This is a genomic window from Pseudomonas sp. MWU15-20650, from assembly GCF_023242475.1.
Taxonomy (GTDB): domain Bacteria; phylum Pseudomonadota; class Gammaproteobacteria; order Pseudomonadales; family Pseudomonadaceae; genus Aquipseudomonas.
The window spans coordinates 227,186-284,856 of sequence record NZ_JALJFG010000001.1 but is presented as its reverse complement, the minus strand read 5'-3'; the positions used below and the strand labels follow the sequence as shown (position 1 = coordinate 284,856).

Annotated in this window: 49 protein-coding genes and 1 pseudogene (2 of these 50 running past the window's edge); 30 read left to right on the top strand and 20 right to left on the bottom strand. The window is 60.2% G+C overall.

Annotated features, from left to right (window positions below; genetic code table 11):
• From tssH to M5B43_RS01235, 8 genes and pseudogenes are all read left to right on the top strand, one after another.
• A protein-coding gene (tssH, locus tag M5B43_RS01265) for a type VI secretion system ATPase TssH (RefSeq protein WP_248748431.1) crosses the window boundary here: on the top strand, nt 1-1,082 show its final stretch. 1,588 nt of this gene lie to the left of the window's left edge; the window shows 1,082 of its 2,670 coding nt (coding positions 1,589-2,670); its start codon lies beyond the left edge, outside the window; its stop codon occupies nt 1,080-1,082.
• Nucleotides 1,083-1,178: 96 nt separating this feature from the next.
• Nucleotides 1,179-3,119, top strand: coding sequence for a type VI secretion system Vgr family protein (locus tag M5B43_RS01260; RefSeq protein ID WP_248748430.1), 1,941 nt, complete (start codon nt 1,179-1,181; stop codon nt 3,117-3,119).
• Between the two features lie 15 nt (nt 3,120-3,134).
• A complete protein-coding gene (locus M5B43_RS01255) occupies nt 3,135-3,569 on the top strand; it encodes a DcrB-related protein (RefSeq protein ID WP_248748429.1) in 435 nt (144 codons plus the stop codon).
• Nucleotides 3,570-3,581: 12 nt separating this feature from the next.
• On the top strand, nt 3,582-7,967 hold the full coding sequence (locus tag M5B43_RS01250) for an RHS repeat-associated core domain-containing protein (protein WP_248748428.1): 4,386 nt from the start codon (nt 3,582-3,584) through the stop codon (nt 7,965-7,967).
• 1 nt (nt 7,968) lies between these two features.
• Nucleotides 7,969-8,538 carry a DUF1629 domain-containing protein gene (locus M5B43_RS01245; protein ID WP_248748427.1) on the top strand — a complete coding sequence of 190 codons (570 nt, stop codon included), beginning with the start codon at nt 7,969-7,971 and terminating at the stop codon, nt 8,536-8,538.
• A gap of 67 nt (nt 8,539-8,605) precedes the next feature.
• Nucleotides 8,606-8,962: pseudogene (locus M5B43_RS27320) on the top strand (RHS repeat-associated core domain-containing protein); the annotation flags it as partial.
• A complete protein-coding gene (locus M5B43_RS27315) occupies nt 8,936-9,322 on the top strand; it encodes a NucA/NucB deoxyribonuclease domain-containing protein (RefSeq protein WP_349292345.1) in 387 nt (128 codons plus the stop codon). The pseudogene M5B43_RS27320 and the gene M5B43_RS27315, both read left to right, overlap by 27 nt.
• Before the next feature lie 16 nt (nt 9,323-9,338).
• On the top strand, nt 9,339-9,953 hold the full coding sequence (locus tag M5B43_RS01235) for a DUF6707 family protein (RefSeq protein ID WP_248748426.1): 615 nt from the start codon (nt 9,339-9,341) through the stop codon (nt 9,951-9,953).
• Nucleotides 9,954-10,111: 158 nt separating this feature from the next.
• Here the strand turns inward: M5B43_RS01235 and M5B43_RS01230 are convergent, their stop codons facing one another.
• The 3 genes from M5B43_RS01230 to M5B43_RS01220 form a co-directional block, all read right to left on the bottom strand.
• Nucleotides 10,112-10,387, bottom strand: coding sequence for an HU family DNA-binding protein (locus tag M5B43_RS01230; protein ID WP_003176958.1), 276 nt, complete (start codon nt 10,385-10,387; stop codon nt 10,112-10,114).
• A 191-nt stretch (nt 10,388-10,578) separates the two neighbouring features.
• A complete protein-coding gene (locus M5B43_RS01225; protein ID WP_248748425.1) occupies nt 10,579-11,727 on the bottom strand; it encodes an FAD-dependent oxidoreductase in 1,149 nt (382 codons plus the stop codon).
• 36 nt (nt 11,728-11,763) lie between these two features.
• Entirely contained in the window at nt 11,764-11,931 is a 168-nt protein-coding gene (locus M5B43_RS01220; RefSeq protein WP_003213373.1) for a rubredoxin, read from the bottom strand.
• 196 nt (nt 11,932-12,127) lie between these two features.
• Here M5B43_RS01220 and M5B43_RS01215 point away from each other — a divergent pair, with 196 nt between their 5' ends.
• Both M5B43_RS01215 and ubiA read left to right on the top strand, forming a co-directional pair.
• Nucleotides 12,128-12,691: a chorismate lyase gene (locus tag M5B43_RS01215; protein ID WP_248748424.1), complete on the top strand. Its 564-nt coding sequence runs from the start codon at nt 12,128-12,130 to the stop codon at nt 12,689-12,691.
• The gene (gene ubiA, locus M5B43_RS01210; protein WP_248748423.1) at nt 12,691-13,581 is read left to right on the top strand and encodes a 4-hydroxybenzoate octaprenyltransferase; all 891 of its coding nucleotides are present in this window, start codon (nt 12,691-12,693) and stop codon (nt 13,579-13,581) included. Before M5B43_RS01215 ends, ubiA begins: the two co-directional genes overlap by 1 nt.
• 32 nt (nt 13,582-13,613) lie before the next feature.
• Here ubiA and M5B43_RS01205 read toward each other — a convergent pair whose 3' ends face one another.
• Nucleotides 13,614-13,994, bottom strand: a complete 381-nt coding sequence (locus tag M5B43_RS01205) for a hypothetical protein (protein WP_248748422.1) — start codon at nt 13,992-13,994, stop codon at nt 13,614-13,616.
• 153 nt (nt 13,995-14,147) lie between these two features.
• On the opposite strand from M5B43_RS01205, the gene phoB reads away from it, so the two are divergent.
• The 3 genes from phoB to M5B43_RS01190 all read left to right on the top strand — a co-directional run bounded on the left by phoB (nt 14,148) and on the right by M5B43_RS01190 (nt 17,867).
• Nucleotides 14,148-14,837 carry a phosphate regulon transcriptional regulator PhoB gene (gene phoB, locus M5B43_RS01200; protein ID WP_003176964.1) on the top strand — a complete coding sequence of 230 codons (690 nt, stop codon included), beginning with the start codon at nt 14,148-14,150 and terminating at the stop codon, nt 14,835-14,837.
• Between the two features lie 133 nt (nt 14,838-14,970).
• The gene (gene phoR, locus M5B43_RS01195) at nt 14,971-16,257 is read left to right on the top strand and encodes a phosphate regulon sensor histidine kinase PhoR (RefSeq protein WP_248748532.1); all 1,287 of its coding nucleotides are present in this window, start codon (nt 14,971-14,973) and stop codon (nt 16,255-16,257) included.
• Between the two features lie 269 nt (nt 16,258-16,526).
• Nucleotides 16,527-17,867 (top strand): hemolysin family protein, encoded by a 1,341-nt coding sequence (locus M5B43_RS01190; RefSeq protein WP_248748421.1) that lies wholly within the window; start codon nt 16,527-16,529, stop codon nt 17,865-17,867.
• A gap of 4 nt (nt 17,868-17,871) precedes the next feature.
• On the opposite strand, the gene M5B43_RS01185 is transcribed toward M5B43_RS01190, so the two are convergent.
• From M5B43_RS01185 to M5B43_RS01150, 8 genes are all read right to left on the bottom strand, one after another.
• Nucleotides 17,872-18,534, bottom strand: a complete 663-nt coding sequence (locus tag M5B43_RS01185) for a peptidoglycan DD-metalloendopeptidase family protein (RefSeq protein WP_248748420.1) — start codon at nt 18,532-18,534, stop codon at nt 17,872-17,874.
• Nucleotides 18,535-18,661: 127 nt separating this feature from the next.
• Complete coding sequence (locus M5B43_RS01180; protein WP_248748419.1) at nt 18,662-19,567, bottom strand: response regulator; 906 nt, start codon at nt 19,565-19,567, stop codon at nt 18,662-18,664.
• Between the two features lie 168 nt (nt 19,568-19,735).
• The gene (gene phoU, locus M5B43_RS01175; RefSeq protein WP_248748418.1) at nt 19,736-20,497 is read right to left on the bottom strand and encodes a phosphate signaling complex protein PhoU; all 762 of its coding nucleotides are present in this window, start codon (nt 20,495-20,497) and stop codon (nt 19,736-19,738) included.
• A gap of 115 nt (nt 20,498-20,612) precedes the next feature.
• The gene (gene pstB / locus M5B43_RS01170) at nt 20,613-21,446 is read right to left on the bottom strand and encodes a phosphate ABC transporter ATP-binding protein PstB (protein WP_134659483.1); all 834 of its coding nucleotides are present in this window, start codon (nt 21,444-21,446) and stop codon (nt 20,613-20,615) included.
• A gap of 130 nt (nt 21,447-21,576) precedes the next feature.
• The gene (gene pstA, locus M5B43_RS01165; RefSeq protein ID WP_248748417.1) at nt 21,577-23,247 is read right to left on the bottom strand and encodes a phosphate ABC transporter permease PstA; all 1,671 of its coding nucleotides are present in this window, start codon (nt 23,245-23,247) and stop codon (nt 21,577-21,579) included.
• Nucleotides 23,248-23,262: 15 nt separating this feature from the next.
• Nucleotides 23,263-25,296, bottom strand: a complete 2,034-nt coding sequence (locus M5B43_RS01160; RefSeq protein ID WP_248748531.1) for an ABC transporter permease subunit — start codon at nt 25,294-25,296, stop codon at nt 23,263-23,265.
• Between the two features lie 429 nt (nt 25,297-25,725).
• On the bottom strand, nt 25,726-26,715 hold the full coding sequence (locus M5B43_RS01155) for a phosphate ABC transporter substrate-binding protein PstS (RefSeq protein ID WP_248748416.1): 990 nt from the start codon (nt 26,713-26,715) through the stop codon (nt 25,726-25,728).
• A gap of 291 nt (nt 26,716-27,006) precedes the next feature.
• Entirely contained in the window at nt 27,007-28,296 is a 1,290-nt protein-coding gene (locus tag M5B43_RS01150) for an MFS transporter (RefSeq protein WP_248748415.1), read from the bottom strand.
• Between the two features lie 454 nt (nt 28,297-28,750).
• On the opposite strand from M5B43_RS01150, the gene M5B43_RS01145 reads away from it, so the two are divergent.
• Together M5B43_RS01145 and M5B43_RS01140 are read left to right on the top strand one after the other, a co-directional pair.
• On the top strand, nt 28,751-29,155 hold the full coding sequence (locus tag M5B43_RS01145) for an acyl-CoA thioesterase (protein WP_007896491.1): 405 nt from the start codon (nt 28,751-28,753) through the stop codon (nt 29,153-29,155).
• A gap of 57 nt (nt 29,156-29,212) precedes the next feature.
• Nucleotides 29,213-30,112: a D-hexose-6-phosphate mutarotase gene (locus M5B43_RS01140; RefSeq protein ID WP_248748414.1), complete on the top strand. Its 900-nt coding sequence runs from the start codon at nt 29,213-29,215 to the stop codon at nt 30,110-30,112.
• Nucleotides 30,113-30,165: 53 nt separating this feature from the next.
• Here M5B43_RS01140 and M5B43_RS01135 read toward each other — a convergent pair whose 3' ends face one another.
• From M5B43_RS01135 to M5B43_RS01115, 5 genes are all read right to left on the bottom strand, one after another.
• Nucleotides 30,166-30,702, bottom strand: a complete 537-nt coding sequence (locus M5B43_RS01135; RefSeq protein WP_050784921.1) for a DUF3299 domain-containing protein — start codon at nt 30,700-30,702, stop codon at nt 30,166-30,168.
• A gap of 78 nt (nt 30,703-30,780) precedes the next feature.
• Entirely contained in the window at nt 30,781-31,026 is a 246-nt protein-coding gene (locus tag M5B43_RS01130) for a GlsB/YeaQ/YmgE family stress response membrane protein (protein ID WP_017476760.1), read from the bottom strand.
• A 108-nt stretch (nt 31,027-31,134) separates the two neighbouring features.
• The gene (locus M5B43_RS01125) at nt 31,135-32,217 is read right to left on the bottom strand and encodes a 5-(carboxyamino)imidazole ribonucleotide synthase (RefSeq protein WP_248748413.1); all 1,083 of its coding nucleotides are present in this window, start codon (nt 32,215-32,217) and stop codon (nt 31,135-31,137) included.
• Nucleotides 32,218-32,228: 11 nt separating this feature from the next.
• Nucleotides 32,229-32,720, bottom strand: coding sequence for a 5-(carboxyamino)imidazole ribonucleotide mutase (gene purE / locus M5B43_RS01120; RefSeq protein ID WP_003195648.1), 492 nt, complete (start codon nt 32,718-32,720; stop codon nt 32,229-32,231).
• Between the two features lie 238 nt (nt 32,721-32,958).
• Nucleotides 32,959-33,867, bottom strand: coding sequence for a LysR substrate-binding domain-containing protein (locus M5B43_RS01115; protein ID WP_248748412.1), 909 nt, complete (start codon nt 33,865-33,867; stop codon nt 32,959-32,961).
• A gap of 182 nt (nt 33,868-34,049) precedes the next feature.
• Between M5B43_RS01115 and aspA the strand changes: the two genes are divergently transcribed.
• The 7 genes from aspA to M5B43_RS01080 all read left to right on the top strand — a co-directional run bounded on the left by aspA (nt 34,050) and on the right by M5B43_RS01080 (nt 46,845).
• Nucleotides 34,050-35,474 carry an aspartate ammonia-lyase gene (gene aspA / locus M5B43_RS01110; protein WP_034116473.1) on the top strand — a complete coding sequence of 475 codons (1,425 nt, stop codon included), beginning with the start codon at nt 34,050-34,052 and terminating at the stop codon, nt 35,472-35,474.
• Nucleotides 35,475-35,866: 392 nt separating this feature from the next.
• Entirely contained in the window at nt 35,867-37,318 is a 1,452-nt protein-coding gene (locus tag M5B43_RS01105; RefSeq protein WP_248748411.1) for an alanine/glycine:cation symporter family protein, read from the top strand.
• A 75-nt stretch (nt 37,319-37,393) separates the two neighbouring features.
• A complete protein-coding gene (locus M5B43_RS01100) occupies nt 37,394-38,371 on the top strand; it encodes an asparaginase (RefSeq protein WP_248748410.1) in 978 nt (325 codons plus the stop codon).
• Between the two features lie 50 nt (nt 38,372-38,421).
• Complete coding sequence (locus M5B43_RS01095; protein ID WP_248748409.1) at nt 38,422-39,414, top strand: AraC family transcriptional regulator; 993 nt, start codon at nt 38,422-38,424, stop codon at nt 39,412-39,414.
• 132 nt (nt 39,415-39,546) lie between these two features.
• Complete coding sequence (locus M5B43_RS01090) at nt 39,547-40,581, top strand: histone deacetylase family protein (protein WP_248748408.1); 1,035 nt, start codon at nt 39,547-39,549, stop codon at nt 40,579-40,581.
• Nucleotides 40,578-41,669 (top strand): polyamine ABC transporter substrate-binding protein, encoded by a 1,092-nt coding sequence (locus tag M5B43_RS01085; RefSeq protein WP_248748407.1) that lies wholly within the window; start codon nt 40,578-40,580, stop codon nt 41,667-41,669. Before M5B43_RS01090 ends, M5B43_RS01085 begins: the two co-directional genes overlap by 4 nt.
• Nucleotides 41,670-42,240: 571 nt before the next feature.
• Nucleotides 42,241-46,845 carry a DUF6543 domain-containing protein gene (locus M5B43_RS01080; protein ID WP_248748406.1) on the top strand — a complete coding sequence of 1,535 codons (4,605 nt, stop codon included), beginning with the start codon at nt 42,241-42,243 and terminating at the stop codon, nt 46,843-46,845.
• Between the two features lie 6 nt (nt 46,846-46,851).
• Here M5B43_RS01080 and M5B43_RS01075 read toward each other — a convergent pair whose 3' ends face one another.
• Nucleotides 46,852-48,390 (bottom strand): PLP-dependent aminotransferase family protein, encoded by a 1,539-nt coding sequence (locus M5B43_RS01075; protein WP_248748405.1) that lies wholly within the window; start codon nt 48,388-48,390, stop codon nt 46,852-46,854.
• Between the two features lie 87 nt (nt 48,391-48,477).
• On the opposite strand from M5B43_RS01075, the gene M5B43_RS01070 reads away from it, so the two are divergent.
• The 3 genes from M5B43_RS01070 to M5B43_RS01060 are packed head-to-tail and all read left to right on the top strand — an operon-like array spanning nt 48,478 to nt 50,250.
• A complete protein-coding gene (locus tag M5B43_RS01070; protein WP_248748404.1) occupies nt 48,478-49,116 on the top strand; it encodes an FMN-binding negative transcriptional regulator in 639 nt (212 codons plus the stop codon).
• Nucleotides 49,113-49,559, top strand: a complete 447-nt coding sequence (locus M5B43_RS01065; protein ID WP_248748403.1) for a GNAT family N-acetyltransferase — start codon at nt 49,113-49,115, stop codon at nt 49,557-49,559. Before M5B43_RS01070 ends, M5B43_RS01065 begins: the two co-directional genes overlap by 4 nt.
• 10 nt (nt 49,560-49,569) lie before the next feature.
• On the top strand, nt 49,570-50,250 hold the full coding sequence (locus M5B43_RS01060; protein ID WP_248748402.1) for a GNAT family protein: 681 nt from the start codon (nt 49,570-49,572) through the stop codon (nt 50,248-50,250).
• Between the two features lie 3 nt (nt 50,251-50,253).
• On the opposite strand, the gene M5B43_RS01055 is transcribed toward M5B43_RS01060, so the two are convergent.
• Nucleotides 50,254-51,153, bottom strand: coding sequence for a homocysteine S-methyltransferase family protein (locus M5B43_RS01055; protein ID WP_248748401.1), 900 nt, complete (start codon nt 51,151-51,153; stop codon nt 50,254-50,256).
• A gap of 112 nt (nt 51,154-51,265) precedes the next feature.
• On the opposite strand from M5B43_RS01055, the gene M5B43_RS01050 reads away from it, so the two are divergent.
• From M5B43_RS01050 to M5B43_RS01035, 5 genes are all read left to right on the top strand, one after another.
• Nucleotides 51,266-52,087 carry an ABC transporter substrate-binding protein gene (locus M5B43_RS01050; protein WP_248748400.1) on the top strand — a complete coding sequence of 274 codons (822 nt, stop codon included), beginning with the start codon at nt 51,266-51,268 and terminating at the stop codon, nt 52,085-52,087.
• Entirely contained in the window at nt 52,084-52,905 is an 822-nt protein-coding gene (locus M5B43_RS01045) for an amino acid ABC transporter permease (protein WP_248748399.1), read from the top strand. Before M5B43_RS01050 ends, M5B43_RS01045 begins: the two co-directional genes overlap by 4 nt.
• Nucleotides 52,889-53,020 (top strand): hypothetical protein, encoded by a 132-nt coding sequence (locus M5B43_RS27195; RefSeq protein ID WP_283099306.1) that lies wholly within the window; start codon nt 52,889-52,891, stop codon nt 53,018-53,020. Before M5B43_RS01045 ends, M5B43_RS27195 begins: the two co-directional genes overlap by 17 nt.
• Nucleotides 53,021-53,137: 117 nt before the next feature.
• The gene (locus M5B43_RS01040) at nt 53,138-54,439 is read left to right on the top strand and encodes an autotransporter outer membrane beta-barrel domain-containing protein (protein WP_248748398.1); all 1,302 of its coding nucleotides are present in this window, start codon (nt 53,138-53,140) and stop codon (nt 54,437-54,439) included.
• 111 nt (nt 54,440-54,550) lie between these two features.
• The gene (locus M5B43_RS01035; protein WP_248748397.1) at nt 54,551-55,969 is read left to right on the top strand and encodes a hypothetical protein; all 1,419 of its coding nucleotides are present in this window, start codon (nt 54,551-54,553) and stop codon (nt 55,967-55,969) included.
• A 66-nt stretch (nt 55,970-56,035) separates the two neighbouring features.
• Here M5B43_RS01035 and oadA read toward each other — a convergent pair whose 3' ends face one another.
• Nucleotides 56,036-57,671, bottom strand: partial view of a sodium-extruding oxaloacetate decarboxylase subunit alpha gene (oadA, locus tag M5B43_RS01030; protein WP_248748396.1) — the 3' portion only. The gene runs 173 nt beyond the window's last position; the window shows 1,636 of its 1,809 coding nt (coding positions 174-1,809); its start codon lies beyond the right edge, outside the window; it ends in the stop codon at nt 56,036-56,038.

Genomic DNA, 57,671 nt, shown 5'->3' with positions numbered 1-57,671 from the left:
TGCGCGCGCAACTGGTCGACCTGCAACAACGCCTCACCACCCTGCAGGGTGAAACGCCGTTGATTCTGCCGACGGTGGATTACCAGGCCGTCGCCTCGGTGGTTGCCGACTGGACGGGCATCCCGGTGGGCCGTATGGCCCGCAATGAACTGGAGACGGTGCTCAACCTCGACCAGCACCTGAAGAAACGCATCATCGGCCAGGACCACGCCCTGCAGATGATCGCCAAGCGCATCCAGACTTCTCGCGCCGGTCTCGATAACCCGAGCAAGCCGATTGGCGTGTTCATGCTGGCCGGTACGTCGGGTGTGGGCAAGACCGAAACCGCCCTGGCCCTGGCCGAAGCCATGTATGGCGGCGAGCAGAACGTGATCACCATCAACATGAGCGAGTTCCAGGAAGCCCACACCGTGTCCACGCTCAAGGGTGCGCCACCGGGCTATATCGGCTACGGCGAAGGCGGCGTGTTGACCGAAGCGGTACGGCGCAAACCCTACAGCGTGGTACTGCTGGACGAGGTGGAGAAAGCCCACCCGGACGTGCACGAGATCTTCTTCCAGGTGTTCGACAAAGGCGTGATGGAGGACGGCGAAGGCCGGGTCATCGACTTCAAGAACACCCTGATCCTGCTGACCACCAACGCCGGTACAGAGCTGATTTCCCAGGTGTGCAAAGACCCGGCGAATATTCCTGAACCGGAAGAAATCGCCAAGGCCCTGCGCCAGCCGCTGCTGGAAATCTTCCCACCGGCCTTGCTCGGCCGCCTGGTGACGATCCCTTACTACCCGCTGAGCGACGAGATGCTCAAGGCGATCACTCGCCTGCAACTCAACCGCATCAAGAAGCGCGTGGAGAATACGCACAAGGTCGCCTTCGACTACGACGACGCGGTGGTCGACCTGATCGTCTCGCGTTGCACCGAGACCGAAAGCGGCGGGCGCATGATCGACACCATCCTCACCAACAGCCTGCTGCCGGACATGAGCCGCGAGTTCCTCACGCGCATGCTCGAAGGCAAGGCACTGGCGGGGGTGCGTATCAGCAGCCGGGATAATGAATTGCACTACGACTTCAGCGATTAACCTGAAGGAACACAGCTCTAAATGTGGGAGGGAGCTTGCTCCCTCCCACATTTAGAGCCGGTTTCTTCAGTGACTAAGGTGTTTACGGGACTATCGATGCTATTCAACCAAGCCTCACGCCTGGCCAAGATCACCAGCCCCCTCGGGCCGGATGTGCTGCTGCTCAATGAAATGGGCGGCGGTGAAGAGCTGGGCCGGTTGTTCAACTACGAGCTGCAATTGACGTCCCTGGACGCCAACATTGACCTCAACCAGTTGCTGGGCAAGCCAATGAGTGTGGGCCTGCAACTGGCGGACGGAGGCGAGCGGCACTTCCACGGCATCGTCGCCCGTTGCAGCCAGAACATCGACCAAGGCCAGTTCGCCAGCTACCAGGTAACGCTGCGCCCGTGGCTGTGGCTGCTCAGCCGCACCTCCGACTGCCGGATTTTCCAGAACCTGAGCATCCCGCAGATCATCAAGCAGGTGTTCCGTGACCTGGGGTTTTCCGACTTCGAAGACGCCCTGAGCAGGCCGTACCGCGAGTGGGAATACTGCGTGCAGTACCGCGAGACCAGCTTCGATTTCGTCAGCCGCCTGATGGAACAGGAGGGTATCTACTACTTCTTCCGCCATGAGCAGGACCGTCATGTGCTGGTGCTGGCCGATGCCTATGGCGCCCACACCACGGTGCCGGGCTACGCGTCGATCCCCTACTACCCCAAGGACGAGCAGCAGCGCGAACGCGACCATATGCACAACTGGCACCTGGCGCAGGAAGTACAGCCGGGCTCGCTGGAGCTCAACGACTACGACTTCCAGCGCCCCAGCGCCAGTATCGACGTACGCTCGGCCATGCCGCGCCCGCACACCGCCGGCGACTACCCGTTGTACGACTACCCCGGCACCTACGTGCAAAGCGAAGACGGCGAACACTACGCGCGCACCCGCATCGAAGCCCTGCAAACCCTCCACGAACAAATCGAGTTCAGCGGCAACGCCCGTGGCCTGGGCTCGGGCCATCTGTTCAGCCTGACCGGCTTCAGCCGCCAGGACCAGAACCGCGAATACCTGATCGTGGGTTGCCGTTACTACATCGTTCAGGAAAGCCTGGAAAGTGGCGGCGGCTCGGGTTCGGCGCAGTTCGAAAGCAGCCTCACCTGTATTGATGCCCAACAAAGCTTCCGACCGTTGGCCAACACCCACCGTCCCATCGTCAAAGGCCCGCAGACCGCGTTGGTCGTCGGCCCTAAAGGCGAGGAAATCTGGACCGACCAATACGGCCGCGTAAAAGTGCATTTCTATTGGGACCGCCACGACCAGTCCAACGAAAACAGCTCGTGCTGGATTCGTGTATCGCAATCCTGGGCCGGCAAGAACTGGGGGGCGATGCAGATTCCACGGATCGGCCAGGAAGTCATTGTGAGCTTTCTAGAAGGCGACCCGGACCGGCCGATCATCACCGGCCGTGTGTACAACGCTGAACAGACGGTGCCTTACGACCTGCCGGAAAACGCCACCCAAAGCGGGATGAAAAGCCGTTCGAGCAAAGGCGGCACGCCGGCCAACTTCAATGAAATCCGCATGGAGGACAAGAAGGGGCTGGAGCAGTTATACATCCACGCCGAGCGTAACCAGGACATTGTTGTCGAGGTGGATGAAAGCCACTCGGTGGGGCATGACCGCAACAAGAGCATCGGCCATAACGAGACGGTGACCATCGGCAACAACCGCCTGCGCATCGTCAAGCATGAAGACATCCTCTCGGTGGGCCAGAGAAAGACCGACAGCATCAGCCAGAGCTACGTGATTGAAGTGGGCGAAAACCTGCGCCTGGTCTGCGGCAAAAGCATCCTGGAGTTGAATGCCAGCGGGCAAATCAACCTGAGCGGCGTGCAAATCAGCTTCTACGCCAGCGGCGATGCCGAGTTCAACACCGGCGGCGTGCTGCACCTGAATAACGGCGGCGGCCCCGGCGCCACGCCCGATGGCCAAGGCATGAAAGCCAGCATCGACGCGAATATCAAAGCCGCGTTCCCCGCGCCTAAAAGCTCCTGACGAGACCTGTTTGCCATGACGTACCGAATCAACGAATTCCAGCTCCAACTGCCGGTCGCCGAGCTGCAAGACGCGACGATCAATATCCTCAAGTTCCCCGAGCTGGGCACGTCCTTGATCATCAGCCGTAGCTTCCTCACCGAAGGCGAAACCCTGCACAGCAACTTCGACGACCAGCTCAAGCGCCTGGAAAAACAGGTGCAGGACTTGCGCTATCAACCGGGGGTGAACGTGCGCTTGGGTGCGGCCCAAGAGGTGGAAGGCATTGAACTGCGCAGCCAGTTCAACAAGGGCAATGACAAGGTGTTCCAGTACCAACTGGCACTGGTGATCCCGGGCACGCGCAAGATGCTCGCCTTGAGTTATGTGAAGGCGGACACGCTTGGGGATGCTGAGGCGGCGCATTGGGCATTGATAAAAAAATCGCTGTCGTTCGACGCTATTTCTTGATGAGCTGCCGGCATGTCTGACGCTCTATGGGCCGCCCGGATGGGCGATGCACTCTCGCACACCTCGATGATGGCGGACATTCTCGGCGGTGTACTGGAGGTAGCGGCCAATATCGCGATCACGGCGGTGGCGACGGCGGCTGTCGTCGCCGCCACTGGGATTACCGTCGCCACCGGTGGGCTTGGCTGTTTCCTGCTGGGTGCCGTGGTGGGCACGATTGTCGGCCTGGCCATGAGCAAGACCGGGGCCGATAAAGGCCTGACGAGTTTATGCGATACGTTCGCCAACGCGCTGTTTCCGCCCACGGTGCAGGCCAATATTCTTACCGGTTCCACCGATACCCTGACCAACAACATCCCCGCTGCACGCGCCGCAGGGGCGATCAGTTCCCATGTCGCACCGGCCGGTACCGAGCTGGAAGCGCCCGAGCCGGAGCCCGAAGCCAGCTACCTGGACATGGCCGAGAGTTTCTTCTCGCAGATGTGGCGCCCTACCGTCGCCACCCCGGCGCCTGGGGCCGAGCCCAAGCCGCTGGACCTGGTCACGTGCATGAAGCACCCGCCGATGCCGCCGCAGTTTCTGGCCGAGGGTTCGGATAAGGTCACCATCAACGGCCAACCGGCGGCGCGCAGCGGTGATCGCAGCACCTGCGATGCAACGGTGGTGTCGTCCGGCCTGATTTCCTCCAACGTGACCATTGGCGGCGGCTCGGTGGTGGTGCGTGAGATTCGCAGTGGCAAGACGCCGGGCGTAGGGTTGGCGGTCACGGCACTGTTGATGCTCAAGGGTGGCAAGGGCAAGTTCTTCAGCAAGTTGCCGTGCATGTTGATCGGCGGGGCCACGTCGATGGCGGTCAGCAGCGCGATGGGGGCCGTGGCGAACGCAGCGATGGGTTCATCGAATCCGGTGCATGCGGCCACGGGCGCGAAGGTGCTGGGCAATGCCGAGGAGCTGGATTTTGTGCTGCCCGGCATCCTGCCGATCGACTGGCAGCGCTTCTACAACAGCCGCGATGAGCGCCCGGGCGGAATGTTTGGCGCAGGCTGGAGCGTCCCATATGAAGTGTGCGTCGAGATCCTGCCCCATTCAGAGGGCGGTGAAACGCTGATTTATACCGATGAGCAAGGTCGGCCTATCGACATGGGTTCGATTCCCTTGGGCGGCGCGGTGTTCAGCGCCGGTGAAGGGCTCGCGGTGCGGCGTCACCTCAATGGGCAGTTGCTGATCGAGAGCGATGACGGCCTGTATCGCTTGCTTGAACCCTCCGCCAACCCGTCGCTGCTGCGCCTTACTCAATTGGGCGACCGAAACGACAACCGCATCTATATCGATTATGACGAAGCCGGGCACATGGTGCGGCTACGCGACACATTCGACCTGGTGCAGGTTGAGTTGATCCGTGATCAGGGCCAGTTGGCGCGCATCGAACGTCTGTACCCTGATCAGCGCCGAGAAGTGCTGGTCAGTTATGGCTTCGACACGCAGGGCAACCTGGCTGAAGTGCGCGATGCGACAGGCCAGGTTCAGCGTCGTTTTGCCTACGACAGCGGTCGCAGGATGGTGGAGCATCAACTGCCGACCGGGCTTCGTTGCTTCTACGAATGGTCTTTGGTTGAAGGTTTGGAATGGCGCGTGGTCCGGCACTGGACCGATGAGGGCGACGCTTACCAGTTCGACTATGACTTGCAGGCCGGTATCACCCGTATTACCGACGGCTTGCAACGCGTTAGTACCCGGCATTGGAACACCCAACACCAGATCATTCGTTACAGCGACAACCTTGACCACACCTGGCTGTTCGAATGGAACGACGAGCGCCAGTTGCTCAGCGCCACCGACCCGCTGGGCGGGCGCTTTGAATACAGCTACGACGAGGCCGGCAACCTGATCGGCGAAACCGACCCGCTGGGTCGCAGCGATTCGACGCTGTGGTTGGAACATTGGGCCTTGCCCCTGGTGGAAACCGACGCCGCGGACAACAGCTGGCAATATCGCTATGACTCACGCGGCAACTGCATCGCCGAAACCGATCCACTGGGCTACGTCACGCGCTATCGTTATGACGCCCACGGCCAGCCCGTGGAAATTATTGACGCCACCGGCAAAAGCAAAAAGCTGCGCTGGAACCCGTTCGGACAACTGGTCGAGCACATCGACTGCTCAGGTTACCCGACGCGATTCAGCTACGACGAGCGCGGCTATCTGCAGGTCATTACCGATGCCCTGGGCGAGCGTACCCAATTCAGCTATGACGCCCAGGGCCGTCTGCTCACCACCCAATTGCCGGACGGCCGTACCGAGCAGTACCAGCGCGCGGTCAGCGGCCAATTGGTGGGCTACACCGACCCGGCCGGGCATACGACGCTCTATCAACATAATCGCCGTGGCCTGGTCAGCCAGCGCATCGACGCCCATGGCCGGCAGGTGCAGTTCGGCTATGACAGCTATGGACGGCTGCAAGCGCTGATCAACGAAAACGGCGAGCGTTATCGTTTTGCCTGGGATGCCAGCGACCGTCTGGTTGAACAGCAGGACCTCGACGGCAGCGCCAAGCACTACAGCTATGACCCGCTGGATAACGTCACGGCGGTGACTGCCGTGCCGGCGCCTTACGGAAACGGTCTGGCCCTGGTGCCCGAAACGCCGCCCGCGCCTATCGTCCATCGATTGGAACGCGATGCAGTGGGCCGGCTGATTGCCAAGACCACCGACGATGGCCGCACCGACTACAGCTACGACGCAGTGGACCAGCTCACGGCTGTCACCTTCACCGATTCGCAGGGCAACGTCCAAGCCCTGGGTTTTGCCTACGATGCCCTCGGCCAACTGCTTTGCGAGCAGAGTTCGGCGGGCAACCTGCAACACCACTACGACGAACTCGGCAACCTGATCCAGACCCAACTGCCGGACGGCCGCTGGCTCAATCGCCTGTATTACGGCAGCGGCCATCTGCACCAGATCAACCTCGACGGCCAGGTCATCAGCGACTTCGAGCGTGACCGCCTGCACCGCGAAGTACTGCGCACCCAGGGCCAGCTCACCACCCGCAGCGAATACGACCGTAGTGGCCGCCTGCGTTCGCGCCAACGCCGCTTGGCAAGTCAGCCATCGTTGATGCCGACGGCCGCGCAAAAACAGTTCGAATACGACCCCGCCGACAACCTGATCGGCAAACTCTACCAACAACCCGCCGCACAGCACCGCCAACTGCTGCACTACGACGCCACCGGCCGCATCATCGCCAGCCAGGACAGCCTGCACGGCCAGCGTGAAACCTTCGCCTACGACGCCGCCGCCAACCTGCTGGACGGCCCGCAGGCGGGTGCCGGGTTGGTGATGCATAACAAGCTGCTGACCTATCAGGACAAACGTTATCGCTATGACGCGTTTGGGCGGATGATCGAAAAACGCAGCGCGAAACTGGGCGTGCAGCGGTTTACCTACGATGCTGAAAGCCGTTTGGTTGAAGTGCGTAACGATGACGGCAGCGTCGTGCGAATGATCTACGACCCGCTGGGCCGACGCATCGAAAAAACCGAGCATGGCAGTGACGGGTATCCGCTGGGAGAAACGCAGTTTGTGTGGGATGGACTGCGGTTATTGCAGGAGCATAAATACAGCCAGACCAGCCTCTATGTTTACGATGATGACGGCTACGAACCGCTGGCCCGCGTCGACGGCCTTGGCCCGCTACAGAAGATTCGCTACTACCACAACGACCTGAACGGGTTGCCGGAACAACTGACCGAGGCCGATGGGCACAGCGTCTGGCAGGCGACTTATCGGGTGTGGGGCAACACGCTGGAAGAGGTGCGTGAGCCTTATTACATTGAAGAGCAGAACCTGCGGTTTCAGGGGCAGTATCTGGACCGGGAGACGGGGCTACACTACAACACTCTCAGGTTCTACGACCCCGAAATAGGGAGATTCACGACTCCAGATCCGATCAGTTTACTGGGCGGCATAAACCTGTACCAATATGCGCCAAATCCAATTACATGGGTTGATCCATGGGGCCTGTTTAACTGGAACTATAAAAATATGCCTGGAATCGATGGATTCCAGAAACACCATATTATTCCTCAATCGCTGGCTGATCACCCTGCTCTGAAGAAGGCTGGATTCGACATACACAAAACTTCCAACATCATTTACTTGCCTAGTGAAGAGGGCAAGCACAAATATCGCACTATTCACAAAGGCTCACATCCGGGTTACAACAAAGCTGTTCGGGCACAGCTCAATGAAATATCCCTCGCGGGCAAGGCTGGAAAATGGAAAAAAGCCCAGTACGCGCAGGCAGTGAGGGAGGTTGTCAGCTCTGAAAGGTCGGGATTACGCAATGGGCGTACTCGGTTGAATAAAAACTCAACTCAAGCAGGTCGCTGCGGGAAATAATATGTACCTATTAGAAATCAGTGAAAACTATTCAGAAATTTACTGGTTCAAATACGACCAGAAAAAATCTCCCGACCACCTATTGTTTATTAGTGGAGAAGAGCAATCATCAATTGCTACCACTCCAACCTTTAGAAATAAAAATAAGATCAGCGCATCTCGCTTAATGTCCTTCGATCTTCTTCAAAGTGACACGCTTGAATTTGTAAGCGAGGCAATGGCCAACGTACTGCGCAAATTCCCGAAAGACGCTCAGCTTTTTCCTGCCAACGTTTATCTAAAAGAAGAAAAGCTGGAAGGTTACTATGTATTCAATGTGATCCAGATACTTCCTTGTATTGATTTGAATAACTCTCAATATGGTCCCATGTTCAGCTTTATGCCGGATGGTCCTCTGAAATTCACCACTCTTCAAAGTCTGCCACCTGCTACCTTAGGCAATCACCATATCGTGAGAGCTAAGGAAAGTTCACAACGCATCTTTGTTTCCCAGCAGTTCAAGCAGCAATGCGAAGCATCCCAGCTTAAAGGTCTTCGATTCGTAGACTGTTCCAAAGGTATCCAAGTCTGAACAATAAAGGGGACGGATCTATTTAATCCGGATAGGGACTGTAAATAAATCTGACCCCTTTATCCTGCTGGCACGTGTCGATGGCACTGGCGAACATCAGCGTGTGCGTTACTACCACAATGATTTGAACGGTTTGCCTGAACAGTTGACGGAAGCGGACGGGCATACGCTGTGGCAATCGCGTTACCAGGTATGGGGCAACAGCGTCAGGGAAGTTCGCGAACCCTATTACATCGAGGAGCAGAACCTGCGTTTCCAGGGACAATACCTGGATCGGGAGACGGGCCTGCACTACAACACCTTCCGCTTTTATGATCCGGACGTAGGGCGGTTTACGACGCCCGACCCTATTGGGCTGGCAGGTGGGATTAACCTCTATGAATACGCGCCGAACCCTATCGTCTGGACTGACCCCCTTGGATACAAGGGTTGCAACGTCAAGGCAGGAGATGGCAAGACACACGATATCGTTCTTGAACTGACCAGGAAGCAGTACAAGCAGACGTTCGGTCACATCGCTGATGTCATCAAGGCGCGAGGAAAAAATATATTTACTATCGATCGCCTGGGCGCGGCGGATAACCGCAAAGCCTCTCTGGCCGGTCACCCGTCCGTCAAGGCACTGGATCGGGATGAATTCCCGATGGCGATGTTCAAAGAAGGTGGCAAAGGGGCTAGCGTCAGGTACATCGACCCTAGCGACAACCGAGGCGCAGGCTCCTCGATCGCGCATGCCCTGAGCGGCTATGACGACGGGACCCGAGTAAAAATAGTCGTGAAGTAACCGATTGGAGATTTCCATGCAGATCACAGAAGCACTTGATTCACTCTCTGCTGCCGGCGGCCCATTGGCAGACCGCGTGTCGAAAGTGGCAGCCAAATACAATAAAACTCAGAAGTCACGTATCGAATCGCTGACCCGTCTGGCTTACCTTTTGTACGTCATCAATGAAAAAGACCTGGCCGAACAGCTCACTGCACCGCTGAGCAAAATCCCTTTTGAAAATAACTATGACTATTGGGTCTGGATCGAGGCGTCACTGGTACTCAACGGCACCCTGGCGAGGGCGCGCGGTGATGAGCCCGTGTACGCTGATGCGCGTGCTCGTGTATTGGCGGCGCTGAACACAGGAAACGAGCTGCAAGTCACGGTGAAGCGCAACACCCATGAACGCTTTGTAAGAGGCGAGACCTTGAGCCTGGACAAAATCCAGGACGCGGAGAACGAGGGCGACTTTGTGACAGAGGGCAATCAACGTGTCACTTACCTGATGAGCCTGTTAAAAATTCAGTTCTTTGATAAACCCGAACATTACCCGCACGAAAAGATAAAAGCCGATATCGAAGAAAATGTCGCCAGAATCAATGAAATCATTGGCAAGATCGGATTAGAAAAGCTCACGCCATTCAAATGAAGACTCATCAAAAAGCTCCAGATAAAAAGCTGTCTGTGAGAAGCCGGACGGGCCAGATTGCATTACCGTCTTGTTTAGTCCAATAAAAAATGGGCACCCGACCCAGTCGGCGTGCCCATCTCTCCTACCACCCCGCCCCCTTCGAGACGGTAACGCCATTACGCGTTGACAGTGTCTTTCAGCGACTTGCCCGGCTTGAACGCAACGGTGTTGCTGGCCTTGATTTTCACCGGCTCACCGGTTTGAGGATTTTTGCCGGTGCGGGCGCCGCGATGGCGTTGCAGGAAGGTGCCGAAGCCAACCAGGGTGACGCTGTCCTTGCGGTGCAGGGCGCCGGTGATTTCTTCGAGAACGGCGTTGAGGACGCGGTTGGCCTGTTCTTTAGTGAGGTCTGCTTTTTCAGCGATGGCGGCTGCGAGTTCTGGTTTACGCATAAATGAAGCCTCTTTGACGGTTTTTTGTTGTTATGTCCGTGCTGCTCTCTTACGGAGCAGCGCCCAAGGCGCCGCAGGCTCTACTCTGCGGCAGACGGGAGTGAGGATGGCATGCCCTCGCACGCTCCGCCAGTCTCGTGGCGACCTTTCTAGGGGTAAGAACGTGCTGATTCCGACAGAACGACCCGTATTTACGCCAGCAACGGCGGAAGTTCTTTGTTCAGGGCCAGTTTTTCCATTACGGCGCTGCCTGTCAGCGCGTAGCCCAGCAGGCGGCCGCTGGCATCGCGGCACAGGGCCTTGATGTCGGCGCCCTGCCCTTCGACGCTCCACACGCCTTCGCTACCCCGTGGCGGTGGCGATACCACCAGTGGGCAGATCGGGGTCTTCACGGTGATCGGCATCGGCCCGTAGCTGACCGCCGTGGCGTTGCCGGCCAGGGTCTGGGCCAGGGTGCGGGCGCAGCTCATCAGTGGCATCACGTATAGCAGGTTAAGGCCGTCGACCTCGGCGCAGTCGCCCAGGGCGTAGATATTGGCGTGGGAGGTCTTGAGGTGACGGTCCACCATGATCCCGCGGTTGATTTGCAAGCCGGCGGCGGCGGCCAGGTCCACGCGTGGGCGCAGGCCGATGGCGGAGACCACCAGGTCGCAGTGAATCACTTCACCGTCCGACAGGTGCGCTTCCAGGCCGTCTGCAGTGCGCTGCAGGCGGTTGAGCACCGGGCCCAGGTGGAAACGCGCGCCCAGACCTTCCAGCCCAGCTTGCACGGCGGCGGCCGCTGCCGGGTGCAGCAAAGTCGGCATGACTTGCTCGCAGGGCGCGACCAGGTCGATTTCATAGCCGCCGAGGATCAGGTCGTTGGCAAACTCGCAGCCGATCAGGCCGGCACCGAGCAGCAGCACGCGGCGTTTGCCGGCAGCCGCGGCGCGAAAGCGTGCGTAGTCTTCGAGGTCGTTGATCGGGAAAATCAGCTCAGCCGCGTCACCCTCGACCGGTACACGCACGGTCTCTGCGCCCCAGGCCAGGATCAGGTCGCGGTAAACCACCGCTTCCTCGCCGATCCACAGGCGCTTGTGGCCTGGGTCGATACCGCTGATGCGGGTGTGGGTGCGCACTTCGGCCTTGAGTTGCTCGGCCATGGCACCCGGTTCGGCCATACTCAGGCCGTCGGCTTCCTTGTTCTTGCCAAAGCCGGTGGAGAGCATGGGCTTGGAGTAGGAGCGCCCGTCATCCGCGGTGATCAGCAGCAATGGGGTCTCGCTGTCGAGCTTGCGAAACTCCCGGGCTACGTTGTATCCGGCCAATCCTGTGCCGATGATCACGACAGGTGCGTTCATTCCTTTCTCCTTGTAGTACGTGTCTTAAACTAAGAATTAACCGATTTCGATCATTTCGAAATCCATTTTGCCCACGCCGCAGTCCGGGCATAGCCAGTCTTCCGGGACGTCCTGCCACAGGGTGCCCGGAGCGATTCCGTCATCCGGCCAACCGTCTTTTTCGTCATAGATCAGGCCGCAGACTACACATTGCCACTTCTTCATTACTTGCTTCCTCAAGGTCCAGGCATCTTGGCCGGCGATCGATAGATCCAGCGTTGCCGCGCGACTCAGGGCGTTTTGTACTGATCGGGGCCGGCAGATGCAAGCACGATCGATGCAAACGACGGGTTTGACACGGCAAAAGATCAGGGTGCCATGATAAGCTCGCCGCCTCTTTTGCTGCCAATACTGACTCACCGTGCCGCACTCAATCGCCCTTCCCGATGCTTGCCAATGGCTGACCCAGAGCCTTCTGGCCCCTGTGCCCGCGCCCCTGGTCCTCAATTGGCTGTTCGACGAAGGCTCGCTGACGCGGCGGCTGACGCGGCTGTCCAATGACGGTTTCAGCGTGACGCCACTGTTCGAAGGCTGGCAGCCGTTGCGCGATGATGAATGCGCCGCCTTGGACCTCGCCCCCGCCAGTATTGGTTGGGTGCGCGAGGTCTATTTGCGCGGGCATGGCCAGCCGTGGGTGTTCGCCCGCAGCGTAGCGGCTCGCAGTGCCTTGCAGGGCGACGGGTTGCACATGGACGCGTTGGGCAGCCGCTCGCTGGGCGAATTGCTGTTCTGCGACCGTGCCTTTACCCGCCAGGCCATCGAGGTGTGCCATTACCCTCGTCAGTGGCTGCCGACAGCAGACCAGACCGATGGCCTGTGGGCGCGCCGCTCACGCTTTGATCGCGGGTTGCTGAGTGTACTGGTGGCGGAAATTTTCCTGCCGAGTTTCTGGCATGCGCTGCATGGCCACCCGGAGAATTGCTGATGTATCAACGTCTGCTCAAGTCCTTGAACCGCCTGAACCCCAGGGCCTGGGATTTCATTCAGCTAACGCGCATGGACAAGCCCATTGGCATCTACCTGCTGCTGTGGCCAACGCTGTGGGCGCTGTGGATTGCCGGCAAGGGTTCGCCGTCACTGCTCAATATCGTGATCTTCGTGCTGGGCGTGGTACTGACTCGCGCCGGTGGCTGCGTGATCAATGACTGGGCTGACCGCAAGGTCGATGGCCACGTGAAACGCACCGAGCAACGGCCACTGGTGAGCGGAAAAATCAGCTCGAAAGAGGCACTGGTGTTCTTTGCGGTGCTGATGGGCATCAGCTTCCTGCTGGTGCTGCTGACCAACGCCTCTACCATCCTGCTGTCACTGGGCGGTTTGGCGCTGGCGGCGAGCTACCCGTTCATGAAGCGCTACACCTATTACCCGCAGGTGGTGCTGGGGGCGGCGTTTTCCTGGGGCATGCCGATGGCGTTTACCGCAGAGACCGGCCACCTGCCCGCTATCGCGTGGCTGCTGTATATCGCCAACCTGTTGTGGACGGTGGGCTATGACACTTATTACGCGATGACGGACCGTGACGACGACTTGAAGATCGGGGTGAAGTCCACCGCCATTCTGTTCGGCGATGCCGACCGCGTGATCATCCTGACCCTGCAAGGGCTTTCGTTGGTGTGCCTGTTGCTGGCCGGTGCGCGGTTCGAGCTGGGTGGCTGGTTCCACCTCGGGCTGCTGGCGGCGGCGGGCTGTTTTGCCTGGGAGTTCTGGTACACACGGGACCGGGACCGCCTGAAATGCTTCAAGGCGTTTTTGCACAACCACTGGGCCGGGTTGGCGATTTTTGTCGGGATTGTGGCTGACTACGGGTTTCGATGAGGGGCCAGGCCCCTCATCATTAGTGGGCTGGGCTAAGGCTTGGCAACCATCCAGGCTCCGTCCATTTTGCCTTCACCGGTCATGTCACCGGCCTTCTTGTCCATGACGAAGGTGTAGAGCGGTTTGCCACTGTAGGCCCACTGGCTCTTTTGATCATCACGGGTAATCACGGTCCACTTGCCCATAGGCTTGTCGGTGGACTCTGCCATCAAGGGTGGCCAGTTAGCGGCGCACTTGTCGTTGCACATGGACTTGCCACCAGCATCCTTGGCAAAGGTGTAGAGCGTCATGCCCTTGTGATCCACCAGCATCCCGTCTTTGGTCATCGCCGGGTCTGCCGCAAACGCCAGCGTCGGCAGCGTCAACGCCGCCGTGACCAGCAGGGCTTTCCAGGAAATCGTACTGTAAGTCATCGGAACCTTCCTTTTGTGGTTGTCAGGATTCGGACCCAAAGCGTAGTCCAGAGTGCCGCAAATTGCCCAAGCGGCTAAATTACTGTCACACGACTGCAATAATTCCGTTATCTAATGCGGCGCAAGACAGTTAAATGACAAGAGGATTTAGGCATGGTTGGCAGGAGCATTCTGATCGTTGACGACGAAGCGCCCATTCGCGAAATGATCGCCGTTGCGTTGGAAATGGCCGGCTATGACTGCCTGGAGGCGGAGAACTCCCAGCAGGCCCATGCCATTATCGTCGACCGTAAACCGGACCTGATCCTGCTCGACTGGATGCTGCCCGGCACCTCCGGTATCGAACTGGCCCGCCGCCTCAAACGTGACGAGCTGACCGGGGACATCCCGATCATCATGCTCACCGCCAAGGGCGAAGAGGACAACAAGATCCAGGGCCTGGAAGTCGGTGCCGATGACTACATCACCAAGCCCTTTTCCCCACGTGAACTGGTCGCGCGCCTCAAAGCCGTGCTGCGTCGCGCAGGCCCGACTGATGGTGAGGCGCCCATCGAAGTCGGCGGCCTGCTGCTGGACCCGATCAGCCACCGCGTGACCATCGACGGCAAACCCGCCGAGATGGGCCCGACCGAATACCGCCTGCTGCAATTTTTCATGACCCATCAGGAACGCGCCTACACCCGTGGCCAGTTGCTCGACCAAGTGTGGGGCGGCAATGTCTATGTAGAAGAGCGCACCGTTGACGTGCATATCCGCCGACTGCGCAAAGCCTTGGGCGATGCGTACGAGAATCTGGTACAAACCGTGCGCGGCACCGGCTATCGGTTTTCAACCAAAGGTTGAGCTATAAGCAACCAGCCACAAGCCGCAAGTTAAAAGCGGGACTGCTTAAGCTTGGAGCTTGCAGCTTGAAACTTGAAACTGCTCCGAAGGACGCACCTTGAACCAAAACTGGCATGGCACCCTGATCCGCCACATGCTTGTGTTGATCACCGGCTGCCTGCTGGTGGGCCTGATCAGCGGCTATTACGGCTGGAGCCTGGCCGTCGGCATTGGCCTGTATCTGGGCTGGACCCTCAAACAATTGCTTCGCCTGCATGAATGGCTGCGCCAGCACAAACCCGACGAAGCACCACCCGACGGCTATGGCCTGTGGGGCGAGGTGTTCGACAGCATCTACCACCTGCAACGCCGCGACCAACGGGTACGCGGGCGCCTGCAAGCGGTGATCGACCGGGTGCAGGAATCCACCGCCGCGCTCAAAGACGCGGTGATCATGCTCGACAGCGACGGCAACCTGGAATGGTGGAACCGCGCCGCCGAGACCCTGCTGGGCCTGAAGACGCCCCAGGACAGTGGCCAGCCGGTGACCAACCTGGTGCGCCACCCGCGTTTCAAGGAGTATTTCGAGCAGGACAACTACGAAGAAGCCCTGGAAATCCCCTCGCCTACCAACGACCGCGTGCGCATCCAGCTGTACCTGACGCGCTACGGCAATAACGAGCACCTGATGCTGGTGCGTGATGTGACCCGCATCCACCAGTTGGAGCAGATGCGCAAAGACTTCGTCGCCAACGTCTCCCATGAATTGCGCACACCGCTGACGGTGATCTGCGGCTACCTGGAAACGTTGCTGGACAACGTTGACGAGATCAACCCGCGCTGGAGCCGTGCCCTGCAGCAGATGCAACAGCAAGGCTCACGCATGCAGACCCTGCTCAACGACCTGCTGTTGCTGGCCAAGCTTGAGGCCACCGATTACCCGTCGGATAACCACCCGGTGGCGGTGCAAAGCCTGTTGCAGACCATCAAGAACGACGCCCAGGCCCTCTCCGGCCAGCGCGGCCAGCAAATCACCCTGGAAGCCGACCCGCTGGTACTGCTCAAGGGCAGCGAAGGCGAGTTGCGCAGTGCGTTTTCCAACCTGGTGTTCAACGCCGTGAAGTACACCCAGGACAAGGGCAATATCCGCATCCGCTGGTGGGCCGACGAGCATGGCGCGCACCTGAGTGTGCAGGACTCGGGTATCGGTATCGACGCCAAGCACCTGCCACGCCTGACCGAACGCTTCTACCGCGTCGACTCCAGCCGCAACTCCAACACCGGCGGCACCGGGCTGGGCCTGGCGATCGTCAAGCATGTGCTGCTGCGCCATCGGGCCCGCCTGGAAATCAGCAGCGTGCTGGGGCACGGCAGCACCTTTACCTGCCACTTTCCTACGACGCAGGTGACCCGCTCGCGGCTCGTGGGAAACGATGAATAACTCAAACACAGCACAAAACCCAATGTGGGAAGGGACCTGCTCCCGACGGCGGTGTACCCGCATCAGCTGTGCTGACTGACACACGGCTATCGGGAGCAAGCCCCCTCCCACATTTGGACTTGCCGTGTTTTAGAGGCCGCATTTCAGCCCCGCCTGGCAGCGAGTACTAGGCAAGCGCCCCGTCAGCCGCTACATTGGCCGACTTGTGCCTGCCTTTCAGGCCCACCTGTCACCCCTTATTGAACACACGGAACCTGCACAACCCCATCATGGACCCTTCCCCTGGTATTACCCTCGCGACACTCTTCGCCGATTTCGGCATGATTCTTTTTGCACTGATCCTGGTACTGCTCAACGGCTTCTTCGTTGCGGCGGAATTTGCCATGGTCAAATTGCGCGCCACCCGGGTCGAGTCCATCGCCCACAAAAACGGCTGGCGCGGGCAGATCCTGCGCACCGTGCACAGCCAGCTCGACGCCTACCTGTCGGCCTGCCAACTGGGTATCACCCTGGCCTCGCTGGGCCTGGGTTGGGTCGGTGAGCCGGCCTTTGCGCACATCCTCGAACCGTTACTGGACGCTGTGGGCGTGCAATCGCCCGAAGTGATCAAGGGCGTGTCGTTCTTTGCCGCCTTTTTCGTGATCTCCTACCTGCACATCGTCGTCGGTGAGCTGGCGCCCAAGTCCTGGGCCATTCGCAAGCCCGAGCTGCTGTCGCTGTGGACGGCAGTGCCGCTGTACCTGTTCTACTGGGCGATGTACCCGGCCATCTACCTGCTCAACGCCAGCGCCAACGCCATTCTGCGCATCGCCGGCCAAGGCGAGCCTGGCCCCCACCACGAACACCATTACAGCCGCGAAGAACTCAAGCTGATCCTGCACTCCAGCCGCGGCCAGGACCCGAGCGACCAAGGCATGCGTGTACTGGCCTCCGCCGTGGAAATGGGCGAGCTGGAAGTAGTGGACTGGGCCAATTCCCGGGAAGACCTGGTGACCCTGGACTTCAACGCCCCGCTCAAGGAAATCCTCGCGCTGTTCCGTCGTCATAAATTCAGCCGCTACCCGGTGTATGACGCGGTGCGTAACGAGTTTGTGGGCCTGCTGCACATCAAGGACCTGTTGCTGGAATTGGCGGCGCTGGACCATATCCCCGAATCGTTCAACCTGGCCGAGCTGACCCGCCCGCTGGAGCGCGTGTCGCGGCATATGCCGTTGTCGCAACTGCTGGAGCAGTTCCGCAAAGGCGGCGCGCACTTCGCCCTGGTGGAGGAAGCCGACGGTAAGGTCATCGGCTACCTGACGATGGAAGACGTGCTGGAAGTACTGGTCGGCGATATCCAGGACGAACACCGCAAGGCCGAACGCGGCATCCTGGCCTACCAGCCGGGCAAGCTGCTGGTACGAGGTGATACGCCGCTGTTCAAGGTTGAACGCCTGCTGGGCGTGGACCTGGACCATATCGAAGCCGAAACCCTGGCCGGCTTGATCTACGACACCCTCAAGCGGGTGCCGGAAGAGGAAGAGGTACTGGAGGTCGAAGGCTTGCGGATCATCATCAAGAAGATGAAAGGGCCGAAGATCGTGCTGGCCAAGGTCCTGTTGCTGGACTGACGCCTCAATTGCCCAACGCAAAGTTGGGCAATGTGCCGACCGGCTGGTTGAACTCATATGGGATCGAGACCAGCCCCGCCTCGGAAACCTGTTGCACCACGAAGTGCAAATGCGGCCCGCTGCTGTTGCCGGTATTGCCCGACAATGCCAGCGGGCTGCCCACCGCCACACGCTGCCCCACCCGGACACTCACCGAACCTTGCTTGAGGTGCAGATACACGCCCTCGGTGCCGTCATCGTGGCGTACCCGCACGAAATTCCCTGACGCGTCGCCGCCGCGTCCGGCCTGCCTATTCTCGGTCTTGACCACCGTGCCGCTCCTCGCCGCAATGATCGGCGTGCCTTCGGGCATGGCGATATCCCTGGCGTAGCGACTCTTGGTATCGGTGTGACTGAAACTGCCGTTGGGGCCTTGGGTCAGCCGGAAAGGGCCACCGCGCCAGGGTAACGGGTAGCGGTAGGCTTGCTGAGGGTAAGGGGCTTTGGGCCTCTGGAGTATCGGACGCTCGACCTTGCGCTCCTGGATCACGAACGCCTGGGCGCCAGGGGTTTGCTGGTCGCTGAAAAACACCCTGCCATTGGCATCGGTGGATTTGTAGAGGGTCATGGCCTGGGCCGCAGTCGCGACCGCAGCCAGTACGCAACACAGCAATAGACGCGTGAGCATGGCGCAAACCTGCCGGGATGACTGAGCGTCAAGCTAGCAGCCGATCATGACAACTGTGTAGGTCGCAATGAAGAACCAGTTCGGGAGGGACACCCCCTCCCACATCTGTCAGGCATCGCTTTGAGGCTTACGCACCCGGCACAAAATGCTTCTGCGCCGTCCCGCGGGCAATCAGCCGCGAAATGTAGTCCATCTTCTGCGCATCCTGGTCGATAAAGCGGAAGGTCAGTTGCAGCCAGTCGCTGTCAGGCTTGGGTTCGTAGGCAACGATAGCGTGCAGGTAGCCGTTGAGACGCGCGACTTCGGCATTGTCGCCCTGCTCAAGGTCCAACACGGCGCTTTCCAGTACCTGAGGCAGGACTTCGCCACGGCGTACCACCAGCAGCGCTTCCTTGATGCTCAACGCCTTGATCACGCATTGCTGGGTGCCACTGGACAGGCGCAGCTGGCCCTGACCACGACCGCCGGCTGGCGCGGCCGCAGGTGCCGCTACGGGTGGGTTGTTGAGCAGACCTTTGCTGGGTGCCGCCGCCACCGGGGCCGGGGCCGGCTTGACCGCCTCAGGCTTGCCACCGGTCAGGGCGCTCAAGGAATCGTTGCCAAAGGCCGAATTCATCTTGGTTGGCGCACTGGCGATCAGTGCATCCAGGCGGCCAACCTTGTGCAGGGCCTGCTTGACCTTGTTCAGCAACTGTTCGTTGGTGAATGGCTTGCTGACGTAACCGGAAACGCCAGCCTGGATAGCCTGCACCACGTTTTCCTTGTCGCCACGGCTGGTCACCATCACAAATGGCATGGCCTTCAGGTGGGCCTGCTCACGGCACCAGGTCAACAGCTCCAGACCGGACATCTCCGGCATTTCCCAGTCACACAGCACCAGGTCGAAGGTTTCGCGCATCAGGATGGATTGCGCCTTTTTGCCGTTCACCGCATCTTCGATCTTGATCCCAGGGAAGTAATTGCGCAGGCACTTCTTCACCAAGTCGCGAATAAACGAGGCGTCATCCACCACCAACACACTGACTTTACTCATCGACCCTTCATCCTATAAAAACTTCGGCACGCAAAACGCCTGACTGATGGCATTTTGCCAAAACTCGGTAGTCACAGAAGGACTTTCTGACGCCTTCCGCGCAAAAAATTCAGATGCCGTAAACGAAAACGCCCGGCCAGAGGCCGGGCGTTAATTTCTCGGGCAACCTTACTTATCGTCAGATTCGTCCGGAACATTAGGGATTAGATCCGCCGTGCCTTCAACTTCGGCTTTCATGCGCTTGAGGCCCATGTGTCTTACGTCGGTGCCGCGCACCAGATAGATCACCAATTCCGAGATATTGCGCGCGTGGTCGCCGATACGTTCCAGGGAACGCAGCACCCAAATGATGTTCAAGACCCGCGAGATAGAGCGCGGGTCTTCCATCATGTAGGTGGCCAACTCACGCAGTGCGGTCTTGTATTCGCGGTCAATGATCTTGTCGTACTGGGCGACCGACAGCGCCAATTCAGCGTCAAAGCGAGCAAACGCGTCGAGGGCATCACGCACCATGTTGCGCACCTGATCACCGATGTGACGCACTTCCACGTAACCGCGCGGCGCTTCGCCTTCTTCGCACAACTGGATGGCGCGGCGAGCGATCTTGGTGGCTTCGTCGCCGATACGCTCCAGGTCGATCACCGACTTGGAAATGCTGATGATCAAACGCAAGTCGGACGCCGCCGGCTGGCGACGGGCAAGAATGCGCAGGCATTCTTCGTCGATGTTGCGTTCCATCTGGTTGATCTGGTCATCGATCTCGCGCACTTGCTGGGCCAAGCCCGAGTCGGCCTCGATCAGCGCTGTGACCGCGTCGTTGACTTGCTTTTCCACCAGCCCGCCCATCGCCAGGAGGTGGCTGCGCACTTCCTCAAGTTCGGCGTTGAATTGCGCGGAGATGTGATGGGTAAGGCCTTCTTTGCTAATCATGGGTTTGCTCCGCAAAAGCTGTAAGCCGCAAGCTATAAGCTGCAAGCTGATGTGTGTCGTTCCGTTGAACTGCTCTTACTTGCCGCTTGAAACTTGCGGCTTGCAGCTGCTCCAACTAGCCATAACGACCGGTGATGTAGTCTTCGGTCTGCTTCTTCGCTGGATTGGTGAACAAGGTATCGGTATCGCCGAACTCCACCAGCTTGCCCATGTACATGAACGCGGTGTAGTCGGAAACCCGCGCCGCCTGTTGCATGTTGTGGGTCACGATAACAATGGTGAACTTGGACTTGAGCTCGTAGATCAGCTCTTCGACTTTCAGTGTCGAGATCGGGTCAAGGGCCGAGCACGGTTCGTCGAGCAGCAAGACTTCCGGCTCCACGGCGATGGTACGGGCAATCACCAGACGCTGCTGTTGGCCACCGGACAAGCCGAGCGCCGAGTCGTGCAGGCGGTCTTTGACCTCATCCCATAGCGCTGCGCCCTTCAAGGCCCACTCAACCGCTTCGTCGAGGATGCGTTTTTTGTTGATGCCCTGGATACGCAGGCCGTAGACCACGTTTTCATAGATGGTCTTGGGAAACGGGTTGGGTTTCTGGAACACCATGCCCACGCGGCGACGCAGCTCAGCCACATCCTCGCCTTTACGGTAGATGTTGCTGCCATAGAGGTTGATCGCACCCTCTACGCGGCAACCGTCAACCAGGTCGTTCATGCGGTTGAAGGTACGCAGCAGAGTGGACTTGCCGCAGCCGGACGGGCCGATGAAGGCGGTCACGCGCTGCTTGGGAATGTTCATGCTGACGTCAAACAGCGCCTGCTTTTCACCGTAGTACAGGCTCAGGCCCGGTACTTCGATGGCCACAGTTTCCTGGGCCAGGCTCAGGCTTTGCTTGTCACGACCCAGGGCAGACATGTTGATGCCGTGGGTATGGGTTTCGTGTTGCATGGGATGCTCCCTGTGCTACCAATTCGTGTTGTTGAACCGCCGGGGGCGGTTTACTCAAATTCTGCGTATATCGTGGTCTAGTGTCGGAGGGGGCTTGCCCCCTCCCACATTGAGTCCGCGTTTACTTCAATTAACTGTCCAGCGCCTTGTACTTTTCGCGCAGGTGGTTACGAATCCACACCGCCGAGAGGTTCAACGTGGCGATCACCAGTACCAGCAGCAGCGCAGTGGCGTACACCAGCGGGCGTGCGGCTTCGACGTTGGGGCTCTGGAAGCCGACGTCATAGATATGGAAGCCCAGGTGCATGATCTTCTGGTCCAGGTGCAAGTACGGGTAGTTGCCATCCAGCGGCAGCGACGGCGCCAGCTTCACCACACCCACCAACATCAGCGGCGCCACTTCACCGGCGGCACGCGCCACGGCGAGGATCATGCCGGTCATCATCGCCGGGCTGGCCATCGGCAGCACGATCTTCCACAGCGTTTCCGCCTTGGTCGCGCCAAGCGCCAGGGAGCCTTCACGCACGGTGCGAGGAATCCGCGCCAGGCCTTCTTCGGTGGCCACGATCACCACCGGCACCGCCAGCAGCGCCAGGGTCAGCGAGGCCCAGAGCAGGCCCGGGGTACCAAAGGTCGGTGCCGGCAGGGCTTCGGCGAAGAACAGGCGGTCTACCGAGCCACCCAGTACATACACGAAGAAGCCCAGGCCAAACACGCCGTAAACGATGGCCGGTACACCCGCCAGGTTGTTCACGGCGATACGAATCACCCGGGTCAGCGTGTTCTGCTTGGCGTATTCACGCAGGTACACCGCCGCCAGGACACCAAACGGGGTCACGATCATCGCCATGATCAGGGTCATCATCACGGTGCCGAAGATGGCAGGGAAGATCCCGCCTTCCGTGTTGGCTTCACGCGGGTCATCGCTGAGGAATTCCCAGACCTTGCTGAAGTAGAAGCCGATCTTGGTCATCGTGCCCATGGCGTTCGGCTGGTAGGCGTGCACCACTTTGCCAATGCCGATTTCCACTTCCTTACCGTTGGCATCGCGAGCGGTCAGGCTGTCGCGATTGAACTGGGTGTGCAGGTCCGCCAGGCGCGCTTCAACGTCCTTGTAACGGTTGTTCAGCGCGACGCGGTCACTTTCCATATCCGCCTGCGCGGTGGCGTCAAGCTTGCCTTCCAGCTCCAGCTTGCGACCGTGCAGGCGAATACGCTCCAGCCCGGCGTTGATTGCGCCGATGTCGGTTTTTTCCAGGCTCTTGAGCTGGGCAGCCAGCTTGTTGACGCGGTCGACGCGGGCTTGCAACTCAGGCCACGCAGCCTCGCCCTCGGCAATCACCTTGCCATCCTGCTTGACGTTGACCAGGGTGCCGTAGAAATTGCCCCACTCGCGACGTTCGATCGTCATCAGGTTCAAAGGCTTGGTCTGATCCTTCAACCACTCGCCCACGATCCAGGTGAAGTCGTTGCCATTGAGGTCGCGGTTGCCGACCTTGATCAGCTCGCGGGTCATGAATTCCGGGCCTTGGTCCGGCACCGGCAGGCCCGCGCTTTTCAGGCGCTCGCGGGGCACTTCTTCCTTCTGCACCACTTCGCCGATGACGATATGGTTTTCCTGGCCCGGCACGTTGTAGTTGGCCTGGATCAGGTCAGCCGGCCAGAAGTGGCCCAAACCACGCACCGCAATCACGGCCAGCAAACCAATGGTCATGATGACCGCGATGGACACCGCGCCACCGCTGATCCAGACGCCGGGGGCGCCGCTCTTGAACCATCCATTCAGGGAGTTCTGTTTCACAGACTTCTACCTTTCTTAAAGCGACGAGTATTTCTTGCGCAGACGCTGACGAATCAGCTCGGCGAGGGTGTTCATGATGAAGGTGAACAACAGCAGCACCAGCGCCGAGAGGAACAGCACGCGGTAGTGACTGCCGCCCACTTCCGACTCGGGCATTTCCACCGCGACGTTGGCCGCCAGTGTGCGCAAGCCTTCGAACAGGTTCATCTCCATCACCGGCGTGTTACCGGTGGCCATCAGCACGATCATGGTTTCACCCACTGCACGGCCCATGCCGATCATCAGCGCCGAGAAAATCCCCGGGCTGGCGGTCAGGATGACCACGCGGGTCATGGTCTGCCAAGGCGTGGCGCCCAGAGCCAGGGAGCCCAGGGTCAGGCCGCGCGGCACGCTGAACACGGCGTCTTCGGCGATGGAGTAGATGTTCGGGATGACCGCAAAGCCCATGGCCAGGCCGACGACCAGTGCGTTGCGTTGGTCGTAGGTAATGCCCAGGTCGTGGGAGATCCACATGCGCATATCGCCACCGAAGAACCAGGTCTCCAGGTACGGGCTCATGTACAGCGACAGCCAGCCCACGAACAGGATCACCGGAATCAGGATCGCGCTTTCCCAACCGTCCGGCACACGCAGGCGCAGGGACTCGGGCAGGCGACTGAACACAAACCCGGCGACCAGAATGCCAATCGGCAGGAGCATCAGCAGGCTGAAAATGCCCGGTAGATGCCCTTCGACATACGGCGCCAGGAACAGGCCCGCGAAGAAACCAAGGATCACCGTCGGCATGGCTTCCATCAGCTCGATCACCGGCTTGACCTTGCGACGCAGGCTCGGGGCCATGAAGTACGCGGTGTAGATCGCAGCGGCAACGGCCAAAGGCGCGGCCAGCAGCATGGCGTAGAACGCCGCCTTCAGCGTACCGAAGGTCAGCGGCGCCAGGCTCATCTTGGGTTCGAAGTCGGTGTTGGCGGCGGTCGATTGCCAGACGTACTTAGGCTCGTCGTAGTTTTCGTACCAGACCTTGCTCCACAACGCGCTCCAGGAAACTTCCGGGTGCGGGTTGTCCAGCAGCAGCGGTTGCAGCTTGCCGCCAGCCTCGACGATCACGCGGTTGGCCCGTGGCGACAGACCAAACACGCCCTGGCCCTCCACGACCGGGTCAACCAGCAGGGTACGGTGCGCGGTGCTGTGGAATACGCCGAACTTGCCAGACGCGTCGAGCGCGGTGAAACCCTTGCGACGCTCTTCAGCGGTGATTTCGACGATCGGCGCAGTGCCCATCTGGAAGGTACGGATCTGCTTGAGACGCTGCTCACCATCCGGGTCACGGGCCATGAACCACTGGGCCAGGCCGCCCTTGGAGTTACCGACGATCAGCGAGATACCACCCACCAGCTGGGTACTGGCGGTGATCTCAGCGGCGCCGTCTTCCAACAACTTGTAGCGACCGTTAAGGCTCTTGTCGCGCAAGCTGAACACATCGGCAAGGGCGCGACCGTTGATCACGTACAGCCACTGCTGGCGTGGGTCGATGAAGATCGCCTTCACCGGCTCGGTCATTTGCGGCAGCTCGATACGCTTCTGCTCGCTGGTGACTTCGCCGGTCATCATGTTTTCTTCGCGGCTCAGGGCCAGCACGTTCAGGTACGAGCCGGCCGAGCCTGCTACCACCAGCGAAGAGTCGGTGGCGTTAAGGGCGACGTGCTCCAGCGGGCGACCCGCGTCATCCAGCACGATCGGCGTTTCGCCGTAAGGGTATTCAATGGCCGGGGTAATGGTTTTCTTGCCGTCCGGGTACGACACCTTATAGGTGTGGCGGAACACCAGGGACTGGCCATTGGACAACCCAAGGATCACCAGCGGGCTGCCCGGTTGGTCTCTGCCAATGGACACCACCTGGCTGCCTGCCGGTAGCGGCAAGTCGACACGCGAAAGCTCGGCACCGGTACCCACATCAAAGAACAGCGCCTGGCCTTTGTCGGAAACCCGCATGGCGACTTGGTTCTGTTCTTCGAGGGAGATCATCAACGGCTTGCCGGCGTCCTGGATCCAGGCGGGCGTGAGCGCGTCTTCCTTGGTCAGCGAGGCACCTTGGAACAGGGGCGCGACGACATAGGCAAGGAAGAAGAAAATCAGGGTGATGGCGCCGAGGACGGCGAGACCGCCGATCAACACGTACCAACGGGTCAGGCGATCTTTGAGCGCGCGAATGCGGCGCTTGCGTTGCAGCTCAGGCGTATTGAAATCAATGCGCTTGGGAGGAGAAGTCGTCGTCATGGTGGAATTGGCCAGATCATTCATGCGCACACCCTAGCGATCCTGTATGACAGAAAGATGACAATGCAGTGACGCAAGAAATCCGCCGCGTAGCATGGCTGGCAGCGGATTAAAAATTAGGAGGCGAGGTCCAGGTCTTACAGACCCCGCCTGGGCCTTGAACCGTGGAGTGAGCCCGGTTCAAGGCAGCTTACCGAAGGCTTACTTGCCGCCTTCTTTCAAACCCAGGTCAGCCAGGGCCTTGGCGGCAACTTTGGCAGGCAGTGGGATGTAGCCGTCTTTCACAACCACTTCCTGACCCTGTTTGGACAGGACCAGTTTCACGAACTCAGCTTCCAGCGGGGCCAGTGGCTTGTTCGGGGCTTTGTTGACGTACACGTAGAGGAAACGCGACAGCGGGTATTTGCCGTTCAGGGCGTTTTCTTCGCTGTCTTCGATGAAGTCAGTGCTGCCTTTCTTGGCCAGGGCGACGGTCTTCACGCTTGCAGTCTTGTAGCCGATGCCCGAGTAACCGATGCCGTTCAGCGAGGAGCTGATCGACTGCACGACCGAAGCCGAGCCAGGTTGTTCGTTCACGTTTGGCTTGTAGTCGCCTTTGCACAGGGCTTCTTCTTTGAAGTAGCCGTAGGTGCCGGATACCGAGTTACGACCGAACAGTTGAACAGGCTTGTTGGCCAGGTCGCCGGTCACACCCAGGTCGCCCCAGGTTTTTACGTCGGCTTTAGCGCCGCACAGGCGAGTCGAAGAGAAGATCGCGTCGACTTGTTCCATGGTCAGGTGCTGGATCGGGTTGTCCTTGTGCACGAACACCGCCAGGGCATCCACAGCCACCGGGATAGCGGTTGGCTTGTAACCGTACTTCTGCTCGAAGGCAGCCAGTTCGGTGTCCTTCATCTTGCGGCTCATCGGGCCCAGGTTGGAGGTGCCTTCAGTCAGCGCAGGTGGAGCGGTAGCGGAGCCGGCGGCCTGAATCTGGATGTTGACGTTCGGGTATTCCTTTTTGTAACCCTCAGCCCACAAGGTCATCAGGTTTGCCAGGGTATCGGAACCAACGCTGGACAGGTTGCCCGACACACCAGTGGTCTTCACGTAAGCCGCAATTGCCGGGTCAACACCAGCGGCTACCGCGTTAGCGGTCGCAACGCCAGCAGCGACAAAAGTCATTGCCGCCATCAAACGTTTCAGTTTCATGCCTTACTCCTAGCAGATAGGGATAGTTGGATCGGGGCCAAGTATCGGTAGGCCGTGTGAACACTCTATGTCTGGAATATGACAATTAGATGAAAGGCCAGCATTTGTGAAAAACCTGACAGAAAGGAGAAACATCAATAAAACCGGGGCTTGCGAGGAGGTTGAAGCGCTTGAAGCGGTGTTTCAGAAACACTCTGTAATCTATGACTCTTCCTACATACCTATGTGCGTAGCGCTCCCGCTTTTTTGGGGGCCGCTGAGCGACCCAGCGGGAGCAAGGTTATAGGAGCATTAACGCCCGCGCTTCCACAGGTACGCGCCCACCAACATCCCCATCACACACAGCACGGCGACATAGTAGGCCGGGCCCATCGGGCTCTCCTTCATCAGCAGCGATACCGCCAACGGCGTGAGGCCACCAAAAATGGCGTAGGCAACGTTATAGGAGAACGACAACCCGCTGAACCGCACCACCGGTGGGAAAGCCTTGACCATCACGTAAGGCACGACCCCGATGGTGCCGACAAACAAGCCGGTCAGGGCATAGAGCGAGAACAGCCAGTCCGGGTGATCAACCAGGCTGTGATACAGCGTCCAGGAACTGGCCAGCAGCAACAGGCACCCGATGACCAGCACGCGGCCCGCGCCGAAGCGATCGGCCAGCGCTCCGCAAGCGACGCAACCCAGGCTGAGGGTGACAATGGCCAGGCTGTTGGCTTTGAGCGCAACAGTCGGGCTGAAGTGGTAGACCGTTTGCAGCACCGTAGGGGTCATCAGGATAACCACCACAATCGCGGCCGAGAGCAGCCAGGTCAGCAGCATCGACAACACAATCGCGCCACGGTGATCACGCAATACCGCGCGCAATGGCAGTTCGGCAGCCAAGGTTTTGCGTTGCTGCATTTCGGCAAAGATCGGCGTTTCATGCAGCCAGCGGCGCAGGTACACCGACAGCAGGCCGAATACGCCGCCGAGCAGGAACGGAATCCGCCAGGCGTAATCCGACACCTGCTCAGGGCTATAAATAGTATTGATGGCCGTGGCCACCAGTGAACCCAGCAGGATACCGGCGGTGAGGCCGCTGGTCAGGCTGCCGCAGGCGTAGCCAATGTGACGCGGTGGCACGTGTTCGGAGACGAATACCCAGGCACCCGGCACTTCGCCGCCAATCGCCGCGCCCTGGATCACACGCATCAGCAGCAACAGGATCGGCGCCCACAAGCCGATCTGTGCGTAGGTCGGCAGCAGGCCCATGATCAGGGTCGGCACGGCCATCATGAAGATGCTCAAGGTGAACATTTTCTTGCGCCCCAGCAGGTCCCCGAAGTGCGCCATGATGATGCCGCCCAAAGGACGTGCGAGGTAGCCGGCGGCAAAAATCCCGAAGGTCTGCACCATGCGCAGCCACTCAGGCATGTCGGCAGGGAAGAACAGTTTTCCGACCACGGTGGCGAAAAACACGAAAATGATGAAATCGTAGAACTCCAGCGCCCCGCCCAAGGCAGACAGCGACAGGGTTTTGTAGTCGTTGCGGGTCAGCGGGCGCGAAGGTTGCGCACTGCTTGCGGGCACGGAGGACATGGCAGGGCTTCTCTTATAGTCATCATAACGGCAAGCCTGGGCTTGCGGCAGGCTTGGCAAGATAGCAAATCGCTTGAAAAAGCACAGCGCCAAGCGAATAGCCGTTCCAATGCGCGAAATATGCCCCGTTCCCGGGCTTTCACCGCAATCAGAAGCACAGTTGCGTAAAAAAGCCGCATTACAGCCGCGATTTGCCGACCAAATGAGTGCGGGGAGGTCGTCGTCGCGACAGCGTCTCGATATACTCGGCCCTTGCAAGCGCCAGACCCGCAGTCTTGAGGGGCTGCTGTGCCAAAACGTCGTTGGGTGCCATCCAGCCGATTTGGCAGAGTTTCCCTTTAGTACGCCTTACGAGAAACGCATCGAGCGGTGTATGTTGGTGCTGAAACGTTTTTCCAGAAGACGGCTATCCACTTGAAATACCCATGAAGCGTCACGGGTCAGAGGCACCGGCATGATCGAACTCGAACAAGAAGATCCTATCCCGCAAGGCGATCTCGCCCTGCAAATCACCGCGCTCCCGCGTGAAACCAATGGTTTTGGCGATATCTTCGGCGGCTGGCTGGTCGCACAGATGGACCTGGCCGGCACGGCAATGGCCAGCAAGGTCGCCGGTGGGCGCGTAGCGACGGTGGCCATTGATCGCATGGCATTTTTGGTGCCGGTGGCGGTGGGCGCGCAATTGTCCTTCTATACCCAGGCCCTGGAAATCGGCCGCAGCTCGATCCAGATGATGGTTGAAGTGTGGAGCGACGACCCGCTGTCCAGCGAATGGCGCAAGGTCACCGAGGCGGTATTCGTGTTCGTCGCCATCGATGGCAGCGGCCGCACGCGTTCGGTACCGCCGCGCGCACGTTAAACCTCGCCGGTTTTTAACGGTCAATTGCCCCATTGCCTGCCATTGAGAGTGCTTGCTATGCCTACGCCCCACGTTGAAACCGTGAAAGTCGACGAGCTGGACTGCTGGCGCATCCGCCACAACGGCGCCGAAGTGATGGTGGCCCAACAAGGCGCGCACATCTTCAGTTACCAGCGCCAGGGCGAGCAGCCGCTGATCTGGCCGAACCCTGAGGCGGTGTTCAAACAGGGCAAGGGCATCCGTACCGGCGTACCCGTGTGCTGGCCATGGTTTGGCGTATTCGATCGCAACCCGCAAAGCGTCAAGGCGATGCGTCAGAGCGATCAGCCCGCCGGCGCCCACGGTTTTGTACGCACGGCACTCTGGGCGTTGGCCGCAACCGAGCTCGAAGGCGAAACGCTGCGCGTGGACCTCACGCTGCCGGTGCCTGCGGGCGGCTTTCCGGGCTGGCCCCATCAGGTCGACCTGACACTGAGCCTGCTGCTGGACGACCAACTGCACATCCGCCTGACCAGCCATAATCGTGGCACCGACACCGTAACCTTCAGCCAGGCACTGCACACCTACTTCGCCGTGAGCGATGTGCGCAACGTGCAGGTCGAGGGCCTCGATGGCTTGACGTACATCGACACCGCCGATGGCTGGAGCAATAAACAGCAATCGGGCTTGCTGCACTTCACTGCCGAGACCGACCGCATCTATCTGGCGACGCCGGCGCAACTGAACATTGTCGATAAAGACTGGCAGCGCCGCCTCCAACTCACCAGCCAAGGCTCGAATTCCACCGTGATCTGGAACCCTTGGACGGAACGCGCCAAGGCGTTTGATGACATGGCCGATGATGGCTGGCAGGGCATGCTGTGCATCGAGACGGCCAATGTGCTGGATGATGTGGTGAGCCTGGCCCCGGGTGAACGCCACACATTAGGTGTGAGCATCAGCGGTATAGCCCTGTAAACCCAATCAAACCTGTGGGAGGGGCTCCCTCCCACATTGATGCGTGTTGTGGTTTAGAGATCGGATTCCTTCACCACCCGCACCTTCCCCGCATCCAGCGCATACGCCGCATCCGCCAGATCGTTGTTCACTTTCTCGACCTTCAACGTGCCTGTTACCCACAATGGCGTGTAGATGTCATCCAGCTTCAACCCCTTGGGATAGCGCACCAGCACCAGCTGGTTAGGCGGCGGTGGCGGCACGTGGATGCAGGCGCCCGGGTATGGCACCAGGAAGAACAGCGTGCTGCGCCCCTTGGCATCCGTTTCCAGCGGTACCGGGTAACCGCCGATGCGGATGTTTTTCCCGTTCATGGCGGCCACGGTCTTGGTGGAATACATCACCGCAGGCAAGCCTTTGCTTTGCTTCAAGCCACCTTTGTCGGTGAACGTGCCTTGGGCTTCGGGGGAGTTGTGGTCAATCTCGGGCATGGCTTCGAGGGCTTTCTGGTCCGACAGCGGCATCAGGTCGAGCCAGTCGGTTTCCGGCAGTTCGCCAGCATGGGCCAGGCCGGAGCCCAACAAGAGGAGAGTCAACAAAAGACGGCGCATGGAGAGGCTCGGCAAGTACAGGTGGCGAGCATTCTAGCGCTCTGCGCCTGCGCGGCGCAGAGGGCTTTGTCGCTTAGATCATTTCTTTTTCAGCAGACCGTAGATCACCAGCAGCACGATGGCGCCGATCAGCGCGCCGATAAAGCCTGCGCCCTGGCCTGCCTGGTAGATACCCAGGGCCTGACCACCGTAAGTGGCGACCAGGGAACCCGCGATACCCAGCAGGATAGTCATGATCCAGCCCATGCTGTCGTCGCCAGGCTTGAGGAAACGCGCGAGCAGACCGACGATCAGGCCGATAAAGATGGTTCCGATGATACCCATGGCATTTCCCTCTGATTGGTATGAGTCATGCCAAAGCCTAGTCAGGCTTTGGCATCCTGCAATCAGAGAGACGCAGAACCCCAATGGTTCCCGACGTGGCGAGGCTTATTATTCGGCGATCAGCGCTTCAACCTTGAGGATCTGCGCCTGCAGCGTCGCGCGGTCCTTGCAACGCAGGTTGGCGTGGCCGACCTTGCGGCCGGCCTTGAAGGCCTTGCCGTAGTGATGCACGTGGCAATCGTCGATCGCCATCACGCGTTCCACCGGCGGCACAGAACCGATGAAGTTGAGCATGGCGCTCTCGCCGACCTTGGCCGTGGAGCCCAACGGCAAGCCCGCCACCGCCCGCAGGTGGTTTTCGAACTGGCTGCACTCGGCGCCTTCGGTGGTCCAGTGCCCGGAGTTGTGCACGCGCGGGGCGATTTCGTTGGCCTTGAGGCCACCGTCGACTTCAAAGAACTCGAACGCCATCACGCCGACGTAATCCAGCTGCTTGAGCACACGACTGGAATAGTCTTCGGCCAGGCCCTGCAGCGGGTGGTCGGTGCTGGCGACGGACAGCTTGAGGATGCCGCTGTCGTGGGTGTTGTGCACCAACGGGTAGAAGCGGGTTTCGCCATCACGGGCGCGTACGGCAATCAGCGAAACTTCACCGGTGAACGGCACGAAGCCTTCCAGCAGGCAGGCGACGCTGCCCAGCTCGGCGAAGGTGCCGACCACATCGGCGACGGTGCGCAGGACTTTCTGGCCCTTGCCGTCGTAACCCAGGGTGCGGGTTTTCAACACGGCCGGCAGGCCGATGCTGGCGACAGCGGCGTCGAGATCGGCCTGGGACTGGATGTCGGCGAAGGCCGGGGTCGGGATACCCAGGGCCTTGAACATGCTCTTCTCGAACCAGCGGTCACGGGCGATGCGCAGGGCCTCGGCGCTCGGGTACACCGGCACGAATTGCGACAGGAAGGCCACGGTTTCGGCCGGGACACTTTCGAACTCGAAAGTCACCAGGTCGACTTCGTCGGCCAGCTGGCGCAGGTGATCCGGGTCGCTGTAGTCAGCCCGCAGGTGTTCACCCAGTGCGGCTGCGCAGGCGTCCGGCGCCGGGTCAAGGAAAGCGAAGTTCATCCCCAGCGGAGTACCCGCCAGGGCCAGCATGCGACCCAGTTGGCCGCCACCGATTACACCGATTTTCATCGTCAACCACCTCAGGCAATGCGTGGGTCTGGATTGTCCAGCACGCTGTCTGTCTGCTCAGCACGGAATTTTTTCAGCACCGCGTGGAACTGCGGGTGCTTGGCGCCCAGGATGCTGGCGGACAGCAAGGCGGCGTTGATCGCGCCAGCCTTGCCGATCGCCAAGGTTGCCACCGGGATACCGGCGGGCATCTGCACGATGGACAACAGCGAGTCCACACCCGAGAGCATCGAAGACTGCACCGGTACGCCCAGCACTGGCAGGTGGGTCTTGGCCGCACACATGCCTGGCAGGTGCGCCGCACCACCGGCACCGGCGATGATCACCTCGATGCCACGGGATTCTGCTTCATCGGCATACTGGAACAGCAAATCCGGTGTGCGGTGGGCAGAGACCACTTTCACTTCATACGGAATGCCGAGTTTTTCCAGCATATCGGCGGTGTGGCTAAGGGTGGACCAATCGGACTTGGAGCCCATGATCACGCCAACCAATGCACTCATCGTCGTGCCTCTTCTCTCTGGGCGCCCGCAGGCGCGTCAAAAAACAACAAGCCACGCGGGAAATCCGGCGTGGCTTGGTGTACGAATTAAGGCCGGTTGGACCGGCCGAAGGCCGCGCAGTATACCGTAATAATCCAGATAAACAGCCCCTGGAATGACCATCTGTCTTACCGCCCAAACCGGCGATTTTATTGACTCTTGAGTCAGTCCGACACAGCGTAAAATCCTGTGGCAGGACTCAGGTGTTCTGCGCCGCACCACCTTCCAGCTTGCGCCACAACAACCGCACGTTCGCCTTGCGCACCAACGCGCAGCGGTACAGGCGAATCTCCAGCGGCACATGCCATTGCGGCCCGCCACAGACCACCAGCTCGCCACGGGCCAACTCCGCCCGCACGCTCAATTGCGGCACCCAGGCAATGCCCAAGCCTTCCAGGGCCATGCTTTTGAGGCTGTCGGCCATGGCGGTTTCGTACACCGTCGTAAAACGCAGCGCGCGCTGACGCAACAGGTGGTTCACCGAACGCCCCAGAAACGCTCCGGCGCTGTAGGCCAGCAACGGCACACTGCCCTCGCCTTCCAGGTCGAACAGCGGCTTGCCGTCGGCATCGGCCGCACACACCGGGAGCATTTCGGTGTTGCCCAAATGCAGTGAAGGGAAGATCTCGGGATCCATCTGCATGGCCGCGTCCGGGTCATAGAACGCCAGCATCAGGTCACAACCGCCTTCGCGCAGGGCGTGCACGGCGTCACCCACGTTGGTGGCAACCAGCCGTGTGGCGATGTTCAAACCTTCGTTGCGCAGTTGCGCGATCCACCGAGGGAAAAACCCCAGTGCCAGCGAGTGGGCAGCCGCCACTTGCATGACTTCGCCCTGGCCGCCTTCCAGATGATGCAAATGGCGCAGTACTTCACCGAGCTGTTCGACCACCGTACGCGCGGTGACCAGAAACAGTTGCCCCGCCGCCGTCAGTTCCACCGGCGTGCGCGAGCGGTTGACCAGAGTCAGGCCCAACGCGGCCTCAAGGCTGCGGATACGACGGCTGAATGCCGGCTGGGTGACAAAGCGCCGCTCCGCCGCCTGGGAAAAGCTGCGGGTTGCCGCCAGGGCGCTGAAGTCTTCCAGCCATTTGCTCTCAAGGTTCATCACATCCTCCCACGGGTATGCACCATTTTGGCACACACGCCCGCCATGATAGCTGGGTCACATCTACATTATGCCGTTTGTGCATAGCCCAGTGCTTAACAGCATTGGCCCAAAAACTCCCACAAGCCTAGCATTCGCAGCGTTCCGGCCAGTTCCGGGTCCATATCGAGATGATTTCCGTCATGTCCTCCGCTGCATCATTCCGCACAGAAAAAGACCTGCTTGGCGTACTCGAAGTACCGGCTCAAGCGTATTACGGCATCCAGACCCTGCGAGCGGTGAATAACTTCCGCCTCTCGGGCGTTCCGATTTCGCATTACCCGAAATTGGTGGTCGGCCTGGCAATGGTCAAGCAAGCTGCCGCTGACGCCAACCGCGAGTTGGGCCAGCTCAGCGAAGCCAAGCACGCGGCCATCAGCGAAGCCTGTGCCCGTCTGATCCGCGGCGATTTCCACGAAGAATTCGTGGTGGACATGATTCAAGGCGGTGCTGGCACTTCAACCAACATGAATGCCAACGAAGTCATCGCCAACATTGCGTTGGAGGCCATGGGCCACAACAAGGGCGAGTACCAGTACCTGCACCCCAACAACGATGTGAACATGGCGCAGTCGACCAACGACGCTTACCCGACCGCGATCCGCTTGGGTCTGCTGCTGGGCCATGACGCACTACTGGCCAGTCTCGACAGCCTGATCCAGGCGTTCGCCGCCAAAGGCGCCGAGTTCAGCCACGTGCTGAAAATGGGCCGCACCCAACTGCAAGACGCTGTACCCATGACCCTCGGCCAAGAATTCCGCGCCTTCGCCACGACGTTGGGTGAAGACCTGGCCCGCCTGAAAACCCTGGCGCCAGAGCTGCTGACCGAAGTGAACCTGGGCGGCACCGCCATCGGTACCGGCATCAACGCCGACCCGCGCTACCAGGCCCTGGCCGTACAGCGCCTGGCCACCATCAGCGGCCAGCCGCTGGTGCCCGCCGCTGACCTGATCGAAGCCACCTCCGACATGGGCGCCTTCGTGCTGTTCTCCGGCATGCTCAAGCGTACTGCGGTGAAGCTGTCGAAGATCTGCAACGACCTGCGCCTGCTCTCCAGCGGCCCACGTACCGGCATCAACGAGATCAACCTGCCAGCGCGCCAGCCGGGCAGCTCGATCATGCCTGGCAAGGTCAACCCGGTGATCCCGGAAGCGGTCAACCAAGTGGCGTTCCAAGTCATCGGTAACGACCTGGCCCTGACCATGGCAGCCGAAGGCGGCCAACTGCAGTTGAACGTGATGGAGCCGCTGATCGCCTTCAAGATCTTCGACTCGATCCGCCTGCTGCAACGCGCCATGGACATGCTGCGCGAGCACTGCATCGTCGGCATCACCGCCAACGAAGCCCGCTGCCGCGAGCTGGTGGAGCACTCCATTGGCCTGGTCACCGCGCTGAACCCATACATCGGTTATGAAAATGCCACCCGCATTGCGCGTATTGCCCTTGAAAGCGGCCGCGGCGTGCTGGAACTGGTGCGCGAAGAAGGCTTGCTCGACGACGCCATGCTCGACGACATCCTGCGCCCCGAAAACATGATTGCCCCACGCTTGGTCCCGCTGAAGGCCTAAGCGTTTGTTGCACCGCTCACCAGGTTGAGGGACTAGACACCTCTCACCTTTTGAGGGCCTGAAGGCTCGTTCTTCAGGCCCTTTTTTTTGCCTCGAGGTTGTGAAATGACGCCCATAAAAAATCCAATATCGCTCTGCAAACCCTCCTTGCCTGTAACCACCTGGCTGAAACCTTTAATCGGCCCGTGCAGACGGATCACGCTCGCCTAGGTATAGTGCCGCCCCTCTTCGCGTCTGAGTCCGTCGGTAAAGAGGCCCGGATACAACGCGAAAGCGCATGAATAACAACACCCGCAAAAGGATTGGGGTGAAGCGTCGTGCACTGCCTGGTGCCGAGCGATGCATCAAACCGTCCTGCGTTTGCCATTAAAAAAATCAGCGAGGAACACTCCATGCTCGAAGTCATCAACGACTTCCTCTCAGGGAAAGTACTGATCGTGCTCATTGTCGGGCTCGGCGGTTATTTCACGATCCGTTCGCGTTTCGTGCAGTTGCGTCACTTTTTCCACATGTTTTCGGTATTTCGCGACAGCCTCAAGAGCAGCGCCGGCCAACTCAGCTCGTTCCAGGCGCTGATGCTCAGCCTGGCCGGCCGCGTAGGCGCCGGTAACATTGCCGGTGTCGGCATTGCCGTCACCCTGGGTGGCCCGGGTGCCGTGTTCTGGATGTGGGTCACCGCGCTGGTGGGCATGTCTTCGAGCTTTATCGAGTGCTCCCTCGGCCAGTTGTACAAGCGTACCGACGCCGAAGGTACCTTCCGTGGCGGCCCGGCCTATTACATCCAGCACGGTCTGCAGAAGCGCTGGCTGGGTATGGTGATGGCGTTCCTGTTGCTGGTGACCTTCGGTTTTGCCTTCAACGGCCTGCAAGCCCACGCCGTGACCCACTCGCTGAATAACGCTTTCGGCCTCGACACCACCTACACCGGCCTGGCCCTGGCTGTGCTGTTGGGCCTGGTGTTCATCGGCGGGATCAAGCGTATCGCCTCGATCGCCGACCTGCTGGTACCGGTCAAGACCCTGGTCTACATTGCCGTGACCCTGTACGTGATCGTGCTGCAATTCGACCACGTGCCGGCCATGCTCGCGACCATCGTCAAGAGCGCCTTCGGCCTCGACCAAGCCTTCGGTGGCCTGGTGGGCAGCGCAATCATCATGGGTGTGAAACGCGGCGTGTTCGCCAACGAAGCCGGCCTGGGCAGTGCGCCTAACGTGGCCGCCGTCGCTGCGGTAGAACACCCGATCGCGCAAGGCGTGGTGCAAGCGTTCAGCGTGTTCCTCGACACCTTCGTGATCTGCACCTGCACCGCGCTGCTGATCCTGCTCTCCGGTTTCTACACTCCAGGCTTTGAAGGCGACGGCATTGCCCTGACCCAGAACTCCCTGGCTGCCGTAGTGGGTGACTGGGGCCGCATGTTCATCTCGGTGGCCCTGGCGTTGTTCGTGTTCACCTCGATCATGTACAACTACTACCTGGGCGAGAGCAACCTGCGCTTTCTGGTGGGTAACAACCGCAAGGTGCTGATGGGTTATCGCGCGCTGGTGCTGGTGCTGATTTTCTGGGGTTCGATCGAGAACCTGAGCACCGTGTTCGCCTTTGCCGACATCACCATGACCATGCTGGCATTCGTCAACCTGTTCGCCCTGGTGTTCCTGTTCAAGATCGCCATGCGCATCCTGAACGACTACGACAACCAGCGCGCTGCGGGCATCAAGACCCCAGTGTTCGACTCCAGCCAGTTCCCTGACCTGGACCTGGACCGCAAGGCGTGGCCGGCGAGCCCGGTGAAGTCTGAGCCAACCGCTCAAGCATCCGCTGAACTGAACGCTCAAACGCAACACTGAGCGTAGACAGATGACACGCCGCCCGGCCTTGGGCATGCTCTGGGCCCGGCGGCGTTTTTCGTTCAGGAGATTTTCATGCAACCAGCTAACAACGTCATGGTGCTCTACACCGGTGGCACCATTGGCATGCAGGCCAGCGCCAATGGCCTGGCCCCGGCGTCCGGTTTTGAAGCGCGCATGCGCGAACAGCTTGCCGACCTGGCAGTGCCCGCCTGGCGCTTCCGGGAGATGTCCCCACTGATCGACAGCGCCAACATGACCCCCGCCTACTGGCAGCGCCTGCGCGTCGCCGTGGTCGAGGCCATGGATGAGGGCTGCGACGCGGTACTGATCCTGCATGGCACCGACACCCTGGCCTACAGCGCGGCCGCCATGAGTTTCCAACTGCTGGGCCTGCCGGCGCCGGTCGTGTTTACGGGCTCCATGCTGCCTGCCGGCGTGCCGGACAGTGATGCCTGGGAAAACGTCAGCGGCGCGCTGCAGGCATTGGGCAAAGGCTTGGCGCCGGGCGTGCAGCTGTATTTCCATGGCGCGTTGATGGCGCCGACCCGTTGCGCGAAAATTCGTAGTTTTGGTCGTCACCCCTTTGCAGCGCTGCAGCGCAACGGTGGCGTGGCCAAGGCCGAGTCGCTTCCCGCCGCCCTGGATTATCGCCAGCCCAAGGCATTGGCCAACGTCGGCGTGCTACCACTGGTGCCGGGTATCGACGCAGGCCAGTTGGACGCGCTGATCAACGGTGGTGTCCAGGCACTCGTGCTCGAATGCTTCGGCAGCGGCACGGGGCCAAGCGATAACCCGGCGTTCCTTGCCAGCCTCCAGCGTGCGCACGAGCTTGGCGTGGTGGTGGTGGCTATCACCCAATGCCATGAAGGCGGCGTGGAGCTGGACGTGTACGAAGCCGGCAGCCGTTTGCGTGGTGTAGGCGTACTGTCCGGCGGTGGCATGACTCGCGAAGCGGCGTTCGGCAAGTTGCAGGCGCTACTCGGTGCAGGACTGACGATCAACGAAGTGCGCCGCCTGGTAGAGCTCGACCTGTGCGGCGAACTGAGCTGACCGGCATATAAATTGCTCCACTTCCAGCCATCCCCTGGCTGGAAGTTCCCATGCTGCACTCCCACCTCACCACCCTCAATGCCGTGTCCCTGGTACTCAACACCTTCAAGGCCGAAGGCCTGCCCGCCGAGGCACTGCTGGCCGGCAGTGGTATCTACGCCTCGGACTTGAGCCGTGCCGACACCCGCATCACCACCAATCAGGAAATGCGCGTATGCGCCAATGCCGTCGCCTTGCGCCAGGACGTGGGCCTGGAGCTCGGCCGCCAGATGCATGTCTCGGCCTACGGCATGCTCGGTTACGCCCTACTCACCAGTGCCACCTTCGGTGACGCTTTACGCCTCGCACTGCGTTATCCGGCGCTGCTGGGAACACTTTTCGAGCTGAGCCTTGAAGAGGATGACGGGCGAATCTGGTTCACCGCCAGCGACTACCGAGAAAATCCCACACTGGAAACGTTCAACGTTGAACTGTGCCTGACATCGCTCAAGGTGATCTGCGACGACCTGCTCGGCCAGCCGCTGCCGCTACTCGCTGCACGCTTTGAACATGATGCTCCTGACTACCGCGCGCGCTACGCCGAACACTTCCCGTGTCCGACGCAATTTCAAGCCACGGCCAATGCCTTTGCCTTCGACCAGCATTGGCTCGAGCAACCACTTCCCTTGGCGGATGCCATTACCCACCGGGCCATGGCTGAACGCTGCCGCAAGCAGAACCTGGAGTTCACCGGGCGCCAGGCCTGGCTGGGCAGGATTCGCCAGCTGCTCACCGCCCAGCTCAACGCCGCGCCGGGCCTGGAAGGCTTGGCCGAACAGATGAATTGTTCAGCGCGTACCCTGCGCCGACACCTGCATGACTTGGGTAGCAGCTATCAAGAACTACTGGACGAGTTGCGCTTCGAGCGCGCCAAGCAACTGCTTGCTGATGGCCAGTGGCCGATCTACCGGATTGCAGAAGCGCTGGGGTTCAGCGAGACAGCCAGCTTCCGGCATGCGTTTGTGCGTTGGAGCGGACTGGCACCGAGCCAATTTCGAGCATGACGCCCTATTGAGGGGCGAATTGCGGACAGAGAATTTGGCCTTATTTATCCCCTTTTGGCCGCTCCTGCCGTTCTCTTAAAACCTGCCCGCCGCAAGACTGCATCCACTGATACAGCCTGCGGAGAACAACAAATGCTGACGATCTACTCGGACGATCACCACCTGCACCACGGCCGTTGTGAATTGATGGACGGGCAACTGATGCCCTGCTTCGAAATGCCCTCGCGTGCCGACCATGTGCTGCAACGGGTCAAGGCTCGTGAGCTGGGCCCGGTTCAGGCACCGCAGGACTTTGGCCTGGCGCCGCTGCAACGCATTCATAGCCGCGACTATCTCGACTTCTTCAAAGGTGCCTGGGAGCGCTGGACCGCGTTCGGCCAGGATGGCGACTTGCTGCCCTACACCTGGCCCGCGCGCACCTTGCGCCGAGTGATACCCACCAGCCTGCACGGCCAACTGGGCTATTACAGCTTTGACGGTGGCGCACCGATTACGGCCGGCACCTGGCAAGCCGCCTACAGTGCGGCGCAGGTCGCACTCACCGCACAGCAGGCCATCACACAAGGCGCCCACGCCGCCTTTGCGCTGTGTCGCCCGCCAGGACACCACGCCGCCAGCGACTTGATGGGCGGTTATTGCTACCTCAATAACGCAGCCATTGCCGCCCAGGCATTTCTCGACCAAGGCCATGAAAAAATCGCGATCCTGGATGTGGACTACCACCACGGCAACGGCACCCAGTCGATTTTCTATGCGCGCAGTGACGTGCTTTTCACCTCGATCCATGGCCACCCGGAAGCGGAGTTTCCTTTTTTCCTGGGGTACTCCGACGAGCGAGGAGAAGGTACGGGTGAAGGTTTCAACTTCAACTATCCGCTGCCGGCAGGTTCCGGCTGGGACCGCTGGAGCGCAGCACTCGAAGAAGCGTGCCAAGAGATTGAGCGCTACCGCGCCGACGTTATTGTGGTGTCCTTGGGCGTGGACACATTCAAAGACGACCCCATCTCACAATTCAAACTCGACAGCCCGGATTATCTGGCCATCGGCGCGCGTATCGCCCGTTTGGGCACGCCGACGCTGTTTGTCATGGAAGGCGGCTACGCCGTGGAAGAAATCGGCATCAACGCCGTCAACGTTCTCGAAGGTTTTGAGGGGGCCGCCCAATGAACATGCTCAAGTCACTCGTCCTCAGTGCAGCCGTGCTCGCCGGCGCAGCCCACGCCGAAGAGAAAACCCTGAAGGTCTACAACTGGTTCGACTACATCACCCCCAAGGCGCTTGAGGATTTCAAGGCACAAAACCCCAGCATCAAACTGGTGTACGACATCTTCGACACCAACGAGGCCCTGGAAGCCAAACTGCTGACCGGCAACTCCGGCTATGACGTGGTGGTGCCGTCCAACGTGTTCCTGGCCAAGCAGATCGAAGCCGGCGTGTTCCAGCCCCTGGACCGCAGCCAACTGCCCAATTGGAGCCACCTCGACCCCAAGCTGATGAAGCTGATCGAGGCCAACGACCCCGGCAATCAATACGCCGTGCCCTACATGTACGGCACCATCCTGATCGGCTTCAACCCAGCCAAGGTCAAGGCGGCCCTGGGCGACAACGCCCCGGTGGACAGCTGGGACCTGATCTTCAAGGAAGAAAACATCAGCAAGCTCAAGCAATGCGGCGTCGCACTGCTGGACTCGCCCTCGGAAATCCTGCCCCTGGCCTTGCAACACCTGGGCCTGGACCCCAACAGCGGCAACCCCAAGGATTACGACAAGGCAGAAGCACTGCTGATGAAGATCCGCCCGTACATCACCTACTTTCACTCCTCCAAATACATGGCCGACATCGCCAACGGCGATATCTGCGTGGCGGTGGGCTATTCCGGCAGCTTTTCCCAGGCCGCCAACCGCGCCAAGGAGGCCAAGAATGGCGTGATCGTGGACATGCACCTGCCCAAGGAGGGCGCGCCGATCTGGTTCGACATGCTCGCTGTTCCCAAGGGGGCTAGCAACCCGGGCGACGCCTACACCTTTATCAACTACCTACTGCAACCCAGCGTGATCGCGCCGATCAGCGACTTTGTCGGTTACCCCAACCCCAACAAGGACGCCAGCGGGTTGGTCGACCCGGCCATTCGCAACAACCCCAACCTGTACCCGACCGATGCGGCCATGGCCACGCTCTACACCCTCAAACCCCTGGACAGCAAAGCCGAACGCGCCAGAACGAGGGCCTGGACCAAAATCAAATCCGGGAGGTAACACCCTGCGAATTTTACGGTAGGCCTACGTAAGCACCGCCTCCCTGGCTGGCCGAGCCCTAGCATGGAAATTCCGAGCCTGTACCTCGGGTGATCTCCATCAATCGGCCAGACAGGGAAGCCTCATGACCTCAGCCGCTGCAAACACTACCTCTACGAACGCAAAGCGCCTGGATGAACGCTCAGCGCTGTTCACCGAACTCTACGTGGGTCCCTCGTTCCGGGAGACCGCGTCCCACTTGTTGCGCCAGTCACTGCGAGAACACTACCCAACGCTGGATATCGACCCGGACATCACCAACGCCGCAAGAGCACGCCCGAGGCGAGGCAGCCGACGCCCTCGACGGCCTTAGCGAGAAGCAGAAAACCGTGATCTACCTCAGCGAAATCAATCTGGAACAGGCACGACGGTTGTTTTTCAACGTGAAATAAGTCACCCACCTGTGACGAGGGAGCTTGTCCCACACTGAACGGCTGCGCCTCGACGTATCTACCGCCCTCGTCACACCCGCGCTCGCTACTTTGCCGACTCCTGAAGCCCGTCCGGGCCATCGAATGCAGAGGAGCGGCACATGCCCAATGACATCGCTAACAACCACCGCCCACCCAGTACCTATGAACTGCTCACCCAATTGACCACCGGCGCCTCCACACGGGAAGTCGCCGCCGCCACACTGCGCTCGGCACTCATGGAGCTGTACCCCACGCTCAACATCGATCCCGACCTGGCCGTGGTGGTCAGCCCTCAGTGGCAGGTGGTCGACAACGCCATAGAGCGCGCGCCCCCCTTTGTCCAGTCACTCACTTCGGTGTTGGCTCATCAGGCTCTGTCCGGCAATAGAGTGATCTACATCGACGGCCAACATTTCCTTACGTTGCAACCGAACGCTGCGGTTCCTGTGCACCTCGCGGTAAAAATCGATGCCATCGCACGCCTGATCAACGAGTTGTCCGACCTGCTGTTCACCGCCACACAGGAACAGCAGTTGGACTTCTGGAACGGCTCCAACGGCACCACCGGCCCGCGCTGGCAGGCCTTCTCCAACACCCTGAAGAAGGTATGGAACATCACTGAAGAGCAAGGCCTGGATGAACACGAATGTGCCATGGCCCGTACGGTTTTCCAGGAACCCGACCGGGCCAGGCGGTCGCTGAAGGACCCTTACAACAGCCATGCCTACCTGGTAGATATAGATATCCTCAAGGACGGCCAACCCAACCATGTCAGCTTTCTGGACCTCACCGTCTTGGTGGGCGAACACGATAAGCGCCAGATGGTCCTCACGTACTCATTGTTGAGCGGGTACGAGACGTTCGAGTCACTGGACAAATTTGGCGCCTCGCTGCCCGCCAGGCTGAGCGCGCCAAAGCGGGACACCACCTTGCAATGGCGCCTGTACGAGCCTGACGGCAACTTCTTCGATGCGTTGGCCTGCAACTTGATCTCGCTGCAAATCCAAGCCATCGGCAGCCTGGGCGAATCCCGTCTGCCGGAGCAGACGCAGGCCCCTTCCCTCGTCCGTATCGTGCCCAGCATCGAAGAGATGAGCGACCACCAACTGTCGAATATCCGTGAGATCCGTCAACAAATTCCAGATTGGCTGGCCTCGGCGACCGACTCCGATACCGCCGCCTACAGCCGTTACCTGATCGACCTGGCCCTCCTGCATACCCATTACCATGGCGAGACCTTTCAGGACGACATTCCCCCCATTCGTGACTATGCCCGGTCACAGTTGCGAAGCCGTATCCGCGCCCCCGAAAAGGACGTGAGTCTTAACCTGGACAAAGTCGAGATTGTGATCGAGAGCCCGGTGCTGTGGGGCACGTTTGTCGTTCCCGGGGCGGTGGATATCACTCGTCGCAACCTGATCGACCTGGCCCTGGAAAACCTCACCGGCCTGCCCACCGGCAATGCGACGGTGCACTACAACGGCAAGGACAATAACGTACCGGCCTGGCTGACCTACCGCTATCTGAAAGACGTCATCGAAGACATCGACATCGGCCAGTACTACCCCGCCCTGGTCAAACAGAAGCTACTTGATGACCCACTGCAATCGGGCCACCGACAACAGCTCTACACCCGCCACCTGCAGGTGCAACTGCCGCTGTTGGCCCTGCAGATGAAAATCCGTAACCAGAACGGCATCGATGAGCTCGGTTACCGCTACGTCGCCGCGGTGATGCGCGCCGATGAACACGAGCGCCATGTCGACGGACAGCCCATCGTCATCCGAAACCTGGCTTTCGTGCCCACCTTGCGCCCTGGCCATGAGCAAGATGGGGTCGCCAATATGTTCGTGATCGGCCCGAGGCGTTCCGAGGCTGGCCCCTGCGTACTTTATCGGCCCCTGATGGAGCCGGCGTTGATGCAATTTGCGTCGCGGCAAAACCTGCTGTACGCCATCAAACATGAGCACGCCTTGCGCGAGTCGGTGTTGGCTTGGTTGCCCGAGGCACAGCGGTTCAACTATGCCCAATACGTTTTTCCCGACACCCTGCCCTCGCCTTGGACCGTGGTGCGCGCGCTGGTCGAACCGCTGACCGTGCTGTACATGAGTGGCCCGATAACGCTGAGCGATGAAGAAGTGGGCAATGACACCCTGGCGACGCTATTCAAGACCAACGCCAATGCAATGATCGAGCTGGCCACACGCCAGTCGGTGTCCAACGTACAGAAACGTTGGGCGACGTTGCGACATGCCGGCTGGCAAATATTCAATGCCGCGCTGCCCTTCATGGGCCGCACCCTGGGGGTCGCCGCCTGGATCTGGCAAATCATGGACGATCTGCAAGCGGCCGAGGAGGCGGTGAACAAGAGCGACCAGTCCGCCTCCTGGACAGCATTAGTGGATGTATTTCTCAACTTGGGCATGGCACTGACGCTGCACATCGCTCTGCGCCACCCTCGCCCGCTCAAGCAATTCGATTCCCTCAAGATCGAATCCGCGGCAACGACGATCGAAACGGAAGGTAAACCGGCGGCAGCCGAGAAAAAATATACCGCCGTCCAACAGGACACGCTGGCCGACAACCAACTGCCCGCCCAGCATCAAGGCCCCGTGCACACCCGCGGGGCCCTGAGCCATAGCCGCCTGAGGCTGGCCACGACACTCGACAGCTTCAACATCGCCAAGCCCGAGATGCTGGGCGAACAAAACCAGACCCCCGGTCGCCACCTGAATCTCTATCCGCTTGCAGACAAGTGGTACGCACCGGTGGGCGAGCGTTGGTTCGAAGTGAGGGTGGATGACAACGACAGTGTCATCATCGTCGACCCCCAGGACCCCTTGCGTACCGGCCCACCGCTGATCGGCAACCTGGCGGGCCAATGGTTTGTGGATGTGCGCTTGCGACTGCGCGGCGCAGGCCTTCCCAAACAACGGCGAGCCGTCAAGGTCAACCGGGCTGAGCGCACGCCGCAGCTTAGGGCCGAACTCAAAGCCTTCGACGCAGTCGCCGCCAGTAAACAGCTGGACATGCTTGAGTCAAAGCCCGCGCTGGACGCAACACCTGGCCCTTCCACCGACCTGCGTCGTACGACGTTCGTCGATAAAGTCGATAGCCGACTGGCGGAGTACGACGAAGCGATCAGCCAACTGAAGTCCTTGAGCATCATCGACACCGTACCCACCTACCTGCGCGATATGAGCGGTTACCTGCAACAACAGGTGCAACTGACGCAACTTGCCTTGCAACAGCAGCTGTTGAGCTACACGGATGCCTTGAAGTTGTCGTCTTCAATCCTCGACGCGGAGGTAGATATTGACTACAAACTCCAGGCAAGTACCGCACAAGCCCTGTCCATTCAGAACCAGGGGATCCTCAAGCGCCTGACGTCCATAAACGACCGCTTCAGCGACCTCGAAGAGTTGGGAGAGACAGGCGCCGCAGTCATTCTAAAAAGCAAGCAGGAGTTACCGCAGCTCAATCTCGATGAGCTCAAATCCCTGGAAATCAGCTTGAACCACTACCTGTGTATCGATGAGGAGCAGAGCCAGATACCCGCCACGGTACGTGAACGGATGGACCAGATCGTCGATACCGCCGAACTCAACGTCGAGAGTTTCTGTGAGCTTGTGGAACGCGGCGTTGACACATCGCTGGATGAGCGTATCGACGTGCTCAACAGCCTGGTTGAGCAATTTTCCAGCGCGGATGAGCGCCTGCTGGACCTGCACGCCGATTACTCGCAGCACTTGCTCAAAACCCGTTTGGAAAGTTTTCGCCTGCAGATTGACGAGTTCAAGCAGCGGGCCGTGCGCGACCTGGCACAGCTGCTGCGAGAGAAAAAAAACCTGGAGCCCAAGCCCGGTAGCTCAAAGGCGAAACCACCGCCACAGCGCAAAGTGATCAAAACGCGCCATCACGGCTTGGTGATGGGCGAACCGCGTGAAACCGACAGTACGCTGGTCGATGTCAAGGCAGGCATGACCGGCAAGGTAATCGCCACGTTCCACGAGAAGGCGCCCGGTGTCTGGGTCAAGCGGCAGAAAACCCCGTCACAGCCGCCCGCGCCTGCCACCGTGGACCTGGACACCAGCATCAACGCAGGCCAAACGCTGCTGGATGGCGAACCCGCTGAAATCCGCAAATACCAGAGTTTCACCCAGAAACCCTGGCATGCACCGCAGGACATTCAAGATATGTTCGACGGCTATGCAAGAGAACTGGAAAACGCCTCAAGCAACATCGAGCAAGCCCTGACCCGGCGCAACCTCACCGAAAGCGATCACACCTCCGCTGCCTCGACCAATCGCAGCCTCAACGATGCGGCGCAACGCTTGTATCAGCTAGGCAGAAAAACCTACATCGAGATGGTCAAGCGCCAAGCGCCTACCGCCGAACGATTGGACTGGCTACACAGTCAGGGGCTGATCACTATCACCAAGGTCGGCAACCGCCGCCCTCTCAAAGGGCCCAGGAAAGACTATCTGGATGAGTACGAGATTGGCGATAAAGAGAGCGGCACTGTGCTGTGGTACGCACACTTCCACTATGAGACCAAGAGTGCCGCACTGGAGAATTTCACCAAGGGCCATCTCAAGACCCGCGAACAACGCCGCCTCGGTGGCTCACACCAACGCACCGGGCCCAGCGACTGGGACATGATCGAGATTCACCGCAGCAGTATCGGCGCTCAGTTGGCCAAGGCACTGTTCTTCAACAACTGATCGTCTTTACGCCAGCCATGCCTGACGCAACCGCGCCAACGCCTGCGCGATGGCTGCCTCGGGCACGGCGGCAAACCCCATCACCAGGCCGGCACGTTGGTCAGGTGGTGGGCGGGTGCCAGCCAGCCAATAGCTACTCAAGCCGTTGATCTCGACGTTCACCCCATGGGCTTGAGCGAGCAGCTCCTGTTCACGGGCCTGGCTGTCCACCCGCACCGTCAGGTGCAGCCCAGCCGCAACGCTGGGCAACGCACCGACGCCCGGCAACCCATCGGGCCAACCGGCCAGCAAGGCATTGCGACGGCTCAAGGCAGCGCGACGCATCCGGCGAATATGACGTTGGAAATGCCCCGTCGCCATGAACTCAGCCATCACCGCCTGCGTGCTGACTTCGGAATGGCGCATGTCCACAGCGCGGCGCCGGGTGAAGGCTTGCACCAAACCCGGTGGCAATACCAAGTAGCCCAGGCGCAACGCCGGGAACGCGACCTTCCCGAAGGTGCCGACGTACAGCACGCGGCCACTGCGATCCAGCGCGGCCAACGGTGACAGCGGCGCGCCGCTGTAGCGGTACTCCCCGTCGTAATCGTCCTCCACGATCCAACCGCCCGAACGCTCGGCCCAGGCCAGTAATTCCAGGCGCCGGGCCAGGCTCATCACCACGCCCAACGGGTACTGATGGGAAGGCGTGACATAGGCCACGCGGCAGTCATCCAGCGCGTTGAGCACCTGGCAATCCATGCCCTCGCTGTCCACCGGCACGCCATGCAATCGCCCACCGGCCAGGGCGAACGCATGCCCGGCCGCACGGTAGCCGGGGTTTTCCACCGCCACGCCATCCCCAGGCTCCACCAGCAACTGTGCACAAAGGCTGATCGCCTGCTGCGCGCCGCTGGTGATCACAATTTGTTCAGCCGTGCATTGCATGCCGCGCGAGCTGCGCAGGTACGCGGCGATCAAACCGCGCAGGCGGCCGTCGCCTGCCGGGTCGCCGTAGCACAGCTGCTCCAGGTCTGGTTTGCGCCAGAACGCCCCATTCAGCTTGGCCCACACCTCAAACGGGAACAGGTCAAAGGCGGGTACACCCACGCGAAATGCCCGAGGAGGCCCTGAAGGCGGCTGAGGCAGGTAGTGATCTTTAACCCGCGCCACCCCCCTGCTGTGGATAACTTCATCATCCAAATCTTCGGGTAAATTCACCCATTTTGTGGATAAACCTGGGGATAAGCCTGTTGACAACCCTGTGGATACTTTTGTGGATAGTTTTTTTGGCATCGGCAACTGGGCGACATAGGTGCCATCACCCACCCGACTCTCGATAAACCCTTCCGCATACAGCTGATCGTAGGCGCGCACGACGCTGTTGCGGGAAATCGACAATGCCGCCGCCAGGTCTCGGGTAGCCGGCAAACGCGTACCGCTGCCCAACCGCCCATCCAGCACCCGCTGGCGCAGAGCCTCATAGAGTTGGCGTGTCAGGCCCTGGCGGCGGTCCAGCTCGATTCCGGCAGGGTTGAAGGACAACGGCGGCGAAACAGGCGGCATATTGGACCTATTAAAATAGCGCTAGATGGCTCTTACAACGAACCAATAGCCTGCCTAGGATGCAGGCATTCGCCAAGGAAAATTTCCATGTACACACCCCGCGCCTTTGCCCTCGATGACTTGCCCGAAATCCAGCAACTGATCCAGCACACCCGTCTGGCGCAGTTGGTAACCGTGGGTGAAAACGGCCTGCAAGCCAGCCACCTGCCACTACTGCTCAACCCCGATGAAGGTCCCAACGGCACACTGTACGGCCACTTGGCCAAGGCCAACCCGCAATGGCGCGAGCTGCAAAATGGCGGTGAAGCGCTGGTGATCTTCGCGGGTGCCGACGCCTATATCAGCCCGGCGTTTTACCCCGCCAAGGCCGAGCACGGCAAAGTGGTGCCTACCTGGAACTACATCGCCGTGCACGCCTACGGCAAGGCCCAGGTGTTCAGCGACGCCGAGCGCTTGCTCACGCTGGTCACCGCCCTCACCGACCGCCATGAAAGCGGGCGCGCCCAACCCTGGCGTGTCAGCGACGCACCGGCGGATTACATTGACGGCATGCTCAAGGCCATCGTCGGCTTCGCCCTGCCGGTCGAGCGCCTGGTGGGCAAACGCAAACTCAGCCAGAACCGCAGCGCCGCCGACATGGCCGGTGTGCGTGACGGCTTGGCCGCCAGTGCCGATGTACGCGACCAGACCCTCGCCCGCTTTATTCCCCAAGGAGTTTCAGAATGAGCCCGATCGATATTCGCCAGGTTACAGCGGCCGACCACGCGGCCTGGCTGCCGCTGTGGCAGGCCTATTTGGCGTTCTACAACACCGAACTGCCGGACGCCGTCAGCCAAAGCACCTGGCAACGCCTGATCGACGCCAACGAGCCGACCCATTCGGCCCTGGCCTGGCAGGACGGCAAGGCGGTAGGCATGGTCAACTTCATCTACCATCGCTCCAACTGGAGCATCGAAAACTCCTGCTACCTGCAGGACTTGTTGGTGGACCCGGCCCAACGCGGAACCGGCGTGGGCCGCAAGCTGATCGAGTTCGTCTACGCCACCGCCAAGGCCGATGGCTGCTGCAAGGTGCACTGGTTGACCCACGAGACCAACGCCACCGCGATCCAACTCTACGAACGCATCGCCGAACGCCCTGGTTTTATCCAATTTCGCAAAGGTCTTTAAGGAGCACAGCATGACTACCTCTCTCGCCGACTGGAAAGGCGTCCCGGCACCCACGGTCCAGCTGCTCGAAGGGCGCTTTATCCGCCTGGAAAAACTCGACCCGGCGCGCCATGGCGACGACTTGTTCAATGCCCTACAAGGCCCCGGCGCCGACCCCAAGCTGTGGGACTATCTGCCTTACGGCCCCTTTCCCGAGCGCGGCGCCTTCAATGCCTGGCTGAACAACCACGCCGCCCACAGCGATCCGTATTTTTTCAGCGTGATCGACCGCACGACCGGCCAGGTACAGGGCATCCTCAGCCTGATGTCGATCGTCCCGGACCACGGTCGCATCGAAATCGGCCACGTCACCTTCGGCGCACCGATGCAGCGCTCGCCCAAGAGCACCGAGGCGGTGTACCTGCTGGCCAAGCACGCCTTCGAGCAGGGCTACCGCCGCCTGGAATGGAAGTGCAACAACGCCAACGAACGCTCCAAGTACGCGGCCGAGCGGTTGGGCTTCAGCTTTGAAGGCGTGTTCCGCCAGCACACCGTGGTCAAGGGGAAGAACCGGGATACGGCGTGGTATTCGATCCTGGATTCGGAATGGCCAGCGATTGGGGCAAGTTTTGAGGCGTGGTTGTCGGAGGGCAATCAGGCCGGCTCTGGGCAGTTGAAGAGCCTGGCGGAGTGCCGCCACCAGGCGCTTTAAGCGTTAGCCCAACTTCTGGGCCAACACAGCAATGTGTTCCGGCCCGATCCCACAGCACCCCCCCAGATGGCTGGCACCCCGGGCCTGCCAGTCGGCGGCCCATTTCAAGTAGCCGGGTGGGTCGAGATCGTCGCGCAACGGATCGAGGCCATCGTTGGCGGTGGCTTCCTCAGGTTGCGGCGGGAAAGCATTGGCGTAGGCACCCATGTGAATCGTCACCCCCAGACGCTCGAAGGTCTGGCGCGCCGCATCAATCGCCGCGCCAATCACCTCTGGCTGGCTGCAGTTGAACAGCAGTACCTCCACGCCCAACAGCGCCGCCGCTTGCGCTGCGTCTGCCACAGGCTCACCGGAGCGCAAGCGTGGCACCTCGTCGAGGTCCTCATCCTTCAAGGTAAACGACAGCCAGAACGGTTTGCCATCCTTCGGCAAGCCGGCATGAATAGCCTGCGCCTCGATGATCGAACTCTGGGTTTCCGCCAGCCACAGATCAACATGGGGCGCCAAGCCTTGCACCAGTGGCGTCAGCAGTTCAGTCGCCCGGCCGGCATCAAACAAGTCAGGCCGATAAGAACCAAACAGCGGCGGCAATGAACCCGCCACGCGTACCGCTCTACCCGACGCCTGCACCGCGCGCCGCGCCAATTCACCGGCCAACGCCGCCAGCGCCTGGCCCTCGGCGGCGAACCGCGCTTCACCAATATGAAACGGTACAACGGCGTAGCTGTTGGTGGTGATGACGTTCGCGCCGCTCTGGATATAAGCCGTGTGCACTGCCTCAACCGCCTGCGGCGCTTCGCTCAACGCTAATGCCGACCACTCCGGCTGCCGAAACGGCGCGCCTCGCCGCTGCAGTTCACGGCCCATACCACCATCGAGAATTACTCTGTTTGCTGCGTCCATATGCTTTTTTCTCATATGCTTATGAAAATAACTCACTAGAAGATCGTTGTTTATAACTATTTAATGCGTACCGTCTGGTTAATAACAACTCTTTTTTATTCAGGTATCGATTGTGAAACTTAAACCGCTGTGGGCCTTGGGCCTGACGATTCTGGCTGCCTCCACACAAGCCTTCGGCGGTGCAACCCTGGATCGAGTTGAGCAAAAGAAAGAATTGGTGGGGGTGCTGATGGAGAGCTACCCACCCTTTTCGTTCCTCAACGAGCAGAACCAGCTGGACGGTTTCGACGTCGATGTGGCCAAGGCCGTGGCGCAGAAGTTAGGTGTGAAACTGCGCCTGGAAACGCCGTCCTGGGACGTCATTGCCGCCGGCCGCTGGAGCGGGCGCTACGATATTTGCATCTGCTCTATGACCCCGAGCAAGGCTCGCGCCGAGGTATTCGACTTCCCCGTGGAGTACTACGCCTCGCCTGCGGTCATCGTGGTCAATGCCAAGGATGACCGTATCCACAGCGCCAAAGACCTGAGCGGCAAAAAAGTCGGACTCACCAGCGCTTCCAGCTACGAAAGCTACCTGAACAAAAACCTGGTGATCGAAGGCGCCGAGGATAAGCAACTGCAGTACCCATTCGAGGATGTACAAGTCGCCCCGTACGACACCGATAACGTCGCCTTCCAAGACCTGGGCCTGGGTGTCGGTGTGCGCCTGGACGCGATCCTGACCAACCTGGTCACCGCACAACCGCGCCTGAACCAAGACAAGCGCTTCAAGCTTGCCGGCGAACCGCTGTACGCCGAACCGAACGCGGTAGCCATAGAAAAAGGCGATCCGCAGTGGGACGCCAAGGTGCGTGAAGTCTTTACCCAGCTGAAACAGGACGGCACCTTGAGCACGTTGTCGCAAAAATGGATCGGTGCCGACATCAGCCAATGACTGCATTCCCTTCTCCGCCCGTACGCCCGTCGCCACTAAAGCGTGTCTTCGGCTTCCGCACGCGCTTATATCTGACCTGGGCCGCGCTGTTTTGCCTGTTCGCCAGCTTCTTCCTGAGCTTTGACCTGAAGTTTTCGATCATCCTCGACAAGCTGCCTAACTTGGTCGGCGTGCACCTGGCGCCCGGCGGGTTTCTGCAAGGCGCAGCGCTGACTGTGTTTTTGTGCCTGTGCTCGATCGTGGCGTCATCGGTGCTGGGCTTCATCACTGCGCTGGGGCGCTTGTCGAAAAGCGCGCTGGCCTTTGGTATCGCGAGTTTTTACGCCTCGTTCTTTCGTGGCACGCCGCTGTTGATCCAGATCCTCTTGATCTATCTGGGGTTGCCGCAATTGGGCTTGGTACCAGGCGCCATCGCCGCCGGGATCATTGCGTTGTCACTGAACTACGGCGCCTACCTGAGCGAGATTTTCCGCGCCGGCATCCTCGGCGTGCCGCATGGTCAGCGAGAAGCAGCCTTGGCGCTGGGTATGCGCGACAGTGCAATCTTCTGGCACGTCACCCTGCCCCAGGCCATGCGGACCATCATCCCGCCCGCCACCAACCAGTTCATCTCGATGCTCAAGGACTCGTCGCTGATCTCGGTAATGGGTGTGTGGGAGGTGATGTTCCTGGCGCAATCCTATGGGCGCTCAAGTTATCGCTACATCGAGATGCTCAGCACGGCAGCGATCATTTACTGGGTGATGTCCCTTGCACTGGAACTGATCCAAGCGCGGATGGAGCGTTATTACGGCAAGGGGTATGTGCGACGGGGGTGAGATCGATGGCGAGCATGGCAGCAACGGTTTGACCGACCGCCCCAAAGGCGACTATGACGCCAACAGCCAGCAAGCCTTCGCGGAACTGGGCTACGCCTTGGGCAGTGGCAGATGAGTTTTTAATCGCGCCGTACTAGAGATAACTCCCGCAAACCAGGGGTCGATAGCCTGACAGTTATCGCCCCGCCACCTCGCTACATTCCCGGCCTCATTCATCAGAGGTTGGGAATTCATGCCATTGACCCCCCAAAGAATCGCACTGGCCATCAGCCTTGCGGTTGCCGCCAGCTTTCAACCTGCGCAAGCGCGAGGCGATATCGAATACAGTCCCTATTGGCATCACCCCTACGACGCGGCAGACGCGGCATGGACGTTTTTATCCGAGTTTGATGAGCCCCCCATACCACCTCCCTTCGACGGTTTCCTCACCCAGCACGCCACCTCGCACAACGGCCTACAGGTCGCCAAGGTCCTGGAGCCCGCACTGATTCAACTCGTGGCGTCCGGCGAAATGGACTCGGAGGAGATCAAGGACGTGCAAAGAACACTCGATGAGCTTGGCAAACAGCCCGGAGGAATCGGCGCAGCCCTTGAACAATTGGCGGGTAGTCAACATGCCAACCTCGCCGCCGCTACCCAAAACACCACGCAGCACCTCAGCGGCCAATTGCTCTCGACCTTGCGCACGCTGCCCGCTGACGACGACGGCCACTTCTGGGTGCAGGGCCTGGACAATGACGGCCGTCTCGATAAACAAGGCGGCAGCGCCGGCCTGAAACACGGTACCCAAGGTCTGTTGTTGGGCGCCGATTGGGCGTTGGACCACGCTTGGCGGGTCGGGGTCATGGGCGCAAAAACCTCCAGTCGCTTCAATGCCCAACGCTTTGGCGCCGAGCTGGACAGCTGGCACCTGGGGGGCTACGCCGTGCGCCAGGACGGCCCTTTGGCCCTGCGTCTCGGAGCGATCTACAGCAGCCATGCCGGACAGACAAAGCGCAGCATCGACATACTGAATTACAAAGAGGCCCTCAAGGGCAGTTACAACGCCAACAGCCAAACCCTGTTCTCCGAGCTGGGCTACCAACTGGGCAGCGCCGATTTCAGCGTTGAGCCCTTCATCGGCCTCGGCTACCAGCGCTATCAGCGCGACCGCTTCAATGAAACTGGCGGCCTGACCGCACTGAGCGTCGGCCCACAGACCCAGCAAAACCTGAACAGCACGCTCGGCCTACGCCTGAGCACGGTGTACCAGTTCGACAACCAAATAAGCCTGACGCCCCACCTGAGCGCAGGTTGGAAACACCTCTACGGCGACGTCGATAGCCAGGTTCGTCAGTCCTCTCGGTATGCGCCAGGGCGTATCAATGACTTCACCATCGACGGCACTGCGCTGGACCGCAACAACGTCACCGTGCAGGCCGGGCTCGACCTGGCACTGTGGAAACAACACAGCGTGGGCCTCACCTACACGCGCGAATCAGGCAGCCAAAGCAACAGCCAAGGGTTGATGGCACAGTGGCAAACACGCTTTTAACCGCTATCAATTGAAGAATTGCCCGTCAAATGGCTAACGCCAAGCCTGACATTCAGCGGTGTCCTCTCCTCGCTACATTCCGGCCTCCCATTCCCGAGAGGCCGGAATATCATGTTGCTCGCATCCACTGCTCCTATTGCCTTTGCGCTGCCGTCTCCAAGCGTTCCCTGCCCCAGATTTTCCACGCCTGCCCCGCCTCTGCATGTTGAAGCCGGTAACGCGATTGAAATCACCACAGGCGGCCTATTCAGAAACTGCGGGGTTGTATCCACGGGCCCTTCGAGACGGTTCAAGGAGTCCTACAACGGCATCAACCTGAACAACGCAGGCGGTACGGTCGTCAACCTGGGCCGGGTGGAAGGCGGCAGCAACGGCATAAAAGCCACAGAGGACGTGACATTGCTCAACACAGGCGGGCTGACCGGCCATAAGGGCGCCGGCTTGAAGTCCAAGGGCGACGCAGTGGTCATCAACCACGGCATCATCACTGGCGCGGACGCCCAGCGCCCCGAACAGAATGATGGCGATGGGGACGGCCTGGATATCGACAAGCTCGCCCGGGTTCACAACTACGGCGTCATTCAGGGTACGGGGGCCAACGGTAAGGACAAGAGCGGCGCTGCCAACACCAGCGAAGGTATCGCCATGGGCGGCGGTGAGGTCTACAACTATGCACGCGGGGTCATCCGTGGCGCCCACCATGGGGTGCTGGTAGACAATGGTGACGTGGGGCCTGCCCATGGGGAGACGCTGTTGATCAATGAGGGGCGGATCTTCGGTCGCAATGGCTATGGTGTAAAACTGATCGGCGACTTCAACGACACGATCCTCAACAACGGCTTGATCAGCGGCACCAATGGTATCGCCTTGGACATGGGCGGTGGCGATGATGTCCTGACAGTCCGCAATGGCGCGCACTTCAAAGGCAAAGTGGACGGTGGCAGTGGTACCAACCACGTGATCCTGGACGATACCAGGGGCGGCACCTTCAACGGCGCCAGCCGCATACAGCACCTACAGGTCAGCGCCGGCAGCTGGACCCTCACCGGCGCGGTGGACGCCAACGAACAAGGCAAGGTCCATAGCGGTGCAACACTGATCAACCAGAACGCCATCGGCGGCTCTATCGCGGTTGAACAGGGGGCCACCTACAGCGGCGGTACGGTGGCCAATCTCGACGTTGCCGGTACGCTACTGCTGGACCCAGGCACGCAATCCAAAACCCGGATCAAGCACGACCTGCAGATGGAAAAAGGCTCGACCCTGGCATTCAAAATCGGGGCGGGTGAAACCCATAGCACGTTGAAAGTCGGCAACTGTGCCAACCTCGCCGGCGCCACGCTGAATATCCAGGTCGAGCACGAAAGCGACGCACTGCTCACGCGCCAGTTGCGAGTCGTCGATGCCCACCCCATCACAGGCAAATTCGCCGGGATCACCAGCAACCTCAAGACCCTGACCCCGACGCTGATCTACACACCGACTGGCGCCTTTATCAGCTTCAAACGCAAAGCCGCTGCTACCGCCTGAATTTCAGGCAAAAAAAGGGGGGCACCTGCCCCCCCGAGGATTAAACGTTAGTTTCGAAGGCGGCTATCAGCCTTCGATCTCAATCAGGATTTCGCCAGGGTTGACCCGGTCGCCCTTGGCCACGTGAACGGCGGTTACCTTGCCGGCAATGGCTGCCTGCACTTCGGTTTCCATCTTCATGGCTTCGGTAATCAGTACCGCCTGGCCGGCCTTGACCACATCGCCTTCCTTGACCAGCACGTCGACGATATTGCCCGGCATCGCCGTGCTGACATGGCCCGGTGCGGTGGCGTGCTTGCGCTTACTGCCGCCACTGCTGACAAACTCGTTGAGCGGTTCGAACACCACTTCTTCCGGCATGCCATCAATGGACAGGTAGAAGTGGCGCTTGCCTTCGGCCTTCACGCCCACCCCCGTGATATCGACGCGGTAGCTTTCACCGTGTACGTCGATGACGAACTCGGTCGGTACACCTTCACCACCGGCACGGGCCACGCCACCGGCTTCTGGGATCGGCAACAGCGCTTCCGGGGTCAGGGTGCCGGCGTCGCGCTCTTCAAGGAACTTGCGCCCAATGTCCGGGAACATGGCGTAGGTCAGCACGTCTTCTTCAGACTTGGCCAACGCACCGATTTCGCCGCGCAGCTTGGTCATTTCCGGCTTCAACAGATCGGCTGGACGAACGTCGATCACCTCTTCACTGCCGATGGCCTGGCGCCGCAGTTTCTCATTCACCGTGCCCGGTGCCTTGCCGTAGCCGCCTTGCAGGTACAGCTTCACTTCGTTGGTGATGGTCTTGTAGCGCTCGCCGGCCAGCACGTTGAAGAACGCCTGGGTGCCGACGATCTGCGAGGTCGGCGTGACCAGCGGCGGGAAACCGAGGTCTTCACGCACCCGCGGGATTTCGGCCAGCACTTCGCCCATGCGGTTGAGGGCGCCCTGCTCTTTCAACTGGTTGGCCAGGTTGGAAATCATCCCGCCCGGTACCTGGTTGACTTGCACACGGGTGTCCACCGCCGTGAATTCGCTTTCGAACTGGTGGTACTTCTTGCGCACGGCGTAGAAGTACAGGCCGATTTCCTGCAGCAGCTCCAGGTCCAGGCCGGTGTCGAACTCGCTGCCTTTAAGGGCCGCGACCATTGATTCGGTGCCCGGGTGGCTGGTGCCCCAGGCGAAGCTGGAGATGGCGGTGTCGATGTGATCGGCACCGTTTTCGATGGCCTTGAGTTGGCACATCGCGGCCAGGCCAGCGGTGTCGTGGGAGTGGATGAACACCGGCAGGCTCTGCTCGGCTTTGAGCGCCTTGACCAGTTCGCCAGTGGCGTAAGGCGTCAGCAAGCCTGCCATGTCCTTGATCGCCACCGAGTCGCAACCCATGGATTCCATTTGCTTGGCCTGGGCCACAAATGCGTCGATGGTGTGCACCGGGCTGGTGGTGTAGGCGATGGTGCCCTGGGCATGTTTGCCGGCGGCCTTGACCGCCTCAATGGCTACGCGCAGGTTACGTACATCGTTCATGGCGTCGAAGATACGGAACACGTCGATGCCATTCACGGCGGCCTTGGCGACGAAGGCTTTGACCACGTCGTCGCTGTAGTGGCGGTAGCCCAACAGGTTCTGTCCACGCAGCAGCATTTGCAGGCGGGTGTTAGGCAACGCTGCGCGCAGTTTGCGCAGGCGCTCCCACGGGTCTTCTTTCAGA

Bases quoted from the DNA above. Each gene is read 5' to 3' on its own strand.
- M5B43_RS01095 (WP_248748409.1), top strand. From the start codon at position 38,422: ATGCTGCACTCCCACCTCACCACCCTCAATGCCGTGTCCCTGGTACTC.
- M5B43_RS01135 (WP_050784921.1), bottom strand. From the start codon at position 30,702: ATGCGCCGTCTTTTGTTGACTCTCCTCTTGTTGGGCTCCGGCCTGGCC.
- phoU (WP_248748418.1), bottom strand. From the start codon at position 20,497: ATGATTAGCAAAGAAGGCCTTACCCATCACATCTCCGCGCAATTCAAC.
- M5B43_RS01255 (WP_248748429.1), top strand. From the start codon at position 3,135: ATGACGTACCGAATCAACGAATTCCAGCTCCAACTGCCGGTCGCCGAG.
- M5B43_RS01220 (WP_003213373.1), bottom strand. From the start codon at position 11,931: ATGAAGAAGTGGCAATGTGTAGTCTGCGGCCTGATCTATGACGAAAAA.
- M5B43_RS01225 (WP_248748425.1), bottom strand. From the start codon at position 11,727: ATGAACGCACCTGTCGTGATCATCGGCACAGGATTGGCCGGATACAAC.
- M5B43_RS01115 (WP_248748412.1), bottom strand. From the start codon at position 33,867: ATGAACCTTGAGAGCAAATGGCTGGAAGACTTCAGCGCCCTGGCGGCA.
- M5B43_RS01035 (WP_248748397.1), top strand. From the start codon at position 54,551: ATGTTGCTCGCATCCACTGCTCCTATTGCCTTTGCGCTGCCGTCTCCA.
- aspA (WP_034116473.1), top strand. From the start codon at position 34,050: ATGTCCTCCGCTGCATCATTCCGCACAGAAAAAGACCTGCTTGGCGTA.
- M5B43_RS01150 (WP_248748415.1), bottom strand. From the start codon at position 28,296: ATGTCCTCCGTGCCCGCAAGCAGTGCGCAACCTTCGCGCCCGCTGACC.
- M5B43_RS01080 (WP_248748406.1), top strand. From the start codon at position 42,241: ATGCCCAATGACATCGCTAACAACCACCGCCCACCCAGTACCTATGAA.
- M5B43_RS01250 (WP_248748428.1), top strand. From the start codon at position 3,582: ATGTCTGACGCTCTATGGGCCGCCCGGATGGGCGATGCACTCTCGCAC.
- M5B43_RS01070 (WP_248748404.1), top strand. From the start codon at position 48,478: ATGTACACACCCCGCGCCTTTGCCCTCGATGACTTGCCCGAAATCCAG.
- M5B43_RS01040 (WP_248748398.1), top strand. From the start codon at position 53,138: ATGCCATTGACCCCCCAAAGAATCGCACTGGCCATCAGCCTTGCGGTT.
- M5B43_RS01055 (WP_248748401.1), bottom strand. From the start codon at position 51,153: ATGGACGCAGCAAACAGAGTAATTCTCGATGGTGGTATGGGCCGTGAA.
- M5B43_RS01260 (WP_248748430.1), top strand. From the start codon at position 1,179: ATGCTATTCAACCAAGCCTCACGCCTGGCCAAGATCACCAGCCCCCTC.
- M5B43_RS01045 (WP_248748399.1), top strand. From the start codon at position 52,084: ATGACTGCATTCCCTTCTCCGCCCGTACGCCCGTCGCCACTAAAGCGT.
- M5B43_RS01100 (WP_248748410.1), top strand. From the start codon at position 37,394: ATGCAACCAGCTAACAACGTCATGGTGCTCTACACCGGTGGCACCATT.
- M5B43_RS01245 (WP_248748427.1), top strand. From the start codon at position 7,969: ATGTACCTATTAGAAATCAGTGAAAACTATTCAGAAATTTACTGGTTC.
- M5B43_RS01140 (WP_248748414.1), top strand. From the start codon at position 29,213: ATGCCTACGCCCCACGTTGAAACCGTGAAAGTCGACGAGCTGGACTGC.
- purE (WP_003195648.1), bottom strand. From the start codon at position 32,720: ATGAGTGCATTGGTTGGCGTGATCATGGGCTCCAAGTCCGATTGGTCC.
- M5B43_RS01075 (WP_248748405.1), bottom strand. From the start codon at position 48,390: ATGCCGCCTGTTTCGCCGCCGTTGTCCTTCAACCCTGCCGGAATCGAG.
- M5B43_RS01145 (WP_007896491.1), top strand. From the start codon at position 28,751: ATGATCGAACTCGAACAAGAAGATCCTATCCCGCAAGGCGATCTCGCC.
- M5B43_RS01065 (WP_248748403.1), top strand. From the start codon at position 49,113: ATGAGCCCGATCGATATTCGCCAGGTTACAGCGGCCGACCACGCGGCC.
- M5B43_RS01185 (WP_248748420.1), bottom strand. From the start codon at position 18,534: ATGCTCACGCGTCTATTGCTGTGTTGCGTACTGGCTGCGGTCGCGACT.
- phoR (WP_248748532.1), top strand. From the start codon at position 14,971: ATGCTTGTGTTGATCACCGGCTGCCTGCTGGTGGGCCTGATCAGCGGC.
- ubiA (WP_248748423.1), top strand. From the start codon at position 12,691: ATGTATCAACGTCTGCTCAAGTCCTTGAACCGCCTGAACCCCAGGGCC.
- M5B43_RS01180 (WP_248748419.1), bottom strand. From the start codon at position 19,567: ATGAGTAAAGTCAGTGTGTTGGTGGTGGATGACGCCTCGTTTATTCGC.
- M5B43_RS01205 (WP_248748422.1), bottom strand. From the start codon at position 13,994: ATGACTTACAGTACGATTTCCTGGAAAGCCCTGCTGGTCACGGCGGCG.
- M5B43_RS01155 (WP_248748416.1), bottom strand. From the start codon at position 26,715: ATGAAACTGAAACGTTTGATGGCGGCAATGACTTTTGTCGCTGCTGGC.
- pstB (WP_134659483.1), bottom strand. From the start codon at position 21,446: ATGCAACACGAAACCCATACCCACGGCATCAACATGTCTGCCCTGGGT.
- M5B43_RS01190 (WP_248748421.1), top strand. From the start codon at position 16,527: ATGGACCCTTCCCCTGGTATTACCCTCGCGACACTCTTCGCCGATTTC.
- phoB (WP_003176964.1), top strand. From the start codon at position 14,148: ATGGTTGGCAGGAGCATTCTGATCGTTGACGACGAAGCGCCCATTCGC.
- M5B43_RS01085 (WP_248748407.1), top strand. From the start codon at position 40,578: ATGAACATGCTCAAGTCACTCGTCCTCAGTGCAGCCGTGCTCGCCGGC.
- M5B43_RS01060 (WP_248748402.1), top strand. From the start codon at position 49,570: ATGACTACCTCTCTCGCCGACTGGAAAGGCGTCCCGGCACCCACGGTC.
- M5B43_RS01230 (WP_003176958.1), bottom strand. From the start codon at position 10,387: ATGCGTAAACCAGAACTCGCAGCCGCCATCGCTGAAAAAGCAGACCTC.
- M5B43_RS01105 (WP_248748411.1), top strand. From the start codon at position 35,867: ATGCTCGAAGTCATCAACGACTTCCTCTCAGGGAAAGTACTGATCGTG.
- M5B43_RS27195 (WP_283099306.1), top strand. From the start codon at position 52,889: ATGTGCGACGGGGGTGAGATCGATGGCGAGCATGGCAGCAACGGTTTG.
- M5B43_RS01125 (WP_248748413.1), bottom strand. From the start codon at position 32,217: ATGAAAATCGGTGTAATCGGTGGCGGCCAACTGGGTCGCATGCTGGCC.
- M5B43_RS01235 (WP_248748426.1), top strand. From the start codon at position 9,339: ATGCAGATCACAGAAGCACTTGATTCACTCTCTGCTGCCGGCGGCCCA.
- M5B43_RS01130 (WP_017476760.1), bottom strand. From the start codon at position 31,026: ATGGGTATCATCGGAACCATCTTTATCGGCCTGATCGTCGGTCTGCTC.
- M5B43_RS01090 (WP_248748408.1), top strand. From the start codon at position 39,547: ATGCTGACGATCTACTCGGACGATCACCACCTGCACCACGGCCGTTGT.